The 52,712-nt window shown below is 65.4% G+C and carries 71 protein-coding genes and 1 tRNA gene (1 of these 72 cut by a window edge); 27 read left to right on the plus strand and 45 right to left on the minus strand.

The window, feature by feature from the left end:
- Positions 1–72 precede the first annotated feature (72 nt).
- From L286_RS33995 to L286_RS47890, 26 genes are all read right to left on the minus strand, one after another.
- Positions 73–489 carry a hypothetical protein gene (locus tag L286_RS33995; protein ID WP_020820901.1) on the minus strand — a complete coding sequence of 139 codons (417 nt, stop codon included), beginning with the start codon at positions 487–489 and terminating at the stop codon, positions 73–75.
- A gap of 107 nt (positions 490–596) precedes the next feature.
- Positions 597–1,067, minus strand: coding sequence for a hypothetical protein (locus L286_RS34000; protein WP_020820902.1), 471 nt, complete (start codon positions 1,065–1,067; stop codon positions 597–599).
- Positions 1,068–1,154: 87 nt separating this feature from the next.
- Positions 1,155–1,550, minus strand: a complete 396-nt coding sequence (gene gp17, locus L286_RS34005; protein ID WP_020820903.1) for a tail completion protein gp17 — start codon at positions 1,548–1,550, stop codon at positions 1,155–1,157.
- A gap of 5 nt (positions 1,551–1,555) precedes the next feature.
- A complete protein-coding gene (locus L286_RS34010) occupies positions 1,556–2,119 on the minus strand; it encodes an HK97-gp10 family putative phage morphogenesis protein (RefSeq protein WP_020820904.1) in 564 nt (187 codons plus the stop codon).
- Positions 2,116–2,319, minus strand: a complete 204-nt coding sequence (locus tag L286_RS47470; protein ID WP_020820905.1) for a hypothetical protein — start codon at positions 2,317–2,319, stop codon at positions 2,116–2,118. The genes L286_RS34010 and L286_RS47470 overlap by 4 nt, the downstream gene beginning before the upstream one ends.
- Positions 2,316–2,669: a phage head closure protein gene (locus L286_RS34015; RefSeq protein ID WP_020820906.1), complete on the minus strand. Its 354-nt coding sequence runs from the start codon at positions 2,667–2,669 to the stop codon at positions 2,316–2,318. The genes L286_RS47470 and L286_RS34015 overlap by 4 nt, the downstream gene beginning before the upstream one ends.
- Complete coding sequence (locus tag L286_RS47475; protein ID WP_020820907.1) at positions 2,666–3,199, minus strand: head-tail connector protein; 534 nt, start codon at positions 3,197–3,199, stop codon at positions 2,666–2,668. The genes L286_RS34015 and L286_RS47475 overlap by 4 nt, the downstream gene beginning before the upstream one ends.
- Positions 3,200–3,202: 3 nt before the next feature.
- A complete protein-coding gene (locus tag L286_RS34025) occupies positions 3,203–3,607 on the minus strand; it encodes a hypothetical protein (protein WP_020820908.1) in 405 nt (134 codons plus the stop codon).
- Positions 3,608–3,670: 63 nt separating this feature from the next.
- Positions 3,671–4,939 (minus strand): phage major capsid protein, encoded by a 1,269-nt coding sequence (locus L286_RS34030; RefSeq protein ID WP_020820909.1) that lies wholly within the window; start codon positions 4,937–4,939, stop codon positions 3,671–3,673.
- Between the two features lie 91 nt (positions 4,940–5,030).
- Positions 5,031–5,654 (minus strand): HK97 family phage prohead protease, encoded by a 624-nt coding sequence (locus L286_RS34035; protein WP_020820910.1) that lies wholly within the window; start codon positions 5,652–5,654, stop codon positions 5,031–5,033.
- The gene (locus tag L286_RS34040) at positions 5,623–6,903 is read right to left on the minus strand and encodes a phage portal protein (protein WP_020820911.1); all 1,281 of its coding nucleotides are present in this window, start codon (positions 6,901–6,903) and stop codon (positions 5,623–5,625) included. The genes L286_RS34035 and L286_RS34040 overlap by 32 nt, the downstream gene beginning before the upstream one ends.
- Positions 6,900–8,672 (minus strand): terminase large subunit, encoded by a 1,773-nt coding sequence (locus L286_RS34045; RefSeq protein WP_020820912.1) that lies wholly within the window; start codon positions 8,670–8,672, stop codon positions 6,900–6,902. Before L286_RS34045 ends, L286_RS34040 begins: the two co-directional genes overlap by 4 nt.
- Before the next feature lie 6 nt (positions 8,673–8,678).
- Positions 8,679–9,047: a hypothetical protein gene (locus L286_RS34050; protein WP_020820913.1), complete on the minus strand. Its 369-nt coding sequence runs from the start codon at positions 9,045–9,047 to the stop codon at positions 8,679–8,681.
- Between the two features lie 6 nt (positions 9,048–9,053).
- Positions 9,054–9,560: a P27 family phage terminase small subunit gene (locus tag L286_RS34055; protein ID WP_020820914.1), complete on the minus strand. Its 507-nt coding sequence runs from the start codon at positions 9,558–9,560 to the stop codon at positions 9,054–9,056.
- Positions 9,561–9,732: 172 nt separating this feature from the next.
- Positions 9,733–10,074, minus strand: a complete 342-nt coding sequence (locus tag L286_RS34060; protein WP_020820915.1) for an HNH endonuclease signature motif containing protein — start codon at positions 10,072–10,074, stop codon at positions 9,733–9,735.
- Positions 10,074–10,325 (minus strand): hypothetical protein, encoded by a 252-nt coding sequence (locus tag L286_RS34065; RefSeq protein ID WP_020820916.1) that lies wholly within the window; start codon positions 10,323–10,325, stop codon positions 10,074–10,076. Before L286_RS34065 ends, L286_RS34060 begins: the two co-directional genes overlap by 1 nt.
- A 10-nt stretch (positions 10,326–10,335) precedes the next feature.
- Positions 10,336–10,650 carry a hypothetical protein gene (locus tag L286_RS34070; RefSeq protein ID WP_020820917.1) on the minus strand — a complete coding sequence of 105 codons (315 nt, stop codon included), beginning with the start codon at positions 10,648–10,650 and terminating at the stop codon, positions 10,336–10,338.
- Complete coding sequence (locus L286_RS34075) at positions 10,647–11,333, minus strand: DUF3164 family protein (RefSeq protein WP_020820918.1); 687 nt, start codon at positions 11,331–11,333, stop codon at positions 10,647–10,649. The genes L286_RS34070 and L286_RS34075 overlap by 4 nt, the downstream gene beginning before the upstream one ends.
- Positions 11,330–11,509, minus strand: a complete 180-nt coding sequence (locus L286_RS34080) for a hypothetical protein (protein ID WP_020820919.1) — start codon at positions 11,507–11,509, stop codon at positions 11,330–11,332. Before L286_RS34080 ends, L286_RS34075 begins: the two co-directional genes overlap by 4 nt.
- A 17-nt stretch (positions 11,510–11,526) precedes the next feature.
- On the minus strand, positions 11,527–11,811 hold the full coding sequence (locus L286_RS34085; protein WP_021223336.1) for a hypothetical protein: 285 nt from the start codon (positions 11,809–11,811) through the stop codon (positions 11,527–11,529).
- 316 nt (positions 11,812–12,127) lie between these two features.
- Positions 12,128–12,334 carry a hypothetical protein gene (locus tag L286_RS34090; protein ID WP_125445792.1) on the minus strand — a complete coding sequence of 69 codons (207 nt, stop codon included), beginning with the start codon at positions 12,332–12,334 and terminating at the stop codon, positions 12,128–12,130.
- Positions 12,335–12,356: 22 nt separating this feature from the next.
- The gene (locus tag L286_RS48960; RefSeq protein WP_160167758.1) at positions 12,357–12,533 is read right to left on the minus strand and encodes a hypothetical protein; all 177 of its coding nucleotides are present in this window, start codon (positions 12,531–12,533) and stop codon (positions 12,357–12,359) included.
- A gap of 11 nt (positions 12,534–12,544) precedes the next feature.
- Positions 12,545–13,195 (minus strand): hypothetical protein, encoded by a 651-nt coding sequence (locus L286_RS34095; RefSeq protein ID WP_238559309.1) that lies wholly within the window; start codon positions 13,193–13,195, stop codon positions 12,545–12,547.
- Positions 13,149–13,613, minus strand: coding sequence for a LexA family protein (locus tag L286_RS47480; protein ID WP_020820925.1), 465 nt, complete (start codon positions 13,611–13,613; stop codon positions 13,149–13,151). Before L286_RS47480 ends, L286_RS34095 begins: the two co-directional genes overlap by 47 nt.
- Positions 13,614–13,666: 53 nt before the next feature.
- Positions 13,667–13,939, minus strand: a complete 273-nt coding sequence (locus L286_RS34100; RefSeq protein ID WP_020820926.1) for a hypothetical protein — start codon at positions 13,937–13,939, stop codon at positions 13,667–13,669.
- Positions 13,940–14,140: 201 nt separating this feature from the next.
- The gene (locus tag L286_RS47890) at positions 14,141–14,560 is read right to left on the minus strand and encodes a helix-turn-helix domain-containing protein (RefSeq protein ID WP_020820927.1); all 420 of its coding nucleotides are present in this window, start codon (positions 14,558–14,560) and stop codon (positions 14,141–14,143) included.
- Positions 14,561–14,568: 8 nt separating this feature from the next.
- On the opposite strand from L286_RS47890, the gene L286_RS49765 reads away from it, so the two are divergent.
- The 23 genes from L286_RS49765 (at position 14,569) to L286_RS0124525 (ending at position 26,635) form a co-directional block, all read left to right on the plus strand.
- Positions 14,569–14,841 carry a DNA-binding protein gene (locus L286_RS49765; protein WP_084498517.1) on the plus strand — a complete coding sequence of 91 codons (273 nt, stop codon included), beginning with the start codon at positions 14,569–14,571 and terminating at the stop codon, positions 14,839–14,841.
- Positions 14,842–15,145: 304 nt separating this feature from the next.
- Positions 15,146–15,604, plus strand: a complete 459-nt coding sequence (locus tag L286_RS34110) for a hypothetical protein (protein ID WP_020820929.1) — start codon at positions 15,146–15,148, stop codon at positions 15,602–15,604.
- 113 nt (positions 15,605–15,717) lie between these two features.
- Positions 15,718–16,110 carry a helix-turn-helix domain-containing protein gene (locus L286_RS34115; RefSeq protein WP_020820930.1) on the plus strand — a complete coding sequence of 131 codons (393 nt, stop codon included), beginning with the start codon at positions 15,718–15,720 and terminating at the stop codon, positions 16,108–16,110.
- Position 16,111: 1 nt separating this feature from the next.
- Entirely contained in the window at positions 16,112–16,327 is a 216-nt protein-coding gene (locus L286_RS48470) for a hypothetical protein (protein WP_020820931.1), read from the plus strand.
- The gene (locus L286_RS34120; protein ID WP_020820932.1) at positions 16,327–16,722 is read left to right on the plus strand and encodes a hypothetical protein; all 396 of its coding nucleotides are present in this window, start codon (positions 16,327–16,329) and stop codon (positions 16,720–16,722) included. Before L286_RS48470 ends, L286_RS34120 begins: the two co-directional genes overlap by 1 nt.
- Positions 16,719–17,045, plus strand: a complete 327-nt coding sequence (locus L286_RS34125) for a hypothetical protein (RefSeq protein ID WP_020820933.1) — start codon at positions 16,719–16,721, stop codon at positions 17,043–17,045. The genes L286_RS34120 and L286_RS34125 overlap by 4 nt, the downstream gene beginning before the upstream one ends.
- Complete coding sequence (locus L286_RS34130) at positions 17,045–17,311, plus strand: hypothetical protein (RefSeq protein ID WP_020820934.1); 267 nt, start codon at positions 17,045–17,047, stop codon at positions 17,309–17,311. The genes L286_RS34125 and L286_RS34130 overlap by 1 nt, the downstream gene beginning before the upstream one ends.
- A complete protein-coding gene (locus L286_RS48965) occupies positions 17,311–17,475 on the plus strand; it encodes a hypothetical protein (RefSeq protein ID WP_020820935.1) in 165 nt (54 codons plus the stop codon). The genes L286_RS34130 and L286_RS48965 overlap by 1 nt, the downstream gene beginning before the upstream one ends.
- Entirely contained in the window at positions 17,475–17,789 is a 315-nt protein-coding gene (locus L286_RS34135) for a MarR family winged helix-turn-helix transcriptional regulator (RefSeq protein ID WP_020820936.1), read from the plus strand. The genes L286_RS48965 and L286_RS34135 overlap by 1 nt, the downstream gene beginning before the upstream one ends.
- Positions 17,789–17,980 carry a hypothetical protein gene (locus L286_RS34140; protein WP_020820937.1) on the plus strand — a complete coding sequence of 64 codons (192 nt, stop codon included), beginning with the start codon at positions 17,789–17,791 and terminating at the stop codon, positions 17,978–17,980. The genes L286_RS34135 and L286_RS34140 overlap by 1 nt, the downstream gene beginning before the upstream one ends.
- Positions 17,973–18,461, plus strand: a complete 489-nt coding sequence (locus L286_RS34145; protein ID WP_238559310.1) for a hypothetical protein — start codon at positions 17,973–17,975, stop codon at positions 18,459–18,461. Before L286_RS34140 ends, L286_RS34145 begins: the two co-directional genes overlap by 8 nt.
- The gene (locus tag L286_RS34150; protein WP_020820939.1) at positions 18,454–18,717 is read left to right on the plus strand and encodes a hypothetical protein; all 264 of its coding nucleotides are present in this window, start codon (positions 18,454–18,456) and stop codon (positions 18,715–18,717) included. Before L286_RS34145 ends, L286_RS34150 begins: the two co-directional genes overlap by 8 nt.
- Positions 18,714–18,911, plus strand: coding sequence for a hypothetical protein (locus L286_RS34155; RefSeq protein ID WP_020820940.1), 198 nt, complete (start codon positions 18,714–18,716; stop codon positions 18,909–18,911). The genes L286_RS34150 and L286_RS34155 overlap by 4 nt, the downstream gene beginning before the upstream one ends.
- Before the next feature lie 49 nt (positions 18,912–18,960).
- On the plus strand, positions 18,961–19,413 hold the full coding sequence (locus L286_RS34160; protein ID WP_029986783.1) for a hypothetical protein: 453 nt from the start codon (positions 18,961–18,963) through the stop codon (positions 19,411–19,413).
- Positions 19,413–19,676: a hypothetical protein gene (locus L286_RS34165; protein WP_020820942.1), complete on the plus strand. Its 264-nt coding sequence runs from the start codon at positions 19,413–19,415 to the stop codon at positions 19,674–19,676. Before L286_RS34160 ends, L286_RS34165 begins: the two co-directional genes overlap by 1 nt.
- The gene (locus tag L286_RS34170) at positions 19,676–22,123 is read left to right on the plus strand and encodes a ParB/RepB/Spo0J family partition protein (RefSeq protein ID WP_084498518.1); all 2,448 of its coding nucleotides are present in this window, start codon (positions 19,676–19,678) and stop codon (positions 22,121–22,123) included. Before L286_RS34165 ends, L286_RS34170 begins: the two co-directional genes overlap by 1 nt.
- A complete protein-coding gene (locus tag L286_RS0124520; protein WP_020820944.1) occupies positions 22,120–22,953 on the plus strand; it encodes a DUF6551 family protein in 834 nt (277 codons plus the stop codon). The genes L286_RS34170 and L286_RS0124520 overlap by 4 nt, the downstream gene beginning before the upstream one ends.
- Positions 22,950–23,264, plus strand: a complete 315-nt coding sequence (locus L286_RS34175) for a hypothetical protein (RefSeq protein WP_020820945.1) — start codon at positions 22,950–22,952, stop codon at positions 23,262–23,264. Before L286_RS0124520 ends, L286_RS34175 begins: the two co-directional genes overlap by 4 nt.
- Positions 23,261–23,797 (plus strand): hypothetical protein, encoded by a 537-nt coding sequence (locus L286_RS34180; protein ID WP_020820946.1) that lies wholly within the window; start codon positions 23,261–23,263, stop codon positions 23,795–23,797. Before L286_RS34175 ends, L286_RS34180 begins: the two co-directional genes overlap by 4 nt.
- Positions 23,798–23,896: 99 nt before the next feature.
- The gene (locus L286_RS34185) at positions 23,897–24,085 is read left to right on the plus strand and encodes a hypothetical protein (RefSeq protein ID WP_020820948.1); all 189 of its coding nucleotides are present in this window, start codon (positions 23,897–23,899) and stop codon (positions 24,083–24,085) included.
- Entirely contained in the window at positions 24,082–24,435 is a 354-nt protein-coding gene (locus L286_RS34190) for a hypothetical protein (RefSeq protein WP_020820949.1), read from the plus strand. The genes L286_RS34185 and L286_RS34190 overlap by 4 nt, the downstream gene beginning before the upstream one ends.
- 237 nt (positions 24,436–24,672) lie before the next feature.
- The gene (locus L286_RS34195) at positions 24,673–26,400 is read left to right on the plus strand and encodes an ATP-binding protein (RefSeq protein WP_020820950.1); all 1,728 of its coding nucleotides are present in this window, start codon (positions 24,673–24,675) and stop codon (positions 26,398–26,400) included.
- Positions 26,393–26,635 carry a helix-turn-helix transcriptional regulator gene (locus L286_RS0124525; RefSeq protein WP_020820951.1) on the plus strand — a complete coding sequence of 81 codons (243 nt, stop codon included), beginning with the start codon at positions 26,393–26,395 and terminating at the stop codon, positions 26,633–26,635. Before L286_RS34195 ends, L286_RS0124525 begins: the two co-directional genes overlap by 8 nt.
- A 664-nt stretch (positions 26,636–27,299) precedes the next feature.
- On the opposite strand, the gene L286_RS34200 is transcribed toward L286_RS0124525, so the two are convergent.
- The 7 genes from L286_RS34200 to L286_RS34230 form a co-directional block, all read right to left on the minus strand.
- Positions 27,300–28,583 (minus strand): alginate export family protein, encoded by a 1,284-nt coding sequence (locus L286_RS34200; RefSeq protein ID WP_020820952.1) that lies wholly within the window; start codon positions 28,581–28,583, stop codon positions 27,300–27,302.
- Between the two features lie 69 nt (positions 28,584–28,652).
- A complete protein-coding gene (locus L286_RS34205; protein ID WP_021223344.1) occupies positions 28,653–29,456 on the minus strand; it encodes an ABC transporter ATP-binding protein in 804 nt (267 codons plus the stop codon).
- Between the two features lie 18 nt (positions 29,457–29,474).
- Positions 29,475–30,431, minus strand: coding sequence for a nitrate ABC transporter permease (ntrB, locus tag L286_RS34210; protein WP_235181733.1), 957 nt, complete (start codon positions 30,429–30,431; stop codon positions 29,475–29,477).
- Between the two features lie 31 nt (positions 30,432–30,462).
- On the minus strand, positions 30,463–31,743 hold the full coding sequence (locus L286_RS34215; protein ID WP_020820955.1) for a CmpA/NrtA family ABC transporter substrate-binding protein: 1,281 nt from the start codon (positions 31,741–31,743) through the stop codon (positions 30,463–30,465).
- A 433-nt stretch (positions 31,744–32,176) separates the two neighbouring features.
- Positions 32,177–32,252 (minus strand) — tRNA-Ile (locus tag L286_RS34220).
- Between the two features lie 25 nt (positions 32,253–32,277).
- The gene (locus L286_RS34225) at positions 32,278–33,315 is read right to left on the minus strand and encodes a polysaccharide deacetylase family protein (protein WP_020820956.1); all 1,038 of its coding nucleotides are present in this window, start codon (positions 33,313–33,315) and stop codon (positions 32,278–32,280) included.
- Positions 33,316–33,364: 49 nt separating this feature from the next.
- The gene (locus L286_RS34230) at positions 33,365–35,068 is read right to left on the minus strand and encodes a sensor histidine kinase (RefSeq protein ID WP_020820957.1); all 1,704 of its coding nucleotides are present in this window, start codon (positions 35,066–35,068) and stop codon (positions 33,365–33,367) included.
- A gap of 200 nt (positions 35,069–35,268) precedes the next feature.
- On the opposite strand from L286_RS34230, the gene L286_RS34235 reads away from it, so the two are divergent.
- A complete protein-coding gene (locus tag L286_RS34235; RefSeq protein ID WP_007689069.1) occupies positions 35,269–35,742 on the plus strand; it encodes an Lrp/AsnC family transcriptional regulator in 474 nt (157 codons plus the stop codon).
- Positions 35,743–35,806: 64 nt separating this feature from the next.
- Here the strand turns inward: L286_RS34235 and ligA are convergent, their stop codons facing one another.
- On the minus strand, positions 35,807–37,942 hold the full coding sequence (gene ligA / locus L286_RS34240; RefSeq protein ID WP_020820958.1) for an NAD-dependent DNA ligase LigA: 2,136 nt from the start codon (positions 37,940–37,942) through the stop codon (positions 35,807–35,809).
- A 199-nt stretch (positions 37,943–38,141) separates the two neighbouring features.
- Between ligA and L286_RS34245 the strand changes: the two genes are divergently transcribed.
- From L286_RS34245 to L286_RS34255, 3 genes are read left to right on the plus strand one after another with little or no spacing between them, the layout of a single operon-like run.
- Positions 38,142–38,471, plus strand: coding sequence for an ArsR/SmtB family transcription factor (locus L286_RS34245; protein WP_020820959.1), 330 nt, complete (start codon positions 38,142–38,144; stop codon positions 38,469–38,471).
- Between the two features lie 11 nt (positions 38,472–38,482).
- Positions 38,483–38,914 carry an arsenate reductase (glutaredoxin) gene (gene arsC / locus L286_RS34250; RefSeq protein ID WP_025160995.1) on the plus strand — a complete coding sequence of 144 codons (432 nt, stop codon included), beginning with the start codon at positions 38,483–38,485 and terminating at the stop codon, positions 38,912–38,914.
- Complete coding sequence (locus tag L286_RS34255) at positions 38,911–39,594, plus strand: aquaporin (protein WP_020820961.1); 684 nt, start codon at positions 38,911–38,913, stop codon at positions 39,592–39,594. Before arsC ends, L286_RS34255 begins: the two co-directional genes overlap by 4 nt.
- 82 nt (positions 39,595–39,676) lie before the next feature.
- Here L286_RS34255 and recN read toward each other — a convergent pair whose 3' ends face one another.
- The 11 genes from recN to L286_RS34310 all read right to left on the minus strand — a co-directional run.
- Positions 39,677–41,341, minus strand: coding sequence for a DNA repair protein RecN (gene recN / locus L286_RS34260; protein ID WP_020820962.1), 1,665 nt, complete (start codon positions 41,339–41,341; stop codon positions 39,677–39,679).
- Between the two features lie 148 nt (positions 41,342–41,489).
- Entirely contained in the window at positions 41,490–42,275 is a 786-nt protein-coding gene (locus tag L286_RS34265; protein ID WP_020820963.1) for an outer membrane protein assembly factor BamD, read from the minus strand.
- A gap of 60 nt (positions 42,276–42,335) precedes the next feature.
- On the minus strand, positions 42,336–43,349 hold the full coding sequence (locus tag L286_RS34270) for a sensor histidine kinase (protein WP_020820964.1): 1,014 nt from the start codon (positions 43,347–43,349) through the stop codon (positions 42,336–42,338).
- 145 nt (positions 43,350–43,494) lie between these two features.
- On the minus strand, positions 43,495–45,819 hold the full coding sequence (pnp, locus tag L286_RS34275) for a polyribonucleotide nucleotidyltransferase (RefSeq protein WP_020820965.1): 2,325 nt from the start codon (positions 45,817–45,819) through the stop codon (positions 43,495–43,497).
- Positions 45,820–46,077: 258 nt separating this feature from the next.
- The gene (gene rpsO, locus L286_RS34280; RefSeq protein WP_007689051.1) at positions 46,078–46,347 is read right to left on the minus strand and encodes a 30S ribosomal protein S15; all 270 of its coding nucleotides are present in this window, start codon (positions 46,345–46,347) and stop codon (positions 46,078–46,080) included.
- Between the two features lie 19 nt (positions 46,348–46,366).
- Positions 46,367–47,287, minus strand: coding sequence for a tRNA pseudouridine(55) synthase TruB (gene truB / locus L286_RS34285; protein ID WP_020820966.1), 921 nt, complete (start codon positions 47,285–47,287; stop codon positions 46,367–46,369).
- A 69-nt stretch (positions 47,288–47,356) separates the two neighbouring features.
- On the minus strand, positions 47,357–47,938 hold the full coding sequence (locus L286_RS34290) for a thymidine kinase (protein WP_020820967.1): 582 nt from the start codon (positions 47,936–47,938) through the stop codon (positions 47,357–47,359).
- A complete protein-coding gene (locus L286_RS34295) occupies positions 47,938–48,831 on the minus strand; it encodes an alpha/beta hydrolase family protein (protein ID WP_020820968.1) in 894 nt (297 codons plus the stop codon). The genes L286_RS34290 and L286_RS34295 overlap by 1 nt, the downstream gene beginning before the upstream one ends.
- 168 nt (positions 48,832–48,999) lie before the next feature.
- On the minus strand, positions 49,000–49,401 hold the full coding sequence (gene rbfA, locus L286_RS34300; protein ID WP_031293235.1) for a 30S ribosome-binding factor RbfA: 402 nt from the start codon (positions 49,399–49,401) through the stop codon (positions 49,000–49,002).
- A 39-nt stretch (positions 49,402–49,440) separates the two neighbouring features.
- On the minus strand, positions 49,441–52,029 hold the full coding sequence (infB, locus tag L286_RS34305; RefSeq protein WP_020820970.1) for a translation initiation factor IF-2: 2,589 nt from the start codon (positions 52,027–52,029) through the stop codon (positions 49,441–49,443).
- Positions 52,030–52,099: 70 nt separating this feature from the next.
- Positions 52,100–52,712: the 3' portion of a DUF448 domain-containing protein gene (locus L286_RS34310; protein ID WP_020820971.1), read on the minus strand. The gene runs 44 nt beyond the window's last position; only the last 613 of its 657 coding nucleotides appear in the window; its start codon lies beyond the right edge, outside the window — the gene reads right to left on this strand; the stop codon is at positions 52,100–52,102.

Raw genomic sequence — 52,712 nt, forward strand, 5'->3', positions numbered from 1 at the left:
GCTTTTCGCCTTTGTGCCCGGGCGGAGCGTCGGGCGCCGTGTTCAGCCAGGCGAGTTGGCGGACGTAAAGGCTCAGCTCGTCGCCGAGCCCTTCGTAAAAGCCGACCAGTCATTGACCTCGCCGTCGACATGGTCGCGGATGAAGCCGAGCTCATCGTCTTCGTAGATGGCGCGGACCAGGCCCTTCGCCGCCGCGTCGGGATGTTCGATGTCGCCGTTGAAGCAGATGGTCACGCGGCACAGAAACTCGATCTGGTCTTTCAGGGCATTATCGAGCGCGGCCTCCATGCGGCCGCCATTCTTGCGCAGCAGCATAGCCCGCTTGCGATTCTTGTCTGCATGCGCCTGCTCCCACACCTTCGACGCGGGTCCATGCACGGTAACGGAGATGGGATTCCCGGCATCGTCCAGCATCGGCGTGCCGTCGCCGTTCTTCAGTTCGATGTCGCCGGTCTGACTGGCGCGCTTTTTCGAGATATTGAAGCCCATGGTACACACTTTCACGGAAGGGTGCCCCTGCCGCCTCCGTGACGGCGGCAGGGACAAAAAACCCCGCGCGAAGGCGGGGCGAACTCAACTCACGGGTTGTCAGGGGATCAGTCGGCCGGAACCGCGACGACGCCATCCTCGGTATCGCTGACGATGGTATATTCGATCGTCACGGAGCGGGTGGAGGCGGTGTTGACGTCCGAATAGGTCTTGGGCCCGCCCATGACCAGGGCGCGGGCATAGATCGCGCCGAACTGCGGGTGGTTGATCTTGACCGAATAGGCGCTATCGCTGTCGGTCGCGGTATCGACCAGCGCCTGTCCGGTGTCGTCCGGATCGATCGCATAGACGATCGTCTGCGAACCTAGCTGATAGCCGCCCTTGGCCTTCGCCATGCCGCGCGAGGCGACGAAATAGAGCGTCACCAGCTCATACACGCGCGAAGGGATCTCGCCCAGGTCGGTGACCTTGCCGATCGTCGTCCAGGTCAGGGCCTCATAGCCCGCTTCATTGTAAGTCGCCGGGGCTGCCGCGCTGAGCGCGATCGTCGTTCCGGCCGAGGTGGCGAAACCGTCCATATGTATACTCCAGACAAAAAAAGGCTCCCTGATGGGAGCCGGAAGCGCCCGTCACGGCGGGGGCGGTTCATTCCTCGACGGGAAGATCTATGCGTCCTGGGTATAGGTGACGCGGAAGTCCTGCGGCTGAATGTGGATGGCGGCGGCCTCGTCCATGAACCATGGCCCCTGCCCGTCCGTGCGCACGCTGACGCCGTCGATGCCGGCGACGATCGGCCGCTTGCCGTCGCCGGCGGACTTTACTGCCTTCAGGATGGCCTGAAGCTCAGGGAAGGTGCGCGCCATGACGGTTGCCTGCACCCGGTCGCTGGTGAAGCGCCGCGCCTCGTCCGGAATGAACTGCAGGTCGACGCTCGACACCGGCGCCACGCCGATTCCGGGCAGCTGCGTCCCCTGCGGCAGCACGCCGGCCATGATATTGTCGACCGCCACCAGCGCCAGGACCGCGTCGTCGGTCGTGAGCAGCTGCAGGACCGCAGCCACCCCGTTCATTCGTCGACCTCGTCCAGCCGCGCCGGCGCCGTGAAACCCGTCTTGTCCTTCAGGTAGGAGCGAAGCCGATCGGCGAAAGCGTTGATGGCGTCGTCCGCCTTCAGGTCCAGCGCTGGGCGGAGGAAGGGCTTGGGGGCGAAACCGGGGTGCAGCACGGCGCCCGTCACGAACTTGTCGCCGATCTTCATCGCGCCGGCGTGCTCCTCCGATCCTTCCCGGTTCAGCTTCTGCGTCAGCTTGCGAGAGGACAGGCCACTGTCACCGGCCCGGATGAAATGCGGGGCCACGCCATATTCGAAGAAATAGCCGAGATAGCTGTGGGATCCTGCCAGGCGGACCTTGATCGAGACCGTGCCGTCGTCCAGCGGCCGCGGGCTGCCCGTCTTGATCGACTTGGCCATTAGGCCGCTTTCGCGCGGGGCATCCAATCGAGCCTGGTCACGCACGGGCTTTGCGGCGGCCGTCAGGGCGGACCGGATGGCGTTCTTCTGCAAGCGGGCTGGGAAGGCCTCCAGAAAGGCGGCTAGTTCCCTTCCGCCCTTCAGATTGATGGTGGTCACGGCTTGGCTTTCCGTCTCGTCCGGGGACGGCTGCCGCCTTTCCGGCCATTGGCATCATGATCGAGCGGATCGACCGCCTTGATCACGCCGGCGCGGCGCAGCACCCGCTGGCGATGGGAGGGAACCGCCGCCGGCACGTCATCCCCGGCCGCGGCCCGGACCTTGCCGTCGTCATAGTCGATGGTGAAGACTGATTTCATGGTTCCTGCCCCACGGTGGAAAGCTCTTCGGCGACGAGCTCGATGCCCTCGCGATTGCCCAGCTCGGCCGGGCCCGATACGATCAGGAAGGTGCGGCCATCCCACGACAGCCGCTTGGTTGTGTCGACGTCGGTCCGGTACCGCATCCGCACTCGGCTCGGCCGTTGCGCCAGGTCGACCGCTTCGGCCACGCGCTCGGCGCGGGAGGGAAGCAAATCGCGGACCTCCGCCCACACGGATCCGAGCGGCACCCACTCCACTTGGACGGTATTGTAGGTCGGGTCGCGCGCCTCCGCGCGCCGCAGGATGGTCACCCGCCTGTTGAGGCGCAGCGCCACCACGCTTTTCACAGCCAGATCCTGTCGTTGACCGTCGCCTCGAACAGGTCGAACGGCGTGCCGTCGAATTTCGACCGCACCAGCATCTTCAGCGCCAGCTTCAGCGTGGCCGGCAGCGCGTCGGCCGCATAGCCGACCTGCAGGCGGACCGCGATGACGCCGGCGGCGGCACGGGTCGCGGGCCAGGAATAGCCGAACGCGGGCCGGACGCCCATTTCCAGACCGGCGCCGACAAGCTCATACGCATCCGCCGCAAGCGTGGTAGCTACGCCGCCCGGATCCTCATAGGCAATCGATACGATGGCGGAAACGGGCCCCACCTGAAGGTGCGACAGATCCGCGAACCGATCGCACCGAACCTCCACCACCTGGTCAGCCAACCGCGTGGCAGTGGTCCGCTCGATCTCCGCGACTGCGGCGCGCACATGATCTGCGATCTCGCCGTCCAGCTCGGTGCCATCATAGCGGAGGAAGAGCTTGACCTCCTCCAGGTCAATGACGTCCGCGGTGGGCGGCGTGATGACGATCGGCGCGCTCAGCATCGATCAGTCCTCTTCCGGAGGCGCGCAGAACCGTGCGAAACCGGCGTCCTTCAGCCGGCCGGCCTCGGTGACGCCGAATTGCCGCTTGTCGCCAGGCGAGAGCGAGAATTCCGGCCCGGAAAGGCCCGTTTTCATTTCGACCCACTGCTGCTCTTCCGGATCGGCCGGAATATCGGCGGGCGCATTTTTGACCGGCGCTTCCGGCTGCGGCTCGGGCGCATCGGCAGGAGCCTCCTGCACCTCTGCGACATACGTCACGGCATCGACGGGCGGAGTTTCGGCAGGCGCCTGATCGACAGGCGGATCGGCCGCCGCAGTCTCGGAAACGGGCGCGTCGGCGGTGGGAGTGGCGGCGACCGACGGCTTTGCAGCCGCCTTCGTCCGCGCCTGGCGGGTCTGTTTTGCCATGGAAGGCTCCAGCGCTGGAGGAAAAGCAGGGCGGACCATCGCCCGCCCCGCCTCGATCGGCCGTTAGGCCTGGATCAGGTGCTTGATCGCGATGGTATCGACCAGCTCGCCGTCATAGCGGATCAGACCGGCCATGCCGATCTTGGGCCAGAAGCGCTCGCGCACGGTCCCGATCAGCGGGGCGCCAACCTTGCGCACCCAATAGCGGCTGAAGTCGCCGAACAGCACCGTCTTCTGGCCGGTGGCGATCGCCGCCATGTCGTCGTTGATCGAATAGGGCTTGTCGAGCAGCATGGCGGGCTGACCGATCCGGACGTCGCCCATCTGCCAGAGATAGTTGCCCTGGCCATCCTTCAGCTTGCGGATCGCCAGCATGGTGGTGTCGGCGAACATCCAGCGGCACTTCGGGCTGCGCCGATAAGGGGCGCGAACCGAATGCTGGAGATCGAGCAGCTCGTCCGCGGCGATCGCGGTCGCGCTCGCGGCAGTCTTACCGAGCGTGCTGGCGGTCACCACGCCATTGGCCTGGCCGGTGCCGGTACCGACGGTCAACTTGTTGTTGGCACGGCGGCCGAGGCGTTCGCCGAGCGCATCGCCCAGGAATTCCTCCAGGTTAAATGCCGAGTCCTGCATCAGCTCGAAGCTGATCTTCACCCACGGCGTGGCGTCGACATAGGCGTCCAGGCGCTTCTGCCCGAACACCAGGTCGCCGCTGTTGTCATCGGTCAGGTCATCGCCCTCGTTGAGTGCCGACGCCGAATTGCCCGTATCGTCATTGGTCGGAATGTCGAACTCATTGCCCGAACCCGTGACGATCTCGCGAACGATGGAGCCGTCGTACATCGGCCCCCAATCCTTCATGATCCGGACGATCTCGTTGGCGAGCTCCTTGGGCACCGTGTAGCCGCCGGCGGTCGTCGTGCCCCCGGTCTGGGTACGGACTTCCTGATGGCCGCGACGCAGCAAAGCGCGCTGTTCGCGGGTCAGACCCTCGACGCTGCCGCCTTCGCGCAAGCAGGCATAGAAGGCTTCGCGATATTCCGCCTGGTCGTCGCCCTTGCCTTCGTCGCCACCGGAGCGCGACTCGCCGTCGGGATTGAGCGGACGGTTCCGTTCGCGCCGTTCCTGGTCTTCCTGCTCGATCCGGGCAGTGCGCTCTTCGCGCTCGATCGTTTTTTCGAGCTTGTCGAAATCGGCCATGATCCTGTCATGGCGTTCCTCCAGCTCGGCGGCGCGGCTGTCGTCCGTATTCGCCGAGATGGCATCGAGGGCTTCGCGGGCCTGGGTCACCAGCTGGCCCCGCTTCTCCTGCAGTTCGGTCAAAGTGGGCATGTCATTCTCCTGGACATGAAAAAGCCCGCCAGAGGCGGGCGAAGGGGGCGGGAAGCGGGAAGCTCCTGCCAACCGGCTATGCCGGGATGGGTTATCGTATGCGGCGCTCCAGCTGCGCCTGGCGCGCCCGCCGCTCGGCCATCGATGTCTTCGGCCGCTCAACCAGGCTCCGCGCTTCCTCGCGCGCCGCTTCCAACGAGCGCAGCCCGACGTTGGTATCGGGATAGGCGGGAAATGCGGTATAGGTGATCTCGTAAAGCTCGGCTTCGAGGATGGTCCGCTTCGGCGGGTCGATCGTCTCGTCCCACTGTTGCTTGCGGGTGATGAAGCCGAACGACATGCCCGGAATGTCCTGCCGCTCGATCTGGACGGCCAGATCGCGACCGTCGCTGGTGTCGGGCAGGTCGTTGGAAAAGGCGAGCCCGGTGGCATCTTCACGCAGCGTCAGGGTGCCGGCGCCGGTCCGGCCGACGACGCGACCCGTATCGTGACTATGCAGCGCCACCACGTCGCGTTCCTGGAGCGACTTCGTGAAGGCGCCCGGGGCGATGACCTCCGTCCAATAGCCGCCGATGTCGGTTTCGACGTTGAAGAGAGCGGCATAGCCCTCGGCAGTCCGCGTCTCGCTCCCGCCGATAGAGCGCAGCTCTAGGCCACGCGTGATCGCACGCGTCTCGCGACCGTCAGGATTCGGCTTGCTTGCCGGGTTCGGCATCGGGTTCTCCGTCGTCTGGGGGAGTCTTCAACACGGGCTGCGTGCCCAGCGGAACCGTAGCGCCCTGGATATAGAGCGTGTCGCCATTGGGCAGCGGCGGCCGGTTATCGAGCGCACGGCCCTCGTTGGGCGTGAGCTGTGCCGTCTGGATGGCCTTGGCGATGCCTTCGACCCGATCTTTGAAGGCGCCGCGCTGAACGCCATCGACATTATGCTTCACTTCACGGCTGCGATTGCGCTGCCCGAACAGCTTGAGATCCAGCTCCTGTTCGAATTTCACGGACCAGTGGGTGACGACATGCTTCACCAGCTGCAGATCCTGGTGCTCAACGTTGTTGAACGTCCCTTTGGTCAGATCATGAAGGAAGACGGGGGGGAGTCCCCAGATGCGGGCGGATTCGCCGATTTGGAATGCCCTGCCCTCGATCGTCTGCCCCTTCTGGGGATCGATGCCGATCGGATTGAGCTTATGGCCGGGCGGCATGCCGAAAAACGATGATCCGCTGCGCTTGGCCAGGTCGATGGCGCGCTGAATGTCCGCTTGGGCGCGCTTGAAGGCTTCGGCGCCTTGCGGCAGAGGCCCTTCCAGCGCCAGAGGCGGCGTTCCGCCACTAGCGAAGAACGAGCTCGCATAGTCGTTCATCGCGAGCATCAGCGCGATCGAGCGCTTGTTCTTGTAAACGGGGCTGTAGACGTCGAGCTGGTTGCGCTTCAGCAGGAAGGTGACGTCGATGACATCGGCCGCCGGATATTCGCGATTCTCGAAGCGGTAAAATTTCTGCCCCCGCCGGCGCCTGACCGTCGTGCGATCGGGATCCATCGGCCAAAGGGCAACCACCTTGCTGCCTTGGCGCTCTATCCATGTGCAACCGCGACCGCCGGTGAATACCTGCGTCCACATATATTCACGCCAGCCCTGGCTGGTCCATTCCGGATTCGGCGCTTTGTTCAGCAAGGCGGGCAGGTCGCCGGTTGTCTGCTTCAGCTTCCCGTCGCCGTCCCTTTTGAGCACATGGACCGGGAGGCTCGACATCATGCGCGAAAGAAAATTAACCGCGCACCAGTTCGACGGAACCTCGAGCGCCGTGTCGATCGTGACATGCGGCAGCTGAGGATCGTTGCCGAGCAGGCCGAAGAAGGCCAGCAGATCTTCGGCCGACGATCCGCTCGAAATGGTCGGGTTCTCCAGAGGGTTAAGCGACCGCTGCTCGCCGCCGCCACCGCGCTGAAATTCGAAAGCGATCCTCAATTTGGCACCATGCTGTAATTGGGATCATCCCAGGGCGACGTCGGCACTTCTTCCTTCTCCCCGCCCATGTGGACGCCGATCGCGCTCATAAGCGCGACCGGATTGTCGATTTTCAGATGCGGCTGCCCCTCCGGCTTGTTGGGGTAGACGTTGTCCTTCTTGTCCGGCGCGCCCACGACGTTGGAGATTTCCCACTCCATCACCGGGTCGCCGCCGTGGATGATCCGGCGCGACCGCATTAGCGCGTCCAGTTCCTTCATCGGCTCGCTGAAATTCAGCACCGTGGGCCGGTACTCGATGACGGGCACGCCATTCTTTGCCAGCCTGGTCGAAAGCTGGGTCGCCTGAAACGGGTCATATGGCACATGCTCGACCTGGAAACGGTCCGCGGCCTCGTCGATCGCCGCCTCGATCTCGTCATAGTCAACGATGTTGCCCGTCGTGACGTCGAGCAGATCGAGAGCATCCCATCCGAGATAGGACGGCACCTCCGCAACCGTGTCCGCCGGCAGGAAATATCGGCCGATGCGGATGTAAGGGTCCTCCTGGGTCGCCTTTTCCCCAAGCGGCAGGAAGAGATATTCCAGGGCTGCGATGTCGATCTTCGACGCAAGGTCCAGCCCCAGGATGACGCGCCGGCCGCGCAACCAGTCCAGCGCCAGCGCCTCATGCGGGTTTGCGGGGATCTCCGGATCCTTGCATTTGCGCCATGCTTCGACATCGAAGTAGGCCGCCTTTGCTGAAACCCAAAGGTTGAGGTGCTTCGTCTTCGTCACGCCGGCCTTGCGCGGCGTCGCGATCGCGTCGCGGATCCGCGCCCGGAGGAAATCGCCGGACACCGATACATCGATGTTCGGGTTCGCCTTGCGCAGAGCGACTTCGGACTTCCAATCATCGCCCTCGTCGACGGTATATTCGACGAAGAAAGTCTCATGGTCCAGCGGCGGCCCGCCATTGTGGCCGATCCCGGCCAGAACCTTTCGCTCCTCCTGGATCAGCGCATAGCACGGACCAGCCAGGTTATCGCCGGCGGTGGTGATGAGCACCTGCAGCGGCTGGTCGCGGGCACCCATGCCGGTGACCATCGTGTCGACCTGGGCGTCGTCGGCATGTTCGTGATATTCGTCGTGGATCGAGCAACTGGGGCTTTGCCCATCGCCCGGATCGCCGACGATCGTCTCGAACTTCGACCCGTCCGCGATCTTCACGATCGCCTTCGCCGGCACCTCCAGGCCAAAATGCTTCTTCAGCGCCGGCGTGCGCTCGACCATCAGGCGGGCGGGCTTGAAGACCTCCCATGCCTGTTTCTCGTTGGTCGCGCCCGAATAGACCTCGGCGCCGAACTCGCCGTCGGCGCAGAGCATGTACAGGCCGATGCCGGCCGCGATCGCCGACTTGCCGTTCTTGCGCGGCACGACCAGGAACAACCGGCGGAATCGCCGGAGGCCTTTGCGATCCCCGGATCTATAAACCCACCCGAAGGTGACGCAGATGATCCAGATCTGCCACGGCTGCAGGACCAGGCGCTCTTTCGACCGCGCCCATTTGCCTTTGCTATGCGGCAGTTTCTCGATGAAACGGCACGGCCGCGCCGCCTTTTCCTCGTCGAAGACGAAGGTGAACTTGCTCGCCCGGACCTTGCTGAGCTTCAGCTCATCCAGGAATCGCCGACACTGCAGCCGGATCTGCAGCCCAGCCGGGATCTTGCCCGAACAGATATCGGCCGCATATTTCCGGGCAATGGCCGGATAGTCGCGTCCGTCCGCCACATTCGCTTAGCCCGCTGACGGCGCGCGCATTGCGAAGAACGGAAGCACATAAAAATGGCCGGGATAGCCGATATTCACCGCTCCGGCGTTCAGGAGCTCAATGAACTTCCCGCGTTGCGACTGGTCGAGGTGCTGGAAGTAGAACTTCCCGGCACCGCGCACGACATGATCGATCAGGTGGACATAGACCTTGTGCGACTTGTCGGTGGGCCCGAACTGCGCGCCCTTTTCGATCTGCTCGAATAGCACGTCCGGGTGCAGGGACCCGCAGTAGGAACAGGTCCGGTCCTCCTGCCAGGTCGCTTCGCCGTTGAATGGCGCGTTGAACGGGCTGTCCGCGCCAGGCCCGCGGGGGCAGAAGAAACGATCGGTCATATCAGCTCAAAACCCCGCAAAATCATTATCTTCTTGCGCCTTGTGGCCGCTTGCCAGCTTCAGCGCCGCCGAAGGATTCAGCATCAGTTCGCCCAGCAGCGACTGCGCGTGCCGTAGCGCTTCCGACAGCATGGCGACCTCCGGTCGGGCCCGGATCATCTCGAAGACGACTTCCTTCCCGTCGATCTTCTTCGCTGTCTGGCTGGTGAAGGTGTCGCCGGACATTTCCAGCACGGCCTGAAAACGCGCGATCTGCGCCAGGCGCAGCGCCAGCAACCCGACGTGATCGGCATAATGCGGGCTAGCCCGCTTTTGCTCTTCCAGGATCTGCGCGATCGACGCGAAATATGTGCGCTCGATCTCAGACAGATGCAGCGGTGCGATCATCGGGCCGAGCGGCACATCCTCGTTCACCTTCGCGTCGCGATCGGCGCGGTATGTGCCCTGCGTTTCCTTCACCTCGGGGGACTTGCGCTTCCGCCCGGCGCCCGAGCGGTGCCCACCTCTCGCCATCCCCGGACCCCCAACTTTTTACCCTTTGATTTTGACCGCGCAAAAATTTGGTTCCATGCGCGGTCCTAGGCCGGCAAGGGGGTCGTTTTGACCCCTCCCCCTCCCGGCCCGGACTCCGTCGCACCGTCGCCGGTCCGCTGTCGGTCCGCTGTTGGGCTGCCGCCGCGACGCGTCAGACGCCGGCGGGTCCGCTCGCCGATCGGCGAGACCGCGCCGCTTCGCGTGCCGTCTTCGCCTTGTGGTGCGGCCAGCAAAGGCCTTGGTAGTTGGCCCGGACGTTCTGACCGCCTTCAGCCCGGTTGCTGATGTGGTCCGCGCAGGCGGTGCGCCGCGGCGGCGTGACGCCGTCGGCAATGCACTGCCGGCAGTAGGGCTCCTCGATCAGCACCTGCTTGCGGATTGCGTCATGATCCGCGCCGTAGCCGCGCTCTTGTCGGCTTTTGCCCTTGCTGGTCGCCCACGGCTCGGACGGTCGCCACCCGGGTGGCCTGAAGCGGGGCGGCTGCTGAGGCATCAGGACGCCGGCGTGGTGGCTTCAATCAGCGTCACCTCAACAAGACCACGCACCCATTCGTGCTTAATCTCATCTCCAACGATGATGCATTTGCCCTCAGCGTTAACGGCTTGGCGGAGCACAGTCCCAGCATCGATGTCATAAGCGATGGCATAGCGTTGCACCTGACCATCAACGGTGATGCGGAGCCGAGCGCTCAAGGCGGGATCATAGATGGGGCTATGCACGCTCAAAGCGCGAGGGATGTCCACCTGATGCTCCCTACGCTTCCTTGACCGTGACGGCCTCAATCTCGACGAGCAGCTGCTCACCCTTCTCCTCGATCGCGCCGACATCGAGCTGCGCCAGCACGAACCCGGGCAGATAGACGGAATGTTCGTCCAGGTCCTCGACCCAGGCGCGGTTCGATGGGTTGGTGACCAGCATCGTCAACGCATGGCGCCCGCCGGTGAAGCTGGGCGAATTCCACGGGCCGGAGCGCTCGACTATCCAGTCGATGGTGCAGTCGGCCGCCTCGGCCGACCGCTCCAGTTCGCGCTTCAGCCGATCGCCGGCGACGACATGGGTGCTGCTCATGCGGCCGACACGTCGATCGTGATCGGCAGCCAGGCCGCCTGCGCATGATCCCGCTGGTAGAGCCGGATATAGCGCTTCGACCCTACGACGCGGAAACTGTCGCGGATCGCCTGCATCGCCTTCTGCCAGCGCGGATCCTCGATATCCAGGCGCAGCAGCGAAAAGAGATCGTTGCGGTTGATGCGCCCTTGGCTGTCTACAGCGAAGGCGCGGTTGATGATCGCGCGGATCTCCATACGGCTGTCGGCCGACCATTCGCGCAGGCACTCGTCGACAATGCCCTTCGCGACCTGCAGCTCAGGCCCGAAGACGATCGTCTCCGAAACCTGCACCACCACCTTCAGCAACCCGTCGAACGACGTGAAGGTGAGATTGCCCTTCGATCCGCCGCGCCGCGCCTGATATTCCTGCTCCAGCAGCGCGACGAAGCCGTCGACGTCGTTGAAGCTGTGCTGGCGGAAGCGCGCGACCTGCGCGGATAGTGGAAGCGCGAAGCCGACGATCTTGCGGACCAGCTCGTCCTGCAGCTTGTCGATCGACTTCACCGCCGCGTCGGGGATCAGCCCGCCGTCGGCATTGGTCCAGTAGATCGAACCGTCGATCGCGCGGCGGCCGGGTGGCACAACGCCGTCGCCGGCGGGGGGCTCGGCGCTCGCTGTGCCGCGTGGCAGAACCTCGCTCATCGCCTTCCGGTCCTGAACACACTGTCGAATACGCTTTGGAACGTGTCATCCGTGGGGTGAGCCGCAGGGCGCTTCTCCAGTTCCACGGCGATCGCGCGGAGCCAGCGCTTGGTGACGAGCACCTTGTCGGTCCCGTCGCCTTCGGCGAGCCGCTTGATTTGGTCCAGGTCGATCACATCAACAGCTCCTCGGCTCAGAACAGCGCGCTGCACTTGCCACCGCGCGTTTCCAGCCAGAGCGGCGACGCCGACGGCTCCCGTCCGCCCCTGAAGGGCTGCATCAGCGCGGCGCAGATCATCTGCATCCGCTCTTCGGCCCGATCGAAATCGGCCTGGCTGAACCGGGTAGCCAGCCGCAGGTCGCCGATCAGCCGGTCGAGATCGTCACGCGGGTTCTCGAGCGCGTCGGCAAGCGCGGGGGCGGTGGCGCGCCGTTCGGGACGGGGCGCATGACCTGCGGCTGGCGTGGACTGGGGCAAGGTCGCCTCCAGAAAAGCAAAACCCGCTGACCGGGTGGGCAGCGGGTGCGGTGGATACAATTGTGGCGGGGTCGGATTTGGCAGTTTCGTGGCCATTTGGGCAGGCTCGTTTTTGTAACGGTCCTGTTTTATGGTCGGCGATCTGTCGCGAGCGCATAATCAATCGGCCGGAGCCAGATGCGGCGGCGCCAGAAATAGGCGCTGCCCGCCCACCGCCCGGGCTGCCTGACAATCCCGATGGACAATCGCCACGTCAGGCGAAATGTAACGTGGAGCCCAAGCCGGTCCCGGCTCCAGCGGATGCCGACAAAGTCGTTCACGCCTGCCACCTTTCATCGTCACCCGGCTGGTCCGCCATCAGCGCCATCACATGCCAAAGCCCGGGCCAGTTTGGGCGGAAATGCAGATCGATGATGATCGGCCCGATCCCTTGTGCGGTCCTCGGCTTCTCGCGCGTCTCCCCGATGAAATGGCCGATAGTGATACCTTTCACCACCAGGTCATGTGGAAATGCTGCCATCACAAAAATGCCCGCCCGCCTGCGCTCATAGCGTGAGCGCCTTGCAAAGTTCCAACGCCTGCGCCTTGCTGAAGCCTTCCGCGATATAGGCGTCATACAAAGCGCGGCGTGCATGAGCGATATCGGCGGCGTGCTTCGCCATGGCGGTGACGAGGATCGCCATCTCGTCCATCGCCTTGGCCATCTCCCTCGGGTCAGTCATTCCGATGCTCCCTACAAAATGCCGGCATGCGCCGCGACCAGGTCGGCCGAACTGACCTCCCGGCGGACCATGGCGTGGATCCATGTCCATTCCTCGAGCGCCTCTCTCAGGAGCCGTCGAACGCGCCGGGGATGCGCTTGATGCGTGGCCGCCGCGCGGGCGAGTCCGCTGTCGCGAACGACAATGTCCATCACCAGCGCGGCGTTGGCGCCGATCCGCGATCGCCAGCGCGAATAGGTCATCTCGTTCCACACTGCCCCCAGGGATTCGAAGAAGGCGTCGCCGTGCCGGCTCGTATCGACCCTTGTTTCAAGGCTGGCTGTGCGCACGGTCACGTCGCGCGCGATGCGTTCCGCCACCGCCCGGATCTGCGCGGCCGCGGCGACGTCCTCGATCGACAGACAGCCGCTCACATAAAGCCGCATGATCGCGCCCTGCTGCATCTGGCCGGCATGATAATGCGTTTCCGGTGTGCCGTTGCGCTTGTGGCTGAACCCGTCCAGCAGCTCCGCGCGCTCCTTGCGGAAGGCGCGCTCCTCGGCCGCGCGCTGCGGGTGCCGCTTCGCCCAGCTGCTGCGATTGCATGCATGCATGCGCTCACGACGCGCGCTGATGCTATCCGGCTTTGCGCTCCCCGCCTTGGCCCGTCCGCCTTTCCCCATGTCCCATCGCTCCCTGCTGGCGCCCATCATGGGCGCTCGCGGGATCCGGCGGCAGGCTCGAATTTGTAACGATTTCCTCGATATCCAACAGCGGCAGCGCATTGGGATGCACCAGCTCCAGCCGGTCCGGATTGACGGTCCATCCTTCCGTCTGCAGCAGGCGCAGCGCCTCTTCCCGCGTCTCGGCGGGGCGCACCCCGCGCGTCTGCCCGGGCACGCGGTGCAGCCGCCCTTCCCGCGCCAGCTTCCGGATCGCGTCCTGGACGCGAGATCGGTTGGTGCCCAGCGCCGCCGCAATCTCGCTCAGCGACGGACCGACGCCATGTTCATGATAGAAGCGCCGAATAAAGCTCAGCACCTGCAGCTTCCTGCTCGCCATGACAGGCGACAGGCGGGGTATATCGTCGATGATCCCCATGGGGGCGCCTCCCTGTGTGGGAGAACATATGGCGAAAATGGCTGAAAATCCAGTTACGTGCGGCCGCCCTTGCCCTGTTGTCGCTGGTCCATCAGGTTGAGGGGATAGGGTTGCGGTTGCCGATGCCCACGGATCAGCAACATCGTGACATGGTCGAGCGCCACCTGTTCACCGTCCAGGGTCGACGTGCCGAACCAGCCGACCGGCTTGCCATCCTTCCACGCACGCGCTTCGGCGTACCAATGGGTTCCCTTGCGCCAGGTCCGCCAGCGGAACTTCCACCCGGCTTGTCTTGCATGTTCCCTGAGTCGACTGTCATCCAGCATGAGAACATAAGAGGAACAAAATGTGCGTGCGTCAATCGGGTAGCGTTACGCTGAGACGAGCAGGCGATAGGTGAACCAGGCAACAAGCGAAAGGCCGAGGAAGAAGCCTATCATGATACGCTCCGGCCAATGTCATGCATCTCATCTCACACCGCCAATTCAGCTTTATTACGACCTCGTGACGAAAACCGTGGGCGTCTCTCAAAGATAAGTCCGGTATTTTGCGGGCGGGAATGGCGGCTTGTTTGCGAGCGTCTCCATCAATTTGAGGAATGAAGCCCTCGCATCTGGAGTCATCTCCATAAGAAACTTCGCCGCCCTGCCAACATCGACAGGCAAAGAATCACTTTGTCGATCGCCGGTGAGAATGAACAGAACATCCACGCCAGCGTCAGCCAGACTCGCAAAATAGCTGGCTCCCGGTTCTGTTTCCGCCTTCTCGTAGCGGCTCTGGGTTTGCAGGCCCACGCCTCCTAATGCGCTGAAATCAGTTTGATTCAAGCCACGCGCTTTCCGCTCACTTCTCAAACGTGCGGCCATTTCATCAAGGCTGAACAATTCTCTCTTGACCTTTACGCAATTCTGTTGAATTTTTGCACTCGGTTCCACAGTTAGGTTCATCGCACATCATGACTGAGTCTCCAACTCCGTCCGCTTTGCGGGGCGACGCTGCGCGCGGCTTCACCGCGCAGGCAGCAGCCCAGGCGAAAGCGCGTCTGACGGCGCAAGGGATCAGCTATGCGCAGTGGGCCGACGAGCACGGGTTCAGCCGACGATTGGTCTACGAAGTTTTGTCGGGACGCCGCGCATGCCGGCGCGGCGTGTCGCATCGGGTGGCGGTTGCGCTCGGGCTGAAAGACGCCCGGTCGAGCGATGATCGCTTGGAAGGTGTAAGGGCATGACCGACGCACGCACCTTCCTATTTCCGCTGCTGAGCGCCTGTCTCTCCCAATCCCCCGCCCTTTTTGGTGGATTCCCGCGACCCGTGACCCCCGGCTCCCATGCAGACCCTTTGCCGGGGTCACTGCCTGCTGCCGCCGATCTAATTCACCCCGGATCGGCGGCAGCTTTTTCTTCCGGTCGGACGGACCTGAACGTCCGGACCGACACGAACGGACGCGCCGGCCGTTCGGGGTCCAACGCAGCCTGGCCGGGCGCGAGGCCCAACCCGTTTCTTCGGGTCGCACCGAAGAAGGGAGCCGGCAAGTGACAAAGCGCCGCGCGCCGCTCTCGATCGACGCCGCCCTCGCCCGCATCGCCGGCCAACTGGAAGGCGGCTGGCAGGAAATGGCAACCGTGACCGGCTATGGAGAGCGCACCGTGCGCGGCTGGGGCGACGTCGATCGGGAAGAACAGATCAACATGCCGTCCGCGATCCGGCTGGACGTGGCCTATCAGGCCGCCGGCGGCATCGGCGCGCCCATTTTCGAGGCCTATGGCGACATGGTGCGCGCGGCCCAGGCGGAGGCGTTCGGCGACAGGCAGGAGCTCCATCTGGAGGCGATCCGCCTGATCAAGGAAAATGGCGAGGCCGAGACGGCCGTGCTGGAAGCGGCTCTCCCGGGCGCTGGCCCAGCCGAGGAAGCCAAGGCGCAGAAGGAACTGCTGGAGGTTCGATCCTTCGTCGACCGCCTGCTGCTCCGCCTTGGCCGCAAGCCGCCCTGATCCCGCCCGGCGATCCCCCGCCGATCTTTTGATCCAGTTTTGATCCACCGGCCGGCCCGGCGCTCCTGACGCGCTTTCGGGCAGGCTTTCCTGCTGCCCGGAAACCCACGATCATGATGAGCCCTGGCACATATCTGTCAAAGCGCCGCCAGGCTGCTGGCCTGTCGATCGACGACGTCGCCGCCATGGTCCACACGTCGCCGCGCCTGGGCGAGATCGACCGGCGCGCATGGATCGAGCGTATCGAGCGGGACGTCGCGGCGATCAGCCCGGACGTATCGGCGGCGCTGGCCGACGCCTTCCGCTTCTCGCGGCGCGTCCTCCAGCAGCTGATCGATCTGCGCAGCTACGGCCCCGAGGCCGTCGAGGAGCCGCAGATCTGCATGACGTGCGGCTGCTCCCAATTCGATGCCTGCCTCGATCCCGCGACCGCCACCGGCTGCGCCTGGTCGAGCCCCGACCTCTGCACAGCCTGTGTCCCTGTCTCTCCGGAAAAGGAGTCCTGACATGCCCGCACCCTTCCGCCCCCGCGACTATGCACCCCGCGACGCCGACCAGTCCTTTTGGGACGGGCCGCAGCCCCGCATGACCTTCGTGGAGGATACCGAGGCCGACATTTACGGCAGCGGCTGGTTTGCCCTTGGCGCGATCGCCATCGTCGTGGTGACCATCATCGTCCCCGGCTTCATCTACGTTGCCCAGCAAATCGGCGGAGGCAACTGATGGGCGGCAAGCGCATCCTTTCCGACGAGCAACTGGCGGAGATGGCCGATCTACGCGAGCGCGGTTGGGGCATAGGCCGGATTGCGGCTCATTTCACCAGCGGCGGGACGCCGATCAGCGCGGACGCCATCAACTGGCAATGCATGCGCCTCGGCGCCGACGCTCCGCCCCACCTGCGGGGCAAGCATACCCAGCCGAGCGCGCCATATCGGCGCGACGGGAACACCTGCCGACCGTGGTCCGCGGATGAGGACAAGCGTCTTCTCGACCTTGAGGGCAAGGGAACGAAGATCAACCAGATCGCCCGCCAGATCGGGCGGGCGAACAGCAGCGTGCGCGGCCGCCTCCTGACGCTGGCGCGCCGTGATGCTCGCCGCGAGGAGGCCACCGCATGATGTCCCCTGCGTTGGAAATTTTGCCGCCGCTTGCGGACGAGCCGGTTCCACCGTTCGCCCTCCCCGTCCTGCTGGATGACGATGGACGCGCCTGGCTGCCGCACGGCTTTCGAGCGGACATGTTCACACTGACGCAGGTTTGCGAAGGCATCGCCATTGGCTGGGCTCCCGTCCCCGAACTCGGGAAAGTCCTGCTGCACTTCATAGGGGGCAATCCCTTCGCGCCGACAGACGAGGCGTTGGCCGCGGCGCTCAGTAAACGCGGCCTGCGCAGGATGATCGCCGACCTTCAGTCGATCGAACGGCAGTGGGAGGGCGACTGATGGAAGCGGTCCCCCACCCCTATGTTGATCATCGCTTCGGCGCCCCTGCTGGTTGGGATGAAGCGCGCGACGGTTTCTGCGGTGTCTTGGAGGTCCACCTCACGACGCTAGCGGGACACCCCGCGTTCGAAAGCCTCTGGAAGCCCTCGGCCGAGGATTTGGCGACGCTCAATGCCGGTGGCACCGTCGCGCTGTACGTGCTGGGCCATGGGCACCCGCCAGTTGCCATCGGCGTTCGGTCCCCCTCCATAGCGGAGCAAGGCTGATGCGCGCCGCTCCCCGCACCACCCCCTACAGCGCGTACGAGTTGCGCCAGATGCGCCAAGCTGGTGATGCTGTGTCGCTGATCATCTCGCGATTCCAGCGTCTGGACCCGGGTATGACGCGCGATCGCGTGCGCGCCATCCTCTTCGATGGGGAGCCCGCCTGATGGTCGATCTCGCCACCGAATGCCGGCGCTTCGTCCAGTCGCCCGCCTATGCCGAAATGACGCTGCGCCAGCTCGCGCTGCTCTCCGTCCTGGCGGACGATCCCGGCCCGCACCATGTGCGCCATCTGGCGCGCACGCTCCACGTGTCGAAGCCGGTCATCACCCGTGCGCTCATCCGCCTGGAGCAAAGGGACCTGGTGCTGCGCGCCATCAACCCGCGCGATCGGCGCGACCGCTTCATCGCCTTGACCGACGCCGGTCGCGCGCTGCGATCGTCTTTCTCATCGCAGGCAAGCCATGGAGGCGCCCGCTAATGTGCCACGGCCTGCACCAGATCATCGCCTCCAGCCATGCCAAGCTCCGGCGCGGCATGACCTGGTGCAAGACATGCGGCCGGTCGGCCCACGTCAACGCGGCCGACGCGCTGCGCCACGGCTGGCCGAAATGCTGCGGCGCCACCATGACGATCGACGCGCCCGAGGAGCGAGAGGCGCTGCATGGCTGACCTCCCCTCTCGCCGCGCCTGTGGCGCCTGCACCCTGTGCTGCTCCGTCATGAAAGTGGCGATGGAGCCGCCGAAGCCGGCGCACCAGGCTTGTGGCCACTGCACCGCGCACGGCTGCGGGATCTATGTCGATCGGCCGGAACCGTGCCGCGTCTTCCAATGCGTCTGGCTCGGGTCGCAGAGCATGGGGCCGGTGGCCCTGCCTTCCGCTTTGCGGCCGGATCGCTGCGGCGTGGTGATTGAGATCAACAGCGTCGGCACGCTGATCGCCCATTGCCACCGCCCCGCGACCTGGAAGCGCGAGCCGATTCACCGCTGGCTGCTCGATCGGGCGGCCCATCTTCAGGTCATGATCGATACCGGCGCCGAAACGCTGCTGCTCGATCGCGACGGCGCGGTCGAGAAGCTCGTGTTCGTCGGCGTCAACAAGGAGACGAACGAACGCCTCTACATCCGGGAAAAGGAGCTCGCCAATGTCTGAGGCGACCGCCTATCGCCCGTCCTGTGGATCGGAGGGCGCCGACTTCATGGCGCGCTGGTGCGGCCGCTGCACGCGCGACATTGAAGGTTACTGCCGCATTTCAGCCGACACGATGGTCTTCCGCGTGACGGACTTCGAATATCCGGTGGAATGGCGCACGGATAGCGTTCACGGCCCGCGCTGCACTGCATTCGACGCCATCGATCCCATGGATCAGCCCTTTGACCCCGGCGCGGCGATCGGACTGCTGCTGTGAAGGCGAACCCGGGACATTGCCCCGCTGAGGCCGAAGGCAAGCGCGTCCGCGTCTGGCTCGCCCATGGGCGGGAGGCGTCTCATGACGACAATCCCATGGGCCCGCCGGGCTGGGCGGCCGATGGTCGTTCAGGCTGTAGCTGGGAGCTGACTGGCTCGCCGTTCGACATCACCTTCTACGAGGTGATCCAGTGAGCGAAGGCCTCCCACTCTCCTATCTCAAGCGAATAGGAGCCCCGTTTAGATGAGCCGGGAATCGATCCCCGTCATTTCGTGCGACCGTTGCCGGCTGCGCGTCGAAGTTCGTGAGGAAGGTCAGGACAACGGTTGGGGCCGGGCATGGGCCAAGGCCCCGAACGCTGATCCCGCCCGTCCTATGCCGCGATGCATCGGCGGCGAAACGTCGCAGGCGGATCTGTGCCCGGCCTGCATCGATGAACTCTTCGTATGGTGGACATCGCCCCCCGAACGCGCCGGCGCTGAAGAAATTGTCGCCCGCGTCCGCAAGAAGCCAAGCCGCCGCCGGCTTGCGGACATCATTGATCGGGCCCTGCGGGAACAGGCCACCGAATCCCTCGATGCTGTGCGGGAACAGCCGACCTCCATCCTGAGCGGCGAGATCGTCCCAGGGGCGCTGGCGGGCATAGAGATGCGCGCCAATCGGGTGGCCCGTCAGATTGGCGGAGAGATCGACTGATGTGCATCATCGCCGATATCGCCGACACCCTCGCCGCCATGCCGGCGGATCAGCGTTTCATGATCCGGCTCGGATCGAGTGGTTGGCATGCACTTCACGCTGCAGCCCGCTGGGTCGATGATGCGGCACCCAAGAAGAAAGCCGATTGGCTCGCGATCAAAGATCTTGACCGCGCCATTACGCAAGACTTCCAGGGCTGGTCACTCGAGCCTGCCGGATCATATCTGCCATGGCCACCAAATGATCATAGGCGGGCCGCCTGATGTCGCGCGTCGGCCTCGCTTTCCCGGAGATCGCTAGTCCCTGCACGTGCCCGGGCTGCCAGCGTCTCGATCAGGAATTCCCCAACGACGGGCGTCAACTCGCCCTCACCGCAACCAATCACCCCGACCCTCGTCTGCCGGCATCCCCCCTCTCAACCGCCCGGCAGGCGAAGGCGAAACGAGCCACGCGTCTCGTTTCGCCCCGCGCCGGCATCGTGCCCTGTGCCGGCGCGGGGAAATCTTCACCCACAACCCTCCCCACCAAGGAGAAGTCTACCAGGAGAAGCCCCATGTCCGTTACCACGATGACGATCGACGCGCTATGCGTCTCTCCCTTCAACGCCCGCCGGAATCAACATGATGCCAACGCTATCACCGGCATGGCAGAGTCCCTCGCCACCCGCGGCCAGCTCTATCCGCTTGTCGTGCACCCCATGCCCGCCAAGCGCGGCAAGAAGCGGTCCTATGGCGCGCTCGCTGGCGGCCGCCGCCTCCGTGCTTTCGCCCTGCTGATCGAGCAGGGCCGTCTGCCCAGCGATCATCCGATCGACGTCATCGTCCGCGACATCACGGACAAGGGCGAGCTGCACGAGCTGAGCCTGTTCGAGAACCTGGTGCGCGTCGATCTGCGCCCCTACGAAGTCTATGCCGCCGTAGCCCGTGCCCATGAGAATGGCCGCACGCTGAAGGAAATCGCGGACACAAACGGCCAGACGATAGAGACGGTCCGTCGCTGGGCCCGGCTCGGCAATCTGCACCCGACCATTTTCGCGGCGCTGGAAGCCGGGGAGATCGGCCAGGACCAGGCGAAGGCCTTTGGCGCGACGGACGACGTCGCCCTGCAGCTCCATGTGTTCGAACAGATCGCGCGCTATGAGCTCGGCGATTGGCGCCGCAACGCCGCCGAGATCCGCAAGCTGCTGAAGGTCGGCGATAGCGATCTGGAAAAGCAGCTGCGCTTCGTGGGCGAGCAGGCCTATCGCGATGCCGGCGGCCGTTATGAGCTTGACCTCTTCGCCGACGCGGCCGACCAGCGCGGCCGTGTCATGGACGAGGGGCTGCTGCTGCAGCTCGCGGACGAAAAGCTGGAATCAATCCGCAAGCGCGTCCGCCGCCAGACTGGCAAGGAACTGCGCTTCGAACCGGCGCCGCCGCGGCTGACGCTCGGCAATTACGACCAGGGCATCGACAACAGCCTGGAAATCACGGCCGAGCCCGAACCGGCCAACGCGGCCGACGCGGCTGCGCTGGCCTCCGTCGTCTATGAGATGACTCATCTTGAGTCATGGGCGGCGGCCGCGCTGGACGATGAAGAGCTAACAGACGATCTCCGCGCGCACTGCATCGCGGCGATCGATGAACATTACGAGCCGCTGGAAGCCATGCTGGCGCAGCTGCAGGATCGCATGGAGATCCCGCTGCCCGGCAGCCAGGTCTATGCCACGCTGCAGGTGCTGCAGGACGGCGAGACCGAACTGCGCTTCTGGTGGGCCAATCGCCAGGCGAAGCAGAAGGCGGAAGCGGCCGCGCGGAAGGACCCGGAAGCACCCCAGCCGAAATCGGTGTCGGCGGGGCCGATCGGCAAGCCGGTACCGCTGCCTGAAAATCGGCAGTCGCTGGCTACATCGGGCGCGGCGATCAGCCGCGATCATGGCAGCAGCGAGCGGATGGTCGCGGACAACATCATCCGGGACGAGCACGGCCTGACCATGGAAGGCATCCAGGTCATGCGATCGATCCGGCGGGAAATGCTGCGCGCCGCCCTGATCGAGGACGCGCTCACCGGGGCCAGCGATACATCCGTCGCGCTCGATTATCTCATCTGGTCGCTGGCCCGCGACCGCCTGACGGAGATCGATCTGGATCTGCCGGGCCGTTACAGCCACGAGCGAGGCATTGCGGGCCTCAGCGCCCGGTCTGAACCGATGCTTCCCAGCGTCGGCGCGCATGTGAAGCGGACGCCAGCGCACGCCACCTGGAGCAAGGCGGTGGCGGAGCTCAAGCAACACCCGTGCATCACCGCGCCGGATCTCGCCGCCGCGTTCGACGCGTTCCGCGCCGAAGGTTTCGGCTTCCGAGAAAAGGTGGCGGCGGTTGTCGTCGGCTGCGCGCTTGAGCGCTCCGCCAATGCGCCGGGCTATCAGGTCCCCCTCCATGATCGCCTGGCCGTCCTGGCAGGATTCGGGGACGCGGAAGATCAGCGCGAGCTGGTCGAGCCGACCGAGGAGATGCTCGACATGCTGCCGCGCGACAAGCGGCTGGAACTCGTCCACCCCCACGTCACAAACGCCGAATATCGCGGCCTGGAGAAGCTGAAGGCCGCGGAGCTCAGCGCGCCCGTCGTGCGCGCCCTGAAGAAGGCCGACGCATGGGTCCATCCGATGCTCCGCTTTTCGGCCGATCTCCCGGGCACCCTGGCCCGCACCTTAGAGGAGGCGGCGGCATGACGCGCAAACCCGCCTTCGCACCGCCGATCGGCAGCCTCCCCGTCCTGCAATATCTTCAGCCCACCCAGCTGAAGGTCGATCCCTCCTATCAGCGGTCTATCGAGAACGCGGCCAGCCAGAAGCTGATCGCCTCGATCGCCAGGGACTGGAATTGGGATCTGTGCCAGGTCCTGGTCGTGTCCCGCCGCGGTGATCAGGGGCTGTTCGTCGTCGATGGCCAGCACCGCCTGCAGGCGGCGCTGATGCGCGGCGACATCGCCCAGCTGCCCTGCGTGCTCGCGAATTATGATTCCTCGCAGCAGGAAGCGGCGGTCTTCGCCAAGCTGAACCGTCAGCGCACCCCGCTGAAGGCGATCGACATCTTCCGCGCGGCGGTCGCCGGGCGGGATCCGGAAGCCTGCAGGCTGATGAGCCTCATGACCCAGGCGGGCGTCCAGCTCGCCACCAGCACCAACAACGTCCATCAGGCTCCAGGGGCCGTGTCGAACATCGGCGGCATCCGGGAAGCGCAACGCACCTATGGCGACAAGTCGACGCTGAAGGCGCTGCGGATCCTCCGTACAGGGTTCGACGGTCAGGTGCTTCGCTATGCCGGTACCATCTTCGGCGGCATCGCCGGCACGGTGGGCGACGCCGAAAAGTCCGGCCATCCGGTGAGCGAAGCCCTGCTGGTCGCGGTGCTCGCCGGCGCCGACCAGGCCGACTGGTTTCGCGACATCATGGCCCACAAGGGCAAGTTCCCCGAAATGCGCCCCGCCCAGGCAGCCACCCACATCATTTCGACCGCCTATGAAGAGGCGGCCGCTGACGACGAGGTAGTAGCGGCATGATCTTTTCCAAACTGATCCGCATCGCTGCCGTCCTGCGTCGGGCGAATGGCGAGCGATGGAACACTGGCGACCTTGCCGTCTGCATAAGGGCGAATTGGGGTGAAGCGGTCCCCGAAAGCCCGAAGGTCGACGACCTGCTGCGGGTGAAGCAAGTCTGCATGAACGGCCTGTTTCTGCATTTCGAGGGGAAGCCTAGCCATCTGTGTTGGGAATCTTGCGCATTCCGCAAGGTCGTTCCCGATAACCGCGCCGCGGTCGACGAGGAATGGGTAGAGCAGCTGCAGCACCTGCGCCGGAAGGAACCGGCATGAAGGTCCTCCCCATCAGCATCCTGGATGCAACGCTCCAGGCGATCCGTGAGGGAAGCCAGGTCCAGATGCGGCGTCCCACCGGGTTGCTCTCCCGCTGCAAGCCGGGTGACTGCCTGTGGATCCGCGAGCGTTTCCATCTGGACGCGCAATGGGACGGCCTTAGCCCGACCGCCGCGGAGCGGCAGGGCGCTCGTCCCTTCTTCGCGGCCGGCGTCCTCCCGGACCAGGTCGGCCGCCGCCGCTTCGCGCGGGAACTGCCGCGGTCGTTCCATCGGTCGCACCTGCAGGTCACGGCGGTCAGGATCGAGCGGCTGCATGACCTGACCGAGGCGGATGCGCTGAAGGAAGGGGCACTGGATAGGGCGGACTTCGCCCGCCAGTGGGACGCGATCCAAGCACCAAACAGCGCGAGCCTGACCGGCGCCAAGATTCGCTGGGCCGACAATCCCCAGGTCGTGGTGCTGACCTTCGCGCATATCCCCGCGCCCGTCCCCAACGCAGCCTTCGCCGCGAGCCGGCGGGCGGTGGCATGAAATGGCACATGATCTTCGCCGCCCTCGTCGCGATCGGCGTGCTGATGCTGTTCAGCATGACCGATTTCGGCACCCTCCCCTTCATACAAGGACGACGCGATGACTGCGCAGATTTCGCAGATTGATGACGTGCCGGATCTGTCGCTGCCCGCCGGCAAGACCTGCGGCGACTGCTTCCATATCCGGCGGTGCAAGGCGATGTTCGGGCACGTCGAGACGGACACCTATTGCGATTGGTATCCGATCCGCTTTCGCGCCGCTCCGGAGGAAGGCGAGGTGACGCGATGAGGCGCATCTCCATCATCTGGCATGACCAGGTGCGCGGCACGGTCCCGGTCGCCTCCGGCATCAGGCCCCCGATCAGTCCGGAGGATCTCGCGGCCATCCCGGCAGGGCTGTTCATCAGGAGCCGCTCATGGCTCTTCGACGTGCGTCCAGGCGATTTCGTATTTGAGCTTCGGCGCGTCAATGGCCGCCCGGACGTCGTGATTGTGGCCAGCCACAAGCTCGGTCCAGGCGACATCGGCTGCATCGTGGGGTTCGAGCCCGCCGAGATGGAAGACATATGCGTTCCCGACGAGGAGATGCTCGGCCTTGCGGATCGCATCGCGGAGGGGCTGCGCAAAGATGGTCTGTGAAACCGTCAAGCTGCCGAGCGGCGGCACCGCTATCATCTGTTCGTCGCGCCGGCGGCCGCGCTGTTCATGCGGTCAGCTGGCGCCGTTTCTCTGCGATTGGAAAGTGCCGAACAAGCGGAGCGGCACCTGTGACGAGCCGCTCTGCGCCGACTGCGCCAGCTCGCCGACGGCCGACAAGCATCTGTGCCTGAAACACCAGGTCGCATTCGAAAAATGGAAGCAGGGACGAGCACGGCAATGAATGACCACCCCATCACCATTGAGATGCTGGAGGAAGGTCATCTCCTGCTGCTAGGCACCACCGGCGCCGGGAAAACCTATCAGCAGCGCGGCTTCCTAGAGCGCCTGCGCTATAACGGCCGCCGCGTGGGCGCGGTCGACAAGCTGGGCAACCATTGGGGCCTGACCCTCTCGCTGGACGGGAAGGCTGCCGGCTTCGACTTCGTCATCTTCGGCGGCAAGCGGGCGCATGTCCCGATGACGCCGCTGGATGGTGAGCGGCTCGGCCGGCTGTTCGTCGAGCGCAACATCCCGGCCATCTTCGACGTCAGCCAGTGGAAGTCGGACGAACAGCTCGAATGGATGGAGGCGTTCGCCGACGCGGTCTTCCTCCACAATGATGGGCCGCTCCACCTGGGACTGGACGAGGCGCAAAGCTGGGTGCCGCAGGGCGGCGGTGGCGACGCCTTCCGATCGGTGCTGCGCCTGGCAGAACAGGGGCGGGGAAACGGCATTCGCCTGATGATGGCCGCCCAGCGCCTCAGCCGCATCGACAAGTCCGCCGCCGGCATGGCGAGCGTCGTCGTCGCGATGCGGCAGACGGGCACGGCCGACCGAAAGGCCATGCGTGATCTGTTGGCGGCCGACGCCGATCAGATGGCGATGATCGAACGCGATCTGCCCGGCCTGCCGACCGGAACCGGCTTCGTGTGGGATCCGCTGCGCGGCACGCTCCAGGCGCACGCCTTCCCGGCGAACATGACCTTCGACAGTTCCCGCACGCCGCGCCACGGCGATGCGCCGCCGGCAGCGATCCCGGCCGCGTCGGACCTTGTCGAGGAACTGCGCGGCCTCCTTATGCCCGCTGGTGCAGCGCCAGCCTCCGCGGGCTATCCTGATGACACAATCCCGGTCGATCCGGCGGAAGCGTGGGAAAAGGGAAGCGCGATCGGATCGATGCTGCAGGAGCGTGACGATCGGATCGCGGATCTGGAGCGTGCCAACGGCTTGCTGGAAGAAACGGCACGCGAGCTGGGACGTCAGCGTGACGACCTGCTGGGTCTGCCGGAACGGATCAGCAGTTTGGCGGGCCGCTTCATCAACGACCTTCAGGCGTTGATCGAAGGGGAGCCCAAGAGACGAGTGGATGACCTCGGCTCCGTCCAAGACGCTCGAAAAATGTCCATGGACGGGCCGCAACGCACGGGCGAGACGGGTGCGAAGCGAACGGCGGCGGAACGAGTCGTGACAGCCGGAGAGACGGCTCCGACCTCCCAGCGGGAACTCCGATCATTGGCGGTTCTGGCCGCCATCTACCCCGCTGGCCTTTCGGAAGCCGCCTGGGCGGGGCGGGCCGGTCGATCGCGGAAAGGCGGCGCCTGGGCAAGCCAACGGAAACGCTATGTCGACGCGGGTCTGACGGAGAAGCGGGACGGGCGATGGTTCGCCACCGCGGACGGCGTCATCGCCGCTGCCGGTGCAGTTCCGACACTGCCGCGCCCAGGTGCGGACCTGATCGCCTGGTGGGCATCGCGTCTCGGTGCCAGTGGCAAGCTGCTTTTGACGCTCCAGGACCATGTCGGCGGCCTCAGCCGGATCGAGCTCGCGCACTTGGTGCGGATGACGGCCAAGGGCGGCGCGTTCAGCGGCGCGGTCGCCGAGCTGAAGCGCAACGAACTGATCGTCGAGCGCGACAGGCGCCTTCGTATCTCACCATCCCTAACAGGAGAAACTAGCCATGGCTGATGCTGCTGCGGCGCCGGGTTCCGCCGGCGCTGATGCCCCCCTCGTCATTCGTCCGGGCGACCGGCTTATCGATCTCAAAGAGGTGAAGGCCCGCACCTCCCTCAGCACCGCGACGATTTACCGCCGTCGCGGCCGCACTTTCCCGAGGTCCTATCCGATCAGCGAATCCCGCGTCGCCTGGCTCCAGTCTGACGTCGACCGCTGGATCCAAGAGCAGATTTCCAAGGGCCAATAGCGTCAATCACCGGCGGCATTCCGGGAGTCATTCCAGAAAATTACGGGGGCAGTTGTTATGTTTATCAATATCTTGGGCGATGAAATCGGTTCCTGTCTCCCCGACCACCTGCCCGCAATAACGCGATTTCACGTCTGGCGCGGCCTGCATCCCACTCCGGATCGGCGGATGTCAGCGGAACAGCAGCCACAAAATGATGATGATGGGAATGGGCACGCCCAGCAGCCACAGCAATATGCCTTTGCCCATCTGATCCAATCCTCATCCGTTTCGCTCCTCCTCCAACTGTCCATGCCCGGCAGATGTTCCGCCATGCCCGTCGGCGCGGATTAGGCCGTTTGGACAAATTCGGAATGTCGGGAAATGGCCGGTAGCGGACGTCAATGCTTCCCCTCCCCTTCAGGGGAGGGGATTGAGGGGTGGGGGCGTGCCCAACCCGCGAACTTAGCCTTTGAGGCACTCCCCCACCCCAACCCCTCCCCTGAAGGGGAGGGGCTTAGTGGCAGATCTCCACCCAAATCCCTTAGTCCGGCGAGTCTTGAATTCGTCCACGCCGCCTAACGAACCGCAGTTCCCAAAAGACGAAACGCCACCGCAGCCGGTCCTTCCGCGAACCGGTGGCGATGGCGTTTCAGACAAGGGCGCGCCGCCCCAGCGTCACAACTCAGAACGCATAGTCGATCTGCGCCCAGAATTTCTTCGTGTCGGCATCGCCGGTGAAGCTGGCGATGCCCTTGCGCTGGTAATCGGCATATTTGACGAGCGCGCTCAGATGCTTGTTCAGCTTCAGCGTAACCTGCGCATTATATTCGTCGCCATAATGGATGGACAGGCGATCGCTGCTGAAGCGGTGGAAGGTGAAGGACGCCACCAGCGGCCCCGCCTTGCCGACCTTCGGCACGGTATAGGCGACCCCGGCATAATAGTCCTGAATGCCGGTGCCGGGCGTCGTCAGGAACTTGTCGGCCCAGCCGTTGAACTTGTGCAGCGTGGCGAAGGGCGTCTGGAAGGCGAAGCCGCCCGCGATCCCGGTCGCGCCCCCATCCGACCCCAGCAGTTCATAGCCGCCCGTCAGCTTGAACGCGGCCACGTCCAGGCCCAGTTCGGCCGTTACGAAATCCGCCGAATAGTCGACCGGATTGGTCGCATAGTCGCTCTGCCGCGCATAGCTGGCGAGGTAGCTGAGCTTCACCTTCTTCGTGAAGGGCACCGCGCCCGCGAAACGCGCGCCATAGGTCTGGCTGCTGTTCCGGCGCAACGCCACGACCGCCTCATCCTCGTCCACCAGATAGGCGAAGCCGGTCAGCGTCCCCAGCTTGGTCTTGTAGGAGATGTTGGCGAAGACATCGTCGCCCTCAATGTCCGTCGGCCGGTTGGCCGAACCGAACTTGCCGCCGTCTATGCCCCAGATGGTCCGCGCCGCAATCGCGTAGGTGAGGTCGACCTTCAGGTTCTTGATCCCCATATATTCGACGCGCACGGCATCGAAGGTCTGCTCATTCTGCCGCCAGGCGACCGAACCGACGAAACGCTGGTCGTCCAGGTTGATCCGCTGGCGGCCCACGGTCACGACCAGCGGCTTTGTGCGGTACTGGATCTGCACCCGGTTGGCCTCGACCGTCTCCGGATCGGCGACGATGGGATAGAGCGTCTTCCCATTGACGCCGCTGTTATAATCCTCATCGATCGCCAGCGTGCCTTCGGCTTCGGCCAGGAAAGCCCAGGGGCCCTTCGAAATCTCGCCGCCTGCGCGCAACCGCATCGTCACGGCATGGGCGTCGCGGCTGCTGCTGAGCGGCGCGGGACCGGCCTGATCGACCGTCTCGTACCGCAGGCGCGCCTCCACGATGGGCTTGAACACGACATCCTGCGCCAGCGCCGGCGCCGCGACCGCGGACAGTCCCATTATTGGGGCCGACGCCGACAACAGGAAAGAAACCTTCTTCATAAATCCCCCTTCATTTGCTCCCGATGGCTTTTCTGGGCCTATTCAGGGCATCCTCTCCAAACCGGATTTTCAGGCGGCGAGCGTCGCCGGATTGCGGTAACGCTCGTGCAGGAAGTGGATGACGGCGGAGCGCGCCTCCGCATATTCGAGCGTGTCGATGGCCTCCAGCCGGTTGCGGGGCCGCGCCAGCGTCACGGCCCGGTCCTCGCCGATCCGCGCCGCCGGGCCGTTGGTCATCATGACGACCCGGTCGGCCAACAGAACCGCCTCGTCGACGTCATGGGTGATCATCAGCACCGTGTTGTTGAGCCGCGCCTGCAAATCCATGACCACATCCTGCAACGCCGCCCGCGTCAGCGCGTCCAGCGCGCCGAACGGCTCGTCCATCAGCAATACGCGCGGGTTCATGGCGATGGCGCGGGCGATGCCGACGCGCTGCTTCATGCCGCCGGACAGTTCGCCGGGGCGCTTGGCGGCGGCATGGGTCATCTGGACCAGTTCCAGATTGTGCATGACCCAATCCCTGCGCTCGGCCTTGCTCTTGCCGCCCGCCGTCTTGTCGACCGCCAGGCGGACATTCTCCTCGACCGTCAGCCAGGGCAGCAGACTGTGGTCCTGGAAGACCACCGCCCGGTCCGGCCCCGGCGCGTCGACCAGTTCGCCATCGAGGAAGATCGCCCTCCGCGTCGGCTTGACCAGCCCGGCGACGGCGTTGAGCAGCGTCGACTTGCCGCAGCCCGAATGGCCGATCAGCGCCACGAACTGGCCCTTTTCAACCTCCAGGTCGATCCCATCGAGCGCGCGGAAGCGCCCTGCCCTGGTCGGAAATTCGACGGTGATGCCCTCTAGCGCGAGATAGCTGCGCTGTTTCATGACAATGCCCTCCCCTTCTCAGCCTGCGCGGCCGATGATGCGGCCCGCAAAGGCGACGATGCGGTCCAGCGCGAAGCCCACCATGCCGATCCAGATCAGCGCGACGATGGTGTCGGTCAGCAGCGAGCTGTTGTAGCTGTCCCAGATGAAGAAGCCGACGCCGGTGCCGCCCTGCACCATTTCGGCGGCGACGATGGCGAGCCAGCTCATGCCCACGCCGATGCGAAGGCCGGTGAACATGTGCGGCACGGTGGCGGGCAGCATGATGCGGACGAAATATTCGACCGGATTGAGCGCCAGCACCTTGGCGACGTTGCGATAGGCGACCGGCAGCGTCTGCACGCCCGCCGCCGTGTTCAAGATGATCGGCCAGATCGCCGTGATGAAGATCAGGAAGATCGCCGAAGGCTGCGCCTGCTGGAAAATGGCGAGGCTGATCGGCAGCCAGGCCAGCGGCGGCACGGTGCGCAGCACCTGGAACAGCGGGTCGAGGGCGCGGAAGGCGAAGACGCTCTGCCCGATCAATATGCCCAGCGCCACGCCGATCACCGCCGCGATGCTGTAGCCGATCAGCACGCGGCTGAGGCTGGTCAGCACATGCCCGGCAATGCCGACATCGCCCCCATCCTGGATGCTGAAATGCGTGAAGCCGATCTCCACGCCCTTGAACGGGTGGATGATCACCTCATGGCTTTCCTGCCATACTTTGAGCGGGCTGGGGAAAGTCGCGTCCGGCGATCCGCAGAGCAACTGCCAGAAGGCCAGCAGCACGGCGATCATCACCATGGTCGGCAGCATGCCCGCCGCCAAGGACCGGGCGCGGCGCACCAGCGGGTGCACCGGCGCGGCCACCGGCTCGAAGCTGCGGCGGGCGATGGCTTCTTCGGGATAGGGCACGATGACCCCCAATTCGGCGGCGGCACCGCCGGCCGAAGCCGACGGTCCACCATTTTTGCTGGGCGATGGCGACGCCATGCTGCTCTCCTTGCTCATCTGGCCTTGCTCATCAGATCCGCTTGATCGCTAGGCTGGCGAGATAGGCCTTGGGATTGGCGGGGTCGAAGGTCTTTCCATCGAAGAATTTTTCGACCCCCCGGCTGTCGCTGGCAGGCCCCTTGCCGCCCAGCATCGCGGCGGCCTTGCGCCAGATGTCGGACCGATTGACCTTGGCGATCACGCCCTTGGTGTCGAGCGACATGGGCAGCTTGCCCCAGCGCTGGTTTTCCGTGAGGAACCAGAGATCGTGGCTCTTGTAGGGAAAGGAGGCATAGCCCGCGAAGAACTTCATCTTGAAGGCCGCGTTCGGGAATTTGCGCCCGTCGCCCATGTTGAAATTGCCCTGCAAGCGGTCGGCGATGTCGGTGATCGGGCATTTCAGATAATCGCGACCCGCAATCGTGCCCGCCAGCCGGGTGATGTTGCCCGGATTGTCGGCCCAGCGCTGCGCCTCGATGATCGCAGCCGTGATCGCCTGCGCCGCCCTGGGATATTTCGCCACCCAGTCGGACCGCATGGCGAAGCTCTTTTCGGGATGGTTCATCCACATCTGGCCGGTCGAAACGGCGGTGTAGCCAAGCTGCTGCGCGACCAACTGGTCGTTCCACGGCTCGCCCACGCAGAAGGCGTCCATGGTGTCGGCCTTCATGTTCGCGACCATCTGCGGCGGCGGGACGGTGATCAGTTCCACATCCTTGTCCGGGTCGATCCCGCCGGCCGCCAGCCAGTAGCGCAGCCACATGTCATGGGTGCCGCCGGGGAAGGTCATGGCCATGGTGATCTTCTTGCCCGCGCCCTTGCGCTGGGCGATGACGCCCTTCATCTTGGCTGCGTTCATGTCCGCCTTGGCGCCCAGATATTCCTTGGACACGGAGATGGCCTGGCCGTTGACGTTCAGGCGGGCGAGGATGCTCATCGGCGTCGCCTTGCCGATGGCGCCCAGCGTCAGTAGATAGGGCATGGGCGTCAGGATATGCGCGCCGTCAATGCCGCCGCCGCCGCTGCCCAGCACCAGATTGTCGCGGGTCGCGCCCCAACTGGCCTGCTTCGTCACCTGCACGTCGGGCATGCCATATTTGGCGAAGAAACCCAGTTCCTTGGCGATGATCAGCGGCGCCGCGTCGGTCAGCGCGATGAAGCCCAGCTTCGCGCCCGTGACCTCCGGCCCCGTACCGGCCGCGAACGCGCCCGACGGAAAGGCCTGCTGCACCGCGGCGAACAGCGCCGCCGTTCCACTCGTCTTCAGCAGTCCGCGCCGGTCGACGCCATGCCGATTATCCCCCTCTGCCATTCCCCAATGCCCTTTCCTTGTTGATCGTGACCGCCGGAAGCAGTGCGCGACCGGCCATCGCCGGAAGCGGTCCAGCGTGCGAAATCGATGTCGAAAGCCGCCCGGCGGCATCCATGCCGCCAGCGAAAATCAATAAAAAAAGCCGCCGGAACGCAGGTCATTGACCTTGTCCAGGCGGCGTCATTGCCATGTCGGTCCTTAGAAGGACCGCAGTCGAACCCTCGCCGTCATCGGCAGGTTCAACCTATGTGTCGAAGCGCCCATGCTTCGACGGGTCGAAAACTGTCACCGATTGCTCCGAGTCGCAAGCGAAATTTTTGCATTGCACAAACTGCAATCGCTCCGCCTTTTCCTGCATTCGTCCGCAGGCAGCACGGAACCATGCATGCCCGCCCAAGACAGAATGCGCCACGGTGATCGAAGCGAAGGGATTTGGTGGGCCCGGCAGGACTCGAACCCGCAACCTAGCCGTTATGAGCGGCCAGCTCTAACCATTGAGCTACAGGCCCCACCTTGTTGCCCGGATAGGCAGCATCAGGCCGCTTGGCAAGCCTGTCCTCGCGGTTGGACCGCCTTGAGGAAGGCGTCGAGCGTCGCGGGTCGGACATTCCGCTTGTCCAGATGATCGAGCACTGCGTCCCACCAGCCATAGAAGGCTGTCCTGTCGGCCTCGTCGCGCACATAGCGCGTATGCCCCGGCTCCAGCGTCGGGGAATGGAAGCTGAAATTCAGCACCGGCGCGCCTTCCCGCAGCAAGGCGTCGATCGCGGCGATGGCCTCCTGCGCGCCGATGCCTTCGGGCGTCAGCGGTATGCGGCTCAACATCCCGGTTCGCGCCAATGCGCCGGCCACCGGCCCCATGCGCTGCACGGTCCGGTACAGCCGCTCGCCGCCCACGCGCAGCAGGCCGGCAAAGGCGGTGGACAGCGGCAGCTCCACCAGGCTCCGTCCCGGTCCGGCCCAATAGGGATATTGCGGCAGGCCTTGGAAATCCGGGCCATATTGCGCGCTGTAATCGAATCGGCTGCGCACCGAACTGTCCAGCCGGAACCCCGCCTCCTCCAGCAGGCGGGCGCTGTTGGGCCCGACGCCGTAGCGGCCGGCCCGGTAGGCGACGGGCCGCGCGCCGAAGCGTTCCGCGATCCGCTGGCACAGCGCTTCCAGCTTCGCTCGCTCCACCGCCTCCGGCAGAAAGCCGACATAGCTGTTGGCGGCCGTCACCTCCTCGACATGCGGCGGATTGACCCAGGGATGGAGATGCGCGCCGATGTCGGCCGCGCCGTCGGCCAGCCAGCGTCCCATCATCGCCGCCGCCGCGTCGCTGTCGACCACCGGATAGTCTGTCACATAGACGGGCTTCACCCCGGCGGCCGCGAAATAGGCCTGGCCGCGTTCCATCCCCTGCAACGCCGTCACGCCATGGCCCGTCCGGCGGAAGGGGGCGTTCCAGTCGAACTCCTCCTCCGTATCCACGAACAGCATGAAGCGCGTGCCGAAATCCGGATCGAGCATGATCCTGTCCTCCGCCGCCGGGACGCGGAGCAGGTTGCCGTCATGGGAAAGCGTCGTCATCCCGTCACCGCTACCCTGATTTGGTTGCGATAGGGTTTCCCCCGGCGCATCAGGCGCTGCCGACGGCGTCCTCCGTCTCCGCCATGGCCGGCACGGCGAGCAGGAAGCGGCCCGGTTCGATGTCCAGCGCGCCGCCGCACCCGGTCGCCAGGCTGCGGATCAACCGCAGGGAAAAGCCCAGGCCCAGCAGCGGCCCGTCCGCCCAATTGCCGTCCGGCATATAGCCGGGATCGAGCAGCCGCTCCTCCTCCATTCCCGCCAGCGTCGACGGCCGGTCGATGGCCAGCACCACGCGGCCTTCCGCCCCGTCCGGCTGATACCAGCAGGCGCCGGTCAACGCTTCCCCCGCCGGCGAGACGGAGATCAGCGTGCGCAGCAGATGCTGGATCATCCGCTCCCCCTGCACCGGGTCGATCCGCACCATCGGCAGGCCCCGCGCCATGGCGATGTCGATCTGCGCGCCGTCGCCCTGTTCGCGGAAGCGGGTCGACACCTGCGTCACCAGAAGCGCGGGATCGATTGCGCGGGGCGGCTCGGTCCCGCCCTCGCCCCGCGACACCCGGGCCGCAAGGTCCAAATCGTCGAAGGCCGTCAGCAAATGCCGCGCATCCACCGCGATCTTGCCCGCCATGTCGCGATATTCAGGACCGGCCGGACCGAACAGCTCCTGCTCTATGATCTCGGCAAAGCCCAATATCGCATTCAGCGGCGTGCGCAGTTCATGCACCAGTTGCCGGATCGAATCGGCGGACAGGCCCGCGATGGACACGGGTTCGGCACGCGGTTCGGCGGCGACTTCGTGGAGATAGGGCCGCCGCGCCTGCCCGCGATAGCCCTGGAAGCGGCCGGAGCGCGGATCGAAAAAGGGCGTCGCCGACAGCCGCCACTCGCCCGCCATGGTGCCGCCGACGATCGTATAGCGGCCGTTCTGAAAACCGCTGCGCCGCATGAAGGCGCCCGCGACATGGCCGTCCGGGCCGCTGCCGCCTTCCAGCGCCGTTTCATTGAGCGCAAGGCCGATCAGCGCCGCCCGCGGCCCCTGGTCGATCCAGACGATCGTCCCTGACGCATCGGTTTCGAAGGCGAAGGCGCGCGGGCCGGCGATGGCGGGGCGTTGCGGCGCTTCGTCCGCGTCGCCTGCGCGCCGGGCGCTGGTGAAGCGCGCTATCCGGTCGACCAGGTTGCGGATCTGGCTGCGGTCTTCCTCCGCCGGCTCGGCCGGGGCCGGATCGACCGGGGGATCGGCAGGAACGATCATCGCCTCTGTCAGCAGCATGTCTTCCTGCTCGACGACGACATCGCTGGTCAACACCAGGTCGGTCGCGCCGAAAGCCTCCAGCCCCTGCAACGTCGCGGGGCCAAGGTCGCGCCGCGACCGCAGCACGCCGCGCGCCGTGGGCGTCAGGCGGGGCAACATCTCCACCCAGGCCGCATCGGACAGGCGCGCGCGGGACATGGCGGCGGCCGCGATCGCCGGGCGATCATTGGCGAAGAATTCGACCAGCCTGGGCGACCGCAACCGCCCGCCCAATTCCACCACGGTCGCGATCCGCTGCGTTTCCGACAGCTTGGGCAACAGTCCGGCCAGCCGTTCCAGCAGGGCCGCGCGCTCCGCATCGGACATGATCGGACGGTCATGCCGGTCATTTTGCGCCAGCAGATCCACGCATTGCCGCCACAAGGTGACCGCGCCCAGGCCGCTGCGTCCTTCCGCGGCGAGAACCGTCTGCATGAGATCGTTGAAGCGCACCAAAATTCCCCAAATTCCAGCCCCGGCGCAGCGCTGAACAACCTTCGCCGGAGAGATCGTTACACAGGAATAATGCTTCGGGCCGCAAAGGGGAAGGGCCGCGGACGGGTTCTTATGCGAACGTCGCATAGTGGGACAATTGCATTGTCCTGAAATATTATTATGGTAACGCCATATTAACAGGCAAGGAAATAAGCGGAATAATGGCCGGCCCCAATATTGACGACATCGACCTCCAGATCCTGGGCGAATTGCAGGATGACGGCAGGATGACCAATGTGGAGCTGGCCCGCAAGGTGGGCCTGACGGCTCCCCCCTGCCTGCGCCGCGTCCGCGCATTGGAGGAAAGCGGCGCCATCAGCTCCTACCATGCCGTGGTCAACCCATCGATGCTGGGCTATACCATCACGGTCTTCGCTATGGTCAGCCTGAAAAGCCAGGCCGAAGCGGACCTCAAGGCGTTCGAGGACCATATCGCCACCCTGCCGGAGGTGCGCGAATGCTATATGCTGAACGGCGAGATCGACTTCATTCTGAAGGTGGTGGCGAAGGATCTGCAAAGTTTCCAGCAGTTCCTGACGTCAAAACTGACGCCCGCCCCCAATGTCGTGAGCGTGAAGACCTCGCTCACCATCCGCACATCGAAGAACCTGCCGGGCGTGCCGCTCCCGGTTTGAGAAATCCCTGGTTGGCGAGCGGAATGGACCATGAAGGAAATGGACCAGTCGTCGCCTTGCCCACCTATCCCGCAGCCTTGACGATTTCGGCCCAGGCCGCTTCGTCGATCACTTCGATGCCCAGAGCGGCGGCCTGTTTCAGTTTGGAGCCCGCGCCGGGGCCTGCGACGACCAGGTCGGTCTTGGCGCTGACCGATCCGGCAGCCTTGGCGCCCAGGCGTTCGGCCTGCGCCTTCGCCTCGTCGCGGCTCATGGTTTCCAGCTTGCCGGTGAAGACGACGGTCTTGCCCGTGACCGCGCTGGCGGTGGTTTCGACCACATAGTCGGGCGGGGAGACTTCGCTCAGCAGGTCGTTCCAGACCTCCACATTATGCGGTTCGTGGAAGAAATCGGCCAGCGCGTGGCCGACCGCCGAGCCGACATTCTCGACCCCGATCTGTTCGGCGATGGCCTTGTCCAGGCGGTTGCGGAAGCGGCTTTCCTCCTCCCCCTCCGCAGGCTGCGCGGCGTCGCGCAGGCAGATGATCTCCAGCGCGAGGGCGTGGATCGCCGCCAACCTGGTATAGCGTTTCAGCAGGTCGCGGGCCGTCACCGCGCCGATATGGCGGATGCCCAGGCCGAACAGCAGGCGGGCGGCGTCGGGCTGGCGCTTGGCCTCTATGGCAGCGAGGAGATTGTCGACGGATTTCTCCTTCCACCCCTCCCGACCCAGCAGGTCGGCGCGGTGCGTCTTCAGGCGGAAGATGTCGGCCGGTTCCGCGATCCAGCCGAGGTCGAGAAATTCCTCTATGCTCTTTTCGCCCAGCCCCTCTATGTCGAGCGCGGCGCGGCTGACGAAATGGCGCAGCCGTTCGAAACGCTGGGCGGGGCAGATGAGGCCGCCGGTGCATCTGATGTCGACCTCCCCTTCCTCGCGCACGGCTTCGGACTGGCAGACGGGGCAATGGTCGGGGAAGGCGAAGGGCGCGCGCGGATCGTCGCGGGTGAGGTTGTCGACCACCTGCGGGATGACGTCGCCTGCGCGCTGGACGACGATGCGGTCGCCGGGGCGCACGCCGAGGCGGGCGATCTCGTCCGCATTGTGCAGGGTGACGTTGGAGACGACGACGCCGCCGACGGTGACGGGGGTCAGGCGGCCGACCGGGGTCAGCTTGCCGGTGCGGCCGACCTGGATGTCGATGGCCTCCAGCGTCGTTTGCGCCCGTTCGGCGGGGAATTTATGGGCGATGGCCCAGCGCGGCGCCTTGGCGACGAAGCCCAGGCGCTGCTGCCAGTCAAGCCGGTCGACCTTATACACCACGCCATCGATGTCGAAGGGCAGTTCGGCGCGGGCGGCTTCGATGGCGCGATAGTGGGCGATCAGCGATTCCAGCGTGTCGACGCAGGTCAGGCGGTCGGAGACGGGCAGGCCCCAGCTTGCGATGGCCTGCATGACGCCGAGCTGGGTTTCGGCGGGGACGGCGCTGACTTCGCCCCAGCCATGGGCGAGGAAGCGTAGCGGGCGGCTGGCGGTGACGGCGGCGTCCTTCTGGCGCAGCGAACCGGCGGCGGCGTTGCGGGGATTGGCGAACTGGCGGGCCTTTTCGGGGTCTTCGGCTTCGGCCAGCAGGCGTTCGTTCAAGGCCACGAAATCGGCCTTGGCCATATAGACTTCGCCCCGGACTTCGAACAAGTCGGGGACGGTGTCGCCGGTCAGGCGCTCAGGGATGTCGGCAATAGTGCGGACATTGGCGGTGACGTCCTCCCCCGTCGTGCCGTCGCCCCGCGTGGCGGCGAGGACCAGTTCGCCCTTTTCGTAGCGCAGCGAGCAGGACAGGCCGTCGATCTTGGGTTCGGCGGTGAGGGCGACGGGGGCGTCTTCGGGGAGCGCGAGGAAGCGGCGGACACGGGCGATGAATTCGGCGATGTCCTCGTCCGCGAAGCCGTTGTCGAGGCTCATCATGCGGACGGCGTGCTGGACCTTCTTGAGGGCGGAGGTGGGGGCCGCGCCGACCTGGGCGTTGGGGGAATCGCTGCGGACGAGGTGCGGGAAGGCAGCTTCGAGCGCATTATTCTCGCGGATCAGCGCGTCATAGGCGGCGTCGGTGATCTCCGGCTGGTCCTGATCATGATAGAGCCGGTTGTGGCGCGCAATCTCCCGCGCCAGGCGCATGAGGCGATTGGCGGCTTCGGCTTCGGTCATGGACGTAAGGTCGGTCATGCGCCTGTCTTTAGCGTCGGCCTTTGCGCACGGGTAGCGGATATTCTGGGTCCGCGGGGGAACAGGGTTGTCGAAATGGTTATTGGTGAAAAGAGGAATGTCGGCTTAACGACGAGCCGAGGCCGACAATTGACAGAAACACATCGGCATTATCCGATGTGTTATTGACCACCCGCATTCCATCGGATAATTCCGATGCATGGAAACTGAAGCGGCGCTCTCAATTCTTGCGGCTCTCGCGCATCCAACCCGCCTGGCGACCTTCAGGCTGCTGGTTCAGCATGAGCCGGAAGGCCTTTCGACCGGGCAGTTGGCGGAAGCTGGCGGGCTGAGCCAGAGCACATTCTCCACCCATCTGGCGGTCCTGGTAAAAGCCGGGCTGGTCGTTCCCGAAAAGCGCGGGCGACGGCAGATACAGCGAGTCAGCATCGATGCGTTGCGCGGCCTGATGATCTTCCTCGCCAAAGACTGTTGCGGGGGGCGCGCCGAACTGTGCGAGCCGCTGCGCGCCGAACTCGCCTGCTGCTGAAGGACCAGGGCGTGACCGACATCGTCATCTATCACAATCCGGAGTGCGGGACGTCGCGCAACGCGCTCGCGATGATCCGCAACGCCGGAATGGAGCCGCATGTCGTCGAATATCTGAAGACGCCCCCCGCAAGGGCGCTTCTTGTCCAGCTCATCGAACGCGCCGGCATGTCGCCTCGCGACCTGCTGCGCGAGAAGGGCACGCCCTATGCCGAACTCGGCCTGGATGACGAGACGCTGACCGACGACGCCCTTATCGACGCGATGATGGCGCACCCGATCCTCATCAACCGGCCGCTGGTCGTGACGCCGCTGGGCGTGAAGCTGTGCCGCCCGTCGGAGGCGGTGCTGGACATTCTCCCCGCGCAGCAGCGCGGCGCGTTCGCGAAGGAGGATGGAGAGCAGGTCGTCAACGCGGACGGCAATCGCATTCGACCGGCATGAACCACCGCGCTGTTCTGGCCGAGGCGCTTGGCAGCCTGCTGCTGTTTGCGACCGTCATCGGGTCCGGGATCATGGCCGAGCGCATCGCGGGCGGGAACATCGCCATCGCGCTTCTGGGCAACACGCTGGCGACCGGCGCGATCCTGTTCGTGCTGATCACGATGCTGGGGCCGGTGTCGGGCGCGCACATGAATCCTGCCGTCACGTTCGTCATGTGCATGCGCGGCCACATACGCATCGACGCGGCGCTGGCCTATGCCGCCGCCCAGTTGGCGGGCGGGATCATCGGCGTATGGCTGGCGCATCTGATGTTCGACGTCCCATTGCTCCAGCTATCCGCCAAGTTGCGCGGCGGCGGCGGGCAATGGGCCGGTGAGGCCATCGCTACCTTCGGTCTGGTTCTGACGATCATCGGAACCGTGCGGATGCGCCCGGAAAGCGTGCCGATCAGCGTCGCCCTCTATATCGTGGCCGCCTATTGGTTCACCTCTTCCACCAGCTTCGCAAACCCCGCCATCACCCTTGCCCGATCGCTGAGCGACAGTTTCGCCGGGATCGCCCCATCCTGCGTGCCTGCATTCGTCGCCGCGCAGATGGGCGGCGCGATCACCGCTCATATCGTCAGCGGACTCGTCTTCCCCGCAGCCCCGCAAAACGCCGCCCTTGCCGATGGGCCGTGACCGCTTGCCGGCAACGGCGCTCCTTACACGAATGACTGCAAGTGGTTGCTTGCGGCCGGGCTACTTCGGGAACGCGGCTGCTTTATAGCTTTTCCAGCAGGCGTTCGGCCTGGGCGCGGGCTTCGGCTGTGATTTCGGCGCCTGAGAGCATGCGGGCGATTTCCTCGCGGCGTTCGCCGTCGCTCAGCGCATGGACGCCAGTGCGGGTGACGGTGCCATCGCTGGATTTGGCGATCAGCATATGGCCGGCGCCGCGTGCGGCGACTTGCGGGCTGTGGGTGACGACGAGTATCTGGTTGGTTCGGGACAGACGGGACAGGCGCTCCCCGATGGCAGAGGCTACGGCGCCCCCTACCCCGCGGTCGATCTCGTCGAAGATCAGCGTGTCCGCGCCGCCCTGCTCCGCCAGCGCGACCTTGAGCGCGAGGATGAAGCGGGAGAGTTCGCCGCCAGACGCGATCTTGACCAGGGGGGCGAAGGGCGCGCCGGGGTTGGTGGATATTTCGAATTCCACCCGGTCCATGCCGTGGGGGGCCCATTGCCCCTCCTCCTGCGGCGCGACGACGGTGCGGAAGCGGGCGGCGTCCAGTTTCAGCGGGGCGAGTTCGGCGGCGACGGCGGCGTCCAGCTTTCCGGCGGCTTGTCGGCGTTCGGCGGAGAGGGACTGGGCGGCTTCGCGATAGGCGGCGGCCTTCGCCTTCACATCGGTTTCCAGGGCGGCGAGATGGTCTTCCCCGCCCTCTATGGCAGCCAGTTTCGCGGCCATCTCGTCGCGCAGGGCGGCGAGGTCGTCGGGTTGGACCTGATGCTTGCGGGCCAGGCCGCGCAGGTCGAACAGGCGGGTTTCGATGGCGTCGAGGCGGGCGGGGTCGAAGCTCAAGGCCTCGGCGGCTTCGTTGAGGCGGTCCTCCGCTTCGCTGGCTTCGATGACGGCGCGGTCGAGGGCGGCGAGGACTTCGGCCAGCGGTTCATATTCGCTGACGATGCGGTCGAGGCGGCGGGCGGCCTGGCGCAATTGGGCGAGGCCGCCGTCGGAGCCGGTGAAGCATTCGGTGACGGCGGAAAGGTCGTCGGAGAGGCGCGCGCCCTTCTGCATGGTGGCGCGTTCTTCGGCCAGCGTGGCTTCTTCGCCGGGTTCGGGGGCGAAGCGGGTGAGTTCGTCCACCGCGTGGGTCAGGTAATCGCGGTCGCGGGCGGCGGTCTCGACGCTGGCGCGGCTTTCCGCGAGGCGGTCGGCGGCGGCGCGCCAGGCGTGATAGGCTTGGGCGACCGCGCCCGTGTCGCAGCGGCCATAAGCGTCGAGCAGGGCGCGGTGGCCGCGTGGGTTGAGCAGGCCGCGGTCGTCATGCTGGCCGTGGATTTCAACGAGGGCGCTGCCGAGGTCGCGCAGCAGGGCGGCCGAGCAGGCCTGATCGTTGACGAAGGCGCGGCTGCCGCCGTCGGCCTTGACGATGCGGCGGATGATCAGCGGTTCGCCCGGTTCGATGTCTATGCCGTTGTCGGCCAGCAGGTCGATGGCGCGATGATCGGCGCGGGGCGTGTCGAAGGTGGCGGCGACGCTGGCCTGCGCTTCCCCGTTGCGGACGAGGCCGCTGTCGGCGCGGGCGCCCAGCGCGAGGCCGAGCGAATCGAGCAGGATCGACTTGCCCGCGCCGGTCTCGCCGGTCAGCACGCCGAGGCCAGACCCGAAATCCAGGTCCAGCGCCTCGATCAGCACGACATTGCGGATGGAGAGAGCGGTCAGCAAGGCGTCAAACTCCCCCCTCCCTTCCAGGGAGGGGCCGGGGGTGGGTGTGCCGCGCCAGCGGCGCTTCTTTCAACGCCAGGGCGGAACGCTCGCTTTGCTCGCGGCCCACCCCTGGCCCCTCCCGCCTGCGGGAGGGGAATAATTCAGGTCAGGCTTTGTTCGGATGTTCGCGCATCAGCTTGTGGCTACGCTCATACCATTTCGAACCCGGATAGTTGCGGCCCAGCACGGCGGCGGCCTTCTGCGCTTCGGCGGGGATGCCGAGCGAGAGATAGGATTCCACCAGGCGCTCCAGCGCTTCGGGGGTGTGGGTGGTGGTCTGATATTTGTCGATCACGGTGCGGAAGCGCAGCGTGGCGGCAAGCCATTGGCCCCGGCGCTGGTAGAAGCGGCCGATCTCCATCTCCTTGCCCGCGAGGTGATCGTTGACGAGGTCGAGCTTCAGCCGGGCGTCGGCGGCGTAGCGCGTGTCGGGATAGCGGCGGATCAGTTCGCCCAGCGCGTCCAGCGCCTGTTGCGTCACCTTCTGGTCGCGAGTGACGTCGGCGATCTGCTCATAATAGCAGAGCGAGATCAGATAATAAGCGTAGGGCGCGTCCTTGTTACCGGTGTGGATCGACAGGAAGCGCTGCGCCGCGCCGATCGATTCCGGATAATCCTTGTTCATATAATAGCTGAAGGCGGACATGAGCTGCGCCCGGCGCGCCCAGGGGGAATAGGGATGCTGGCGCTCCACCTCATCGAACAGGGCGGCGGCGAGCTTGTACTGCCCGCGATCCAGGCGATATTTGCCCGCATTGTAGAGCGTGGACACGTCGCGGGCGACATATTGGGTGTCGGCCTTGTTCTTCGACGTCGCGCAGCCCGACAGCAGGGCGGCGAGCAGAAGCGGTGCGGTAGCCGCGCCGATGCGCGTCATGGTTTTCGTCAGCATGGCCGGGTCATAGCCGAGGGAATGGCCCTCGCCAAGCGGCAGAATGGAGGGGATGGGTCACTATGCGCGGACGGGCAGGTCGAGCCGGGCGGTCGCGCCGCCCTTCGCCGCGGGCTGAAGCGAGAAGCGGCCGTTCAACTGACCGGCCAGCGCGTTGGAAATGCGCAGGCCCAGGCTCTGGCTGGAGCCGGGGTCGAAATCGTCCGACAGCCCCTTGCCGTCGTCGGTCACGTTCAGGGCGATGGCGCCGTCCGTCACGTCCAGGCTGACCGATATGCTGCCGCCCCGGTGCGGCAGGCCATGTTCGATGGCGTTGCTGACCGCCTCCGTCACGATCAGCGCGAAGGGAACGGCGATGTCGGGCTTCAGGATCAGGTCTTCGGGCGCGTCGATGGTGAGCGCGATGTCTTCGCGGCCGCTGGCCTCCAGCACGTCGGCGGTCAGGGTCGACAGGAAGGCGCGGATATTCTGCCCCTGCCCCGACGGATTGTAGAGGGCGCGGCTGATGCGGCCGACCAGCGCCAGCCGGGCCGAGGCGTCGTCCAGCGCGCGGCGGGCCAGATCATGGTCGACATGGCGCCGCTGGAGCGAGAGCATGGCGGCCACGACCTGAAGATTGTTGGACACGCGATGTTGCAGTTCATGGAACAGCAATTCGCGGTTTTCGGCCAGGGCGTGGCTGCGTTCGCGTTCGACGGCCAGGTTGAAATTGGCCTTTTGCAGGAAATGGATGAGGGCGATGTCCACGGCCACCACGGCGGCATACAGGCCCAGGGCCAGCACGACCCCCATGTTGAACGGCAGGCTCATGCGCGGCGGGATGAAGAAATACCAGGACAGCAGGCCGCACAGCAGCCCCGCATAGATGCCCGGCCGCACCCCGAAGAGGAAGGAGGACAGGATGACCGCCGGGAAGAAGGAAACGAAGGGATAGCCGATGGGCAGGATGATTTCGGCGGCGCTGCGAATGGCGAGCGCGGTCAGGCACAGGCAGGTGGTCAGGAAATAGGCGTGCCAGGGTCTTCGCAGGATGAGCGGCAGGCGCTCCACGAATCTTTCGTTCTTGCGCCGCATAATTCCCCCCCGAAACCTATTGTTACAGTAACATAACTTTCGCGCTCGCCAATTGATTGAGATCAGGAAAGAAGCCGATCCAAAGAAAAGGGCGCCCGGATTGTCCGGACGCCCTTCTTTTTTGCTTGTCGGCTGAGGGCCGCGATCAGTCCTGGGTCAGGAAATCGGGCAGACCGGCGTTGGAGCCGTCGTCGCCGCCCCTGCCGCCTTCGCCACGCGGGCCGCGATCACGGCGGGGGCCGCGATCACCGCCCCGGTCGCCACCGCGTCCGCCACGGTCGCCGCCGTCACGGCGCGGGCCACGGCCACGGTCCCCACGGCCTTCGCCGCGGTCGCCACGGGGTTCGCGCGGGGGACGGGTGTCCTCCAGTTCCTCGCCGGTTTCCTGATCGACGACGCGCATGGACAGGCGAACCTTGCCGCGCGGGTCGATTTCGAGAACCTTGACCTTCACTTCCTGGCCTTCCGACACGACGTCGGTCGGCTTTTCCACGCGCTCATTCTTCATTTCGGAGACGTGGACGAGGCCGTCCTTGCCGCCCATGAAGTTCACGAACGCGCCGAAGTCGACGATGTTGACGACCTTGCCGGTGTAGATCTTGCCGACTTCCGCTTCCTCGACGATGCCGAGGATCCACTTCTTGGCGGCTTCGATCTGGTTGATGTCGGACGAGCTGATCTTGATGATGCCCTCGTCGTCGATGTCGACCTTCGCGCCGGTTTCCGCGACGATCTCGCGGATGACCTTGCCGCCGGTGCCGATGACGTCCCGGATCTTCGACTTGTCGATCTGGATCGTCTCGATGCGCGGAGCGTGCGCGCTCAGTTCGGTGCGGGTCGAGGACAGGGCCTTGCTCATCTCACCCAGGATGTGGGCGCGGCCTTCCTTTGCCTGGCGCAGCGCGACTTCGAAGATTTCCTGCGTGATGCCGGCGACCTTGATGTCCATCTGCATGGTGGTGATGCCCGCTTCCGTGCCCGCCACCTTGAAGTCCATGTCGCCGAGGTGATCCTCATCGCCCAGGATGTCGCTGATGACCGCGAACTCCTTGCCTTCCAGGATCAGGCCCATGGCGATGCCGGAGACGGGACGCTTCAAGGGCACGCCGGCATCCATCATCGAGAGCGAACCGCCGCAGACCGTCGCCATCGAGGACGATCCGTTGGACTCGGTGATGTCGCTGAGGACGCGGATCGTGTAGGGGAATTCCTCCTTGCTGGGCAGCACGGGGTGCAGGGCGCGCCATGCGAGCTTGCCATGGCCGACTTCGCGACGGCCCGGCGCGCCGAAGCGACCCACTTCGCCGACCGAATAGGGCGGGAAGTTATAGTGCAGCATGAAGCTTTCATAGTGGAGGCCGGTCAGGCCGTCGATCATCTGCTCGGCGTCCTTGGTGCCAAGCGTGGTGGTGCAGATCGCCTGCGTTTCGCCGCGGGTGAACAGCGCCGAACCATGGGTGCGCGGCAGGAAGCCCACCATCGCCTCGATCGGACGGATCTGCGTGGTGGTGCGGCCGTCGATGCGCTTGCCTTCCTTGAGGATGGCTGTGCGGACGATCTCCGCCTCCAGCTTCTTGGTCAGCTTGATGCCGGCCATGACGGTCTGGGCGTCCAGACCCTCTTCCGCGAAAAAGGCCTTGGCCTTGTCGCGGGCGGCGTTGATCGCGCTCGAACGGGCGGACTTGTCGGTCAGCTTGTAGGCGGCCGCGATGTCCTTGCCGATCAGCTTCTTGAGCTTCTTCTTGAGGTCGTCGAGATTGTCGCCCTTGGCGACGTCCCACGGATCCTTCGCGGCCTTTTCGGCGAGGTCGATGATCGCGTTGACGACCTTCTTCGACGCTTCATGGGCGAAGAGGACGGCGCCGAGCATCACGTCTTCCGAAAGCTCCTTGGCTTCGGATTCGACCATCATCACCGCATTGCCGGTGGCGGCGACGACCAGGTCGAGTTCGCCGGTCTTCACTTCGTCCAGCGAGGGGTTGAGCTGATATTCGCCATCCTTGTAGCCGACGCGGGCGGCGCCGATCGGACCCAGGAAGGGCACGCCCGACAGGGTCAGCGCGGCCGAGGCGGCGATCATCGCCACGATGTCGGGCTCGCTTTCGCCGTCGAAGCTCAGAACCTGGGCAATGACGTTGATTTCATTATAGAAACCTTCGGGGAAGAGCGGGCGGACCGGGCGGTCGATCAGGCGGGAAACCAGCGTTTCCTTTTCCGTCGCGCCGCGCTCGCGCTTGAAGAAGCCGCCCGGAATGCGACCGGCGGCCGAATATTTTTCCTGATAATGGACGGTCAGCGGGAAGAAGTCCTGTCCTTCCTTCACCGACTTGGCAGCGGTCACGGCGCACAGCACCACGGTTTCGCCATAGGTCGCCAGCACGGCGGCGTCGGCCTGACGCGCAATGCGGCCGGTTTCGAGCGTGAGGGTCTTGCCGCCCAGCTCGATTGATACCTTCTTTACATCGAACATTGGTTTTTTCCTTCGCCCGCCTGGCCCTATTGCCGGGCGGGGCCTGTCTGCGCGCTATCCGGCGCGCGGCGGTTTGGGGTAATGATCAACCCCTTTGACCGGACGATCGCACCGGATTGCGCGACCATCCATTTTAACGTGCTCCGGCGGAAGCCGGAGCCCAGGGTTCCAAACACAGCGCCCGGAACCCTGGATCCCCGCCTGCGCGGGGATGACCCAAACGTAATCGGCCCGCCGAAGCGGGCCGAACTTATTGGGTCACTTGCGCAGGCCCAGCTTGGCGATGAGGTCGGTGTAGCGCGCCCCATCCTTCTTCTTCAGGTAATCCAGCAGCGAACGGCGCTTGTTGACCAGCATCAGCAGGCCGCGACGGCTGTGGTTATCCTTGTGATGACCCTTGAAATGCTCGGTCAGGTTGGCGATGCGCTCCGAGAGGATCGCAACCTGGACTTCCGGCGAACCTGTGTCGCCCTCGGCACGGGCATGTTCCTTGATCAGCGCTTCCTTGCGCTCGGCAGTAATCGACATCGGCTTCCTTTCGTAACATCTAGAGATTGAAGCCGCGCACCACCCGGATTTCCCTAAGGGGTTCTGGGCCACTGGCCTCCACCAGCGCGACGGGCGTTGCGCCCTCCATCGCCAGCATGAGACCGGTATGCGGTTTCCCCACAAGCACCTTCCCCTGTCGGAGAGCCAGCGCTTCGTCGGGAGAGACTGCGAGAGCCGGGATGTCGTCCAGCCCTGCGGTCAACGGCAGCATAAGCTGCGCGATGCCGCCGCCCCTAGCAGCTTTGTCCAATTTGTCCAGCGAAATCGCGGATTCCAGGGTGAACGGCCCTGCCTTGACGCGGCGGAGCATGGTGACATGGCCGACCGTGCCGAGCGCGAGCGCGATGTCGCGGGCGAGGGAGCGGATATAGGTGCCCTTGGAGACATGGGCGCGGAGGGTGACGGAGGCGAGCCCCCTTGTCCCGATCTCTGGCCCTTCCGCCTCTTGTCCCTTGATGACGAGAGCGTGGATGGTGACGGCGCGGGTCTTCATCTCCACATCCTCCCCCTTGCGGGCGAGGTCGTAGGCGCGCCGGCCGTCGATCAGGATGGCGCTGTAGGCGGGGGGCGCCTGTTCGATGGGGCCGGTGAAGCAGGGCAATATCGCCTCCACATCGGCCAGCGTCGGGCGATGGTCACTGGCGGCGATTTCCTTGCCCTCCAGGTCCAGCGTGTCCGTCTGGACGCCGAAACGGACGGTGAAATCATAGATTTTGTCGCTGTCGAGCATCCGCCCGGCGAGCTTGGTCGCCTCCCCTACCGCGATGGGCAGCACGCCGGTCGCCAGCGGATCGAGCGTGCCGCCATGGCCGACCTTCCACTTGCCCGCGCCGCTGACGCGCAGGGCGCGCTTTACCGCGCTGACGGCCTGCGTCGAGCCGAGGCCATGGGGTTTGTCGAAGATGATCCAGCCGTGCATGGCGGCGCGCTCTAGCCCTCCTGTCGCCGGTTGTCAGCCCTTCCTGGACGGTCACGGCATTTGCGGTGGTCAGCGAGCGGAGCGCTTTTCCACGAAATGGCGGCGGCAGAGCGCGACATAGCGGTCGTTTCCGCCGATTTCGGTCTGTTCGCCTTCGCGGATCGGGCGCCCTTCCCCATCCACGCGCAGGTTCATGGTCGCCTTCCGCCCGCATTCGCAGATCGTCTTGATCTCCGTCAGCGTGTCGGCCAGGCCGAGCAGCGCGGCGCTGCCTTCGAACAATTGCCCCTGGAAATCGGTGCGGATGCCGTAGCAGAGGACGGGGATGGCCAGCCGGTCGGCCACCGCCGCAAGCTGCCAGACCTGGTCGGCGTTCAGGAACTGCGCCTCATCCACCAGCACGCAGGACAGGGGCGTCCGGGCATGCTGGGCGGAGATGGGCGCAAACAGGTCGGTCGCGGCGTCGAACAGATGCGCCTTCGCCTCCAGCCCGATGCGCGAGACGATCAGGCCCCGTTCGTAGCGGTCGTCTATCGCGGCGGTCCACAACATGGTTTCCATGCCGCGCTCGCGATAGTTGAAGCTGGATTGCAGCAGGGTCGTCGATTTGCCCGCGTTCATCGAGCTATAGTAGAAATAGAGCTTGGCCATCAGCGGGCCATCGGCGCGATCTGCTTGAGGAAGCGGACGAGCGCGTCGGCCAGGGCGATGCGCTTGTCGGAGAAGCTGTGGTCGGTCGGCCAGACCATCAGCCGCGTGTCGGGATTGGCGGATTGCGCGTCGGCGGTGACCTTGCGCGCCATGGCCCCGATGCCGCGTTCCGCCCCGATGATGACGAGCGGGCGGCGGCCATAGCCCACCAGCTTGCGGCCGAGGTCGAATTTTTCCGTGTCGGCACGGATTTCCGTGGTCAGGCTGTCATAGGTGGCGCCGTGCAGGGGCGGCAGGTCGCTGGCGACTTCGGCTTTCCAGGCGGCCTCGCCCTCCGGGGTGGAGAGCGCGGCGGCGGTTTCGGACGGATCCCAGGGGTCGATCAGGAAGAGGCCCGCGACATGGGGTTCGGCGGCGGCGACATCGGCGGCCATGAAGCCGCCCATGCTGTGACCCGCGACAACGATGGCGCTGGTATCAATGCGGTATCGGGCGACGGTGGCGGATTGCTGAAGATATTGCAGGGCGTTCCAGGCGTCTTCGGAGGCGTGGGTGAAGGAGAAGCTGCCGGGGCTGCCCCAACTGCCGCGATAATGGAGGGTCAGGACATTCCATCCGGCGCGGCGGGCGGCCTGGGCAAGGTCCAGATTCTGCTCGTTGCCGGGGAAGCCGTGGAGGAGGAGCAGCGTCGGGTGCAGGCCGGAACCGGCGGCGGTGTAGAGGACCGTGTTGAGCGCGCCGTCTTCGGAGGGGATGGTGAAGGCGCTCATGGCGGCGGGATAGGCAGCGTCGGGCGCGGGGTCGCTGGTGACGGCGGGGTGGATAGGCGCTTCCTTGGCGGCGGCGGGTATGGCCAGCGTCAGCGCGCCTGCCAATATGCCGATCTTTTTCATGCGCCTCTGCCCCTTTTGCTCCTGCCGGAGAGAAGCTGTTAGCGGGGCTGCGCCGTCACGTCGACGGTGGAAAAAGACTTTCGATCAAGCGCAATGTGCTCCTGCGAAGGCAGGAGCCCAGTTCTGCCGCCTGGACTAGGCTCCTGCCTTCGCAGGAGCACGTCGCGCTTAATCCTCCTCGATTTCCGGCTGCTCCAGGTCGCGGGCTACCTTGGGGTCGCGGAGCAGCTTGTCGATATGGCTGCCCTCGTCGAAGCTTTCGTCCGCCAGGAATTTGAGCTTCGCCGCATATTTGAGGCGGATGCGGGTCGCGACCTCCCGCTGGAGAAAGGCGGTGTTGGTGCGCAGAGCCTTCAGCACAGCCTCCTCATCCTGGCCGAGCAGCGATTTGATGAAGACAGTCGCGTGGCGCAGGTCGGGGGACATGAGGACTTCGGTGACGCTGACCACATGGCTGGCGAGGACATCGTCATGCACGTCACCGCGCTGGAGGATGTCGGACAGGACATGGCGCACCTGTTCGCCCACGCGGAGGAGCCGGACGGAGGGGCCTTCATTGGGAGCGGGCATCATATCCTCCCCTCCCGCAAGCGGGAGGGGGAACATGGATCACAGCGTGCGGGCGCGTTCCTCGACCTCGAACAGTTCCAGCGTGTCGCCGGGCTTGATGTCGTTGGTGTCCTGGAGCACCGCGCCGCATTCCATGCCTGCGCGGACTTCGGAGACGTCGTCCTTGAAGCGGCGGAGCGAGGCGATGTGGGTGCGCGACACGATGACATCCTCGCGGGTGAGGCGCGCTGCCAGACCCTTGCGGATGATGCCTTCGAGGACGAGCAGGCCCGCCGCCTTGTCCTTCTTGCCCGCCGGGAAGACCTGAAGCACCTCGGCCCGGCCGACGATGGTTTCGATGCGTTCCGGCGCCAACTGGCCAGCCATTTCGCCGCGAACTTCCTCAAGCAGGTCGTAGATCACGTCATAATAGCGCAGCGAGATCTTCTCGCGCTCCGCCAACTGGCGCGCCTTGGCATTGGGGCGCACGTTGAAGCCGATCAGCGGGGCGCGGCTGGCGGCCGCCAGCGTGACGTCGCTTTCAGTGATCGCGCCGACGCCCGAATGCAGGATGCGGACCTTGATCTCGTCGGTCGAGATGCGGTTCAGCGACGAGACGATCGCTTCCACCGAACCCTGCACGTCGCCCTTCACCACCACCGGATATTCGATGACCTTGGTGTTCAGCGCCGAGAACATATGTTCAAAGCTCGTCGGGGCGGCCGTGGTGCGCTTCTTGGTCGCCTGTTCCTGGCGATAGGCGGCGACTTCGCGGGCGCGGGCCTCGTTCTCGACGACGGTGAGCTGGTCGCCCGCCATCGGCACGCCGGACAGGCCCAGAACCTCGACCGGGGTCGAGGGACCGGCGGTCTTCACATTCTGGCCCTTGTCGTTGATCATTGCGCGGACCTTGCCGCTTTCCGACCCGATGACGAAGGTGTCGCCGATCTTGAGCGTGCCCTTGCGCACCAGCACGGTGGCGACCGCGCCGCGGCCCTTGTCCAGCTGCGCCTCGACCACATTGCCTTCGGCGGCGCGGTCGGGATTGGCGGTCAGTTCGAGCAGTTCGGCCTGGAGCATGATCTTGTCGAGCAGATCGTCGAGGCCCGTCCGCTTGAGCGCGGAAACCTCCACGTCCTGCGTTTCGCCGCCCATATCCTCGACCACGATCTCATGTTCGAGCAGGCGTTCGCGGATACGCTGGGGATTGGCTTCGGGCTTGTCGACCTTGTTGATCGCGACGATCATCGGCACGCCGGCGGCCTTGGTGTGGTTGATGGCCTCGATGGTCTGGGGCATCAGCCCGTCGTCCGCCGCCACCACCAGGATGACGATGTCGGTGACGTTGGCGCCGCGCGCGCGCATTTCCGAAAAGGCCTCGTGGCCCGGCGTGTCGAGGAAGGTGATGGTGTCGCCGCCCTTCGTCTTCACCTGATAGGCGCCGATATGCTGGGTGATGCCGCCGCTTTCGCCCGACACGACGTTGGTGCCGCGCAACGCGTCGAGCAACGACGTCTTGCCATGGTCGACATGGCCCATGATGGTCACGACCGGCGGACGGGCTTTAAGCGTTTCGGGCGCGTCGACCTCGCCCTCCATGCCGATTTCGACGTCGGCGTCGGACACGCGCTGGATACGGTGGCCGAATTCCTCGACCAGCAGTTCCGCCGTATCCTGGTCGATCGGCTGGTTGAGCGTGACGGCGGTGCCCATCTTGAACAGGGCCTTCACCAGGTCCGCGCCCTTTTCGGCCATGCGGTTGGCCAGTTCCTGGACGGTGATGCTTTCCGGCACGACCACGTCGCGCGTCTGCTTCTCGCGCTGCTGGGCGCCGCCGGAATAATGGGCGCGACGTTCCTTCTCGCGGGCGCGCTTCAGCGCGGCGAGGCTGCGGGCGCGGGCGCTGTCGTCATCCGCAAGGGCGCGGGTGACGGTGAGCTTGCCGGCCTGGCGGCGATTGTCGTCGCCGCGCTTGGCGCGGTCAGGCTTGGCCGGTTCGGGGCGCTTGACCGGCGCGACCGGCGTGAAGCGGCGCGGCGGCGGCATGGCGGTCGAGGCGGCGGACTTCGGCTCGGCGGCGGAGGGCGCGGCGTCGACCGGAACATCAGCGGCGGTCGACCCGGATTCCTCGACAGGCGCCCTGGCGGCTTCCTCGGCCGGCCCGGTCTCGACTTCGGGCTGACGCGTGGTTTCGACCTCGGCCGCTTCGGTAGCCTGGCGGTTTTCCTCGGCGCGGCGCTTTTCCTCCTCGCTCGCGGCAAGGCGCTGGGCGTCTTCGCGGCGGCGCGCTTCCTCCAGCGCGGACATGCGGGCTTCCTCGGCCTCGCGCAGCAGCTTCGCCTGCAATTCCTGACGCGACATCAGGCTTTGCGGCGGCGCCGGACGGGCGGGGGCCGGCTGCGGCGCGCGGGCCTGCGGCGGCTGCGTCGAAGGCGCGGCAGCAACGGGCGTGGGATCGGCCTGCGGCTCAGGCGCAGCGTGGCCGGCTTCGCCCGGCTTGCCCAGGATGCGGCGCCGCTTCACCTCGACCACGACCGTATTCTTGCGGCCATGGCTGAACTGCTGCTGCACCTGACCGGACTCGACCGTGCGCTTGATCCCCAGCGGCTTGCGGCCCAGAACCGGCTTGTCTTCCTTGCTGTCACTCATACGACTGAACTATACCCTTCACATCAACCCGACCGGCAAGGCCCGTCGGCGCCTTCATTCCAATGCTACCTCAGGCGCCCAGTGCCCCTGCGGAGTCACGCTCCCCATGCACCGGCGCTCCGTTAGCGCAACCCAGATAGCTTTCCAAGCGGCCTATGGCGCCGCGCAGACGTGACGCCGCACGCGAGTCGGTCACCGCGATATGGACGACATTGTCCCGCCCCATTGCCATAGATAGGGCGTGTCGGTCCACAGGCAAGACGATGCCCGCCAAATCCGTGCCCTCGGCCTCCTGTCCGACGCGGAGCGCCTGGTCCAGCTTCCGGTTGCCGTCAGCGGCCGCGTCGGCGGCGTGGAGCAGCAGCGTGACGTCGCCCTTGCGGCAGGCGACATCGATCTTTTCGGAGCCGGTCAGGACCATGGACGCCTTCGCCTCCAGCCCCAGGCGGTCGAGCAGCGCCTTGCGCAGGCCGTCCTCGATCAGCGCGGGCAGCGTGTCGGGGATGTGCAGGTCGCCGGTCTTGAAGGCGCGGGCGAGCGCGCCCTTGAGCTTGCCCTTGGCGAGGGTCTGTTCGAGTTCGGCGCGGGTAACGCCGATCCAGGCGCCGCGGCCGGGGGCCTTGGCGCGGATGTCGGGCAGGATTTCGCCGTTCGGGCCGCAGGCGAGGCGCACCAGCATCTCC

This window comes from Sphingobium sp. HDIP04, assembly GCF_000445085.1.
Classification (GTDB): Bacteria; Pseudomonadota; Alphaproteobacteria; order Sphingomonadales; family Sphingomonadaceae; genus Sphingobium; species Sphingobium indicum.

What these genes read in the sequence shown, in the direction of transcription:
- L286_RS33995 (WP_020820901.1), bottom strand. Translation starts at nt 489, where the DNA reads ATGGGCTTCAATATCTCGAAAAAGCGCGCCAGTCAGACCGGCGACATC.
- L286_RS34000 (WP_020820902.1), bottom strand. Translation starts at nt 1,067, where the DNA reads ATGGACGGTTTCGCCACCTCGGCCGGAACGACGATCGCGCTCAGCGCG.
- L286_RS47470 (WP_020820905.1), bottom strand. Translation starts at nt 2,319, where the DNA reads ATGAAATCAGTCTTCACCATCGACTATGACGACGGCAAGGTCCGGGCC.
- L286_RS47475 (WP_020820907.1), bottom strand. Translation starts at nt 3,199, where the DNA reads ATGCTGAGCGCGCCGATCGTCATCACGCCGCCCACCGCGGACGTCATT.
- L286_RS34025 (WP_020820908.1), bottom strand. Translation starts at nt 3,607, where the DNA reads ATGGCAAAACAGACCCGCCAGGCGCGGACGAAGGCGGCTGCAAAGCCG.
- L286_RS34030 (WP_020820909.1), bottom strand. Translation starts at nt 4,939, where the DNA reads ATGCCCACTTTGACCGAACTGCAGGAGAAGCGGGGCCAGCTGGTGACC.
- L286_RS34035 (WP_020820910.1), bottom strand. Translation starts at nt 5,654, where the DNA reads ATGCCGAACCCGGCAAGCAAGCCGAATCCTGACGGTCGCGAGACGCGT.
- L286_RS34050 (WP_020820913.1), bottom strand. Translation starts at nt 9,047, where the DNA reads ATGACCGATCGTTTCTTCTGCCCCCGCGGGCCTGGCGCGGACAGCCCG.
- L286_RS34055 (WP_020820914.1), bottom strand. Translation starts at nt 9,560, where the DNA reads ATGGCGAGAGGTGGGCACCGCTCGGGCGCCGGGCGGAAGCGCAAGTCC.
- L286_RS34060 (WP_020820915.1), bottom strand. Translation starts at nt 10,074, where the DNA reads ATGCCTCAGCAGCCGCCCCGCTTCAGGCCACCCGGGTGGCGACCGTCC.
- L286_RS34070 (WP_020820917.1), bottom strand. Translation starts at nt 10,650, where the DNA reads ATGAGCAGCACCCATGTCGTCGCCGGCGATCGGCTGAAGCGCGAACTG.
- L286_RS34075 (WP_020820918.1), bottom strand. Translation starts at nt 11,333, where the DNA reads ATGAGCGAGGTTCTGCCACGCGGCACAGCGAGCGCCGAGCCCCCCGCC.
- L286_RS48960 (WP_160167758.1), bottom strand. Translation starts at nt 12,533, where the DNA reads ATGACTGACCCGAGGGAGATGGCCAAGGCGATGGACGAGATGGCGATC.
- L286_RS34095 (WP_238559309.1), bottom strand. Translation starts at nt 13,195, where the DNA reads ATGGGGAAAGGCGGACGGGCCAAGGCGGGGAGCGCAAAGCCGGATAGC.
- L286_RS47480 (WP_020820925.1), bottom strand. Translation starts at nt 13,613, where the DNA reads ATGGGGATCATCGACGATATACCCCGCCTGTCGCCTGTCATGGCGAGC.
- L286_RS34100 (WP_020820926.1), bottom strand. Translation starts at nt 13,939, where the DNA reads ATGCTGGATGACAGTCGACTCAGGGAACATGCAAGACAAGCCGGGTGG.
- L286_RS47890 (WP_020820927.1), bottom strand. Translation starts at nt 14,560, where the DNA reads ATGAACCTAACTGTGGAACCGAGTGCAAAAATTCAACAGAATTGCGTA.
- L286_RS49765 (WP_084498517.1), top strand. Translation starts at nt 14,569, where the DNA reads ATGACTGAGTCTCCAACTCCGTCCGCTTTGCGGGGCGACGCTGCGCGC.
- L286_RS34115 (WP_020820930.1), top strand. Translation starts at nt 15,718, where the DNA reads ATGATGAGCCCTGGCACATATCTGTCAAAGCGCCGCCAGGCTGCTGGC.
- L286_RS48470 (WP_020820931.1), top strand. Translation starts at nt 16,112, where the DNA reads ATGCCCGCACCCTTCCGCCCCCGCGACTATGCACCCCGCGACGCCGAC.
- L286_RS34120 (WP_020820932.1), top strand. Translation starts at nt 16,327, where the DNA reads ATGGGCGGCAAGCGCATCCTTTCCGACGAGCAACTGGCGGAGATGGCC.
- L286_RS34125 (WP_020820933.1), top strand. Translation starts at nt 16,719, where the DNA reads ATGATGTCCCCTGCGTTGGAAATTTTGCCGCCGCTTGCGGACGAGCCG.
- L286_RS34130 (WP_020820934.1), top strand. Translation starts at nt 17,045, where the DNA reads ATGGAAGCGGTCCCCCACCCCTATGTTGATCATCGCTTCGGCGCCCCT.
- L286_RS48965 (WP_020820935.1), top strand. Translation starts at nt 17,311, where the DNA reads ATGCGCGCCGCTCCCCGCACCACCCCCTACAGCGCGTACGAGTTGCGC.
- L286_RS34135 (WP_020820936.1), top strand. Translation starts at nt 17,475, where the DNA reads ATGGTCGATCTCGCCACCGAATGCCGGCGCTTCGTCCAGTCGCCCGCC.
- L286_RS34140 (WP_020820937.1), top strand. Translation starts at nt 17,789, where the DNA reads ATGTGCCACGGCCTGCACCAGATCATCGCCTCCAGCCATGCCAAGCTC.
- L286_RS34145 (WP_238559310.1), top strand. Translation starts at nt 17,973, where the DNA reads ATGGCTGACCTCCCCTCTCGCCGCGCCTGTGGCGCCTGCACCCTGTGC.
- L286_RS34150 (WP_020820939.1), top strand. Translation starts at nt 18,454, where the DNA reads ATGTCTGAGGCGACCGCCTATCGCCCGTCCTGTGGATCGGAGGGCGCC.
- L286_RS34160 (WP_029986783.1), top strand. Translation starts at nt 18,961, where the DNA reads ATGAGCCGGGAATCGATCCCCGTCATTTCGTGCGACCGTTGCCGGCTG.
- L286_RS34165 (WP_020820942.1), top strand. Translation starts at nt 19,413, where the DNA reads ATGTGCATCATCGCCGATATCGCCGACACCCTCGCCGCCATGCCGGCG.
- L286_RS34170 (WP_084498518.1), top strand. Translation starts at nt 19,676, where the DNA reads ATGTCGCGCGTCGGCCTCGCTTTCCCGGAGATCGCTAGTCCCTGCACG.
- L286_RS0124520 (WP_020820944.1), top strand. Translation starts at nt 22,120, where the DNA reads ATGACGCGCAAACCCGCCTTCGCACCGCCGATCGGCAGCCTCCCCGTC.
- L286_RS34175 (WP_020820945.1), top strand. Translation starts at nt 22,950, where the DNA reads ATGATCTTTTCCAAACTGATCCGCATCGCTGCCGTCCTGCGTCGGGCG.
- L286_RS34180 (WP_020820946.1), top strand. Translation starts at nt 23,261, where the DNA reads ATGAAGGTCCTCCCCATCAGCATCCTGGATGCAACGCTCCAGGCGATC.
- L286_RS34185 (WP_020820948.1), top strand. Translation starts at nt 23,897, where the DNA reads ATGACTGCGCAGATTTCGCAGATTGATGACGTGCCGGATCTGTCGCTG.
- L286_RS34190 (WP_020820949.1), top strand. Translation starts at nt 24,082, where the DNA reads ATGAGGCGCATCTCCATCATCTGGCATGACCAGGTGCGCGGCACGGTC.
- L286_RS34195 (WP_020820950.1), top strand. Translation starts at nt 24,673, where the DNA reads ATGAATGACCACCCCATCACCATTGAGATGCTGGAGGAAGGTCATCTC.
- L286_RS0124525 (WP_020820951.1), top strand. Translation starts at nt 26,393, where the DNA reads ATGGCTGATGCTGCTGCGGCGCCGGGTTCCGCCGGCGCTGATGCCCCC.
- L286_RS34200 (WP_020820952.1), bottom strand. Translation starts at nt 28,583, where the DNA reads ATGAAGAAGGTTTCTTTCCTGTTGTCGGCGTCGGCCCCAATAATGGGA.
- L286_RS34205 (WP_021223344.1), bottom strand. Translation starts at nt 29,456, where the DNA reads ATGAAACAGCGCAGCTATCTCGCGCTAGAGGGCATCACCGTCGAATTT.
- ntrB (WP_235181733.1), bottom strand. Translation starts at nt 30,431, where the DNA reads ATGGCGTCGCCATCGCCCAGCAAAAATGGTGGACCGTCGGCTTCGGCC.
- L286_RS34215 (WP_020820955.1), bottom strand. Translation starts at nt 31,743, where the DNA reads ATGGCAGAGGGGGATAATCGGCATGGCGTCGACCGGCGCGGACTGCTG.
- L286_RS34225 (WP_020820956.1), bottom strand. Translation starts at nt 33,315, where the DNA reads ATGACGACGCTTTCCCATGACGGCAACCTGCTCCGCGTCCCGGCGGCG.
- L286_RS34235 (WP_007689069.1), top strand. Translation starts at nt 35,269, where the DNA reads ATGGCCGGCCCCAATATTGACGACATCGACCTCCAGATCCTGGGCGAA.
- ligA (WP_020820958.1), bottom strand. Translation starts at nt 37,942, where the DNA reads ATGACCGACCTTACGTCCATGACCGAAGCCGAAGCCGCCAATCGCCTC.
- L286_RS34245 (WP_020820959.1), top strand. Translation starts at nt 38,142, where the DNA reads ATGGAAACTGAAGCGGCGCTCTCAATTCTTGCGGCTCTCGCGCATCCA.
- L286_RS34255 (WP_020820961.1), top strand. Translation starts at nt 38,911, where the DNA reads ATGAACCACCGCGCTGTTCTGGCCGAGGCGCTTGGCAGCCTGCTGCTG.
- L286_RS34265 (WP_020820963.1), bottom strand. Translation starts at nt 42,275, where the DNA reads ATGCTGACGAAAACCATGACGCGCATCGGCGCGGCTACCGCACCGCTT.
- L286_RS34270 (WP_020820964.1), bottom strand. Translation starts at nt 43,349, where the DNA reads ATGCGGCGCAAGAACGAAAGATTCGTGGAGCGCCTGCCGCTCATCCTG.
- pnp (WP_020820965.1), bottom strand. Translation starts at nt 45,819, where the DNA reads ATGTTCGATGTAAAGAAGGTATCAATCGAGCTGGGCGGCAAGACCCTC.
- rpsO (WP_007689051.1), bottom strand. Translation starts at nt 46,347, where the DNA reads ATGTCGATTACTGCCGAGCGCAAGGAAGCGCTGATCAAGGAACATGCC.
- truB (WP_020820966.1), bottom strand. Translation starts at nt 47,287, where the DNA reads ATGCACGGCTGGATCATCTTCGACAAACCCCATGGCCTCGGCTCGACG.
- L286_RS34290 (WP_020820967.1), bottom strand. Translation starts at nt 47,938, where the DNA reads ATGGCCAAGCTCTATTTCTACTATAGCTCGATGAACGCGGGCAAATCG.
- L286_RS34295 (WP_020820968.1), bottom strand. Translation starts at nt 48,831, where the DNA reads ATGAAAAAGATCGGCATATTGGCAGGCGCGCTGACGCTGGCCATACCC.
- rbfA (WP_031293235.1), bottom strand. Translation starts at nt 49,401, where the DNA reads ATGCCCGCTCCCAATGAAGGCCCCTCCGTCCGGCTCCTCCGCGTGGGC.
- infB (WP_020820970.1), bottom strand. Translation starts at nt 52,029, where the DNA reads ATGAGTGACAGCAAGGAAGACAAGCCGGTTCTGGGCCGCAAGCCGCTG.